Below are 52,740 nucleotides of genomic sequence, written 5' to 3' on the forward strand. Positions count from 1 at the left end.
TGCCGGTGCAGCCAGGTGTGATGGGCGTCGGTCCAGGCATTGCCCCCGGAGTAAACCAAACCGTGGCGAAGGAAAAGCTTCGAGATCCGATGCCTGGCCCGCATCAGGTCTGCCCGGACGTCCTCACGGGCACGGACGAGATCCCTGGCTGCTTCATCGGCGTTCCCAGGAACCCGCACGGGCGTGATCTGTCCAAGTAGCGCCAGCCGGGCAAGATGCTCAGCATCCCGGGCATCTGTTTTCACCCGGTCCCCGGACGGCCTTTGCAGCTTAGACGGCGCTGCAACCAAGCACTCGATCCCTGCACCGGCCAGCCGCCGAGCCAACCCGAAACCGGTCGGGCCTGCCTCATAAACAACAAGAACAGGACCACGCAAACCCGAAACCCACTCCAAAACCCCGGCCTCGCTGCCGGCCAGACTCTGACGGAGCATTTCACCGGTTTCCTGGTCTATCGCGCAGCCCTTCACGCTGCGGGCATGGACATCCAAACCGACGTAAGTACGCTTATTCATGGCTGGAACCTCCAAACGTTCAAATGTGGCTCTACCAGTCCACACCCCGCACCTGCGTGCGGAAAGACCAACCGGCAACCCACGAACCCCTTTGAACCCGAGGTTCCAGTCCCTACCTCAGGGCCGGCCCGCCCGCACACTCATATCGTCTAGAGGTGCACTGGAATCCACCACTTGGGCGGTCGGCTTGACTTGATCGATTCCCGTCGCAAAGTAGTTCAACCTTCCAATCACATGTGATTGTTCAGTACTTGAATCGACATGCATATACGCCCCATCAGGCGCGCCATGTTCATGGTTTACGGGATGACGGGCGGGCCCAGTTGGTGGGCTTCGGAGAAAATCTCGATGCTGCGGAGCGGAATGTGGGGAGACTGCGGCGACGCCTCCGGGCTCGCCAACAAATACCGTCATGCAGCAAATCACCGCGTCCCTAGGCACGTAATAACCCTCGGTGACGGCTCTGCCCACGACGGTGTGTGGCGCTGGTGCCGCATGTGCAGTACTTTTTATGAAACCTTCAAGCTAATAGCGGATAGTGGCACCTATTGTCGCTGGCATCTGCAAGGCTGTACTGGTTGACATAGCGGCCCGGTGGGCCCGTGTGATCTTAACACCGTTGTTTGGATACGCTATGAATTTACATGGGGATATGAATGAGCTCGGAAATAACGATGGTGCCGGACCCGCATTTGATGGAGTCCTTGCGCGCCGTGGGATACACCCTTACGACAGCCGTCGCCGACATAATTGATAACTCAATCACGGCTGGATCCACGAGCATCGAGATACGGGCCGGCAGTCATCCTGAAGACTACTTGGCCATTGTCGACGATGGCATCGGCATGACAGGCGAGCAGGCCCAACACGCAATGCGTCTGGCCGGTACTAGTTCTGTTTCGACCCGATCGACCACCGATCTCGGTCGCTTCGGACTCGGACTGAAGACAGCCTCTCTGTCCCAATGCAGGCGACTGACGTTGGTGTCCCGACGTGATGGTGTCCTATGCGGCTATGAGTGGGACCTCGACCATCTGCAAAGAACCCAATCGTGGAGTTTGATTGAACTAAACGAAAGAGAATGTGTTGATCTCCCCGGATTTGAGCTACTCAATGAGCACGGTTCCGGAACGCTAGTGTTGTGGCGAAACCTTGACATCTTGCACAGTACCCATGGGAATCTCGACACCGGATTGAACCGCGCCCTCGTGGAGCTCCGGGACCATCTTTCATTGGTGTTCCACAGATTCCTAGCTGGCGAGCACGGCGAGCCATTGCAAATAGCCCTGAACGCGCGCCCCATCGAAGGCGCAGACCCTCTGATGCCGACCCACAAGGCAACCCAGGTAGGCCCTACGGAGCTGATCGCCGTTGACGGCGGGTCGGTAGTCCTCCAGGCTTTCACGCTCCCTCATCTGAACAAACTCACACAGAGGCAGCGCCAGCTAGCCCAAGTGAGCGGGTCTCTCCGTGACAGCCAAGGCTTTTACATCTATCGCGAGAAACGCCTAGTGATCTGGGGAACATGGTTCCGCATCATGCCTAAGCACGAACTTGGCAAGTTGGCCCGCGTCCGCGTCGATATTCCCAATACGTTGGACCACCTGTGGTCGCTCGATATCAAGAAGGCCCAAGCAGAACCGCCCACGGTCATCCGTGAACGGCTCAAGAACGTATCCGAGAAGATGATCGCACCAAGCCGCCGAGTAGCCGAATACCGCGGACGAGTTGCGTCGACTGGTGCAGTCGTTCCGGCTTGGAACATTGTGGATCAGGATGGATCCTTCCGGTACGAGATCAATCGGAAGCATCCGCTTGTTTCTGCCATGGCGGCCGCGGCAGGACCGGGCGGCGTCACGTCATTCCAGACCCTCCTCGGCCTCCTTGAGCGAAGTTTCCCCGTCGATCATGCATACAACCTTCTGGGTCAAGACTTCACTTACGCCCCTTCGTCTTTGGCGAACGCGGACCTTGTTATTGAGGCCACAAAGATATGGAAGTGCGTGTCGCTGATGGGCGGTACCCCAGATGAATTTGTAGCCAGTTTTGCTGCCTCCGACATGTTTAGCTCGGTCGCTGACCCCGAGAGTTTCCTTCGAAAGGTTGCACGAAATGAACTCTGATCTTAAGGACCTGTCTGAATCTTTGGACCGAGTAGAGCAGGCAATCCATGCTTGGAACGTGGACCCCCTAACGCAGGAGCCTCGCCCAGGCATCACAGAGCAGGCTATCCAGTCAGCAGTTGTGAGCTTCGGTAAAATGCAGGTCCCAGGAGCTACGGACGTCCAGCTCGAGGGCGTAGCTTTACGTTTGATCAAGTCACTGATGGCCACGATCGAGCTCGGCACCATAGTGACCAAGGAAGACCATGTTCCGTGGCTGGACGAAGCGCGACCTTCGATCGTATGGACTCGATGGCGGGCATATCGGAAGCTACTTGCTAAGAAGAAGCGCTCCTCCGACGTTCTCAACAAATTAGACAAGTTCACGGACGAAGTCTTGGATCTTGCAGGTAATCCTCTCCAAGAAGGCTCGTGGTCCCGGAGAGGCCTCCTGATCGGTGACGTCCAATCCGGCAAGACCCAAAACTACTTGGCCCTTATAAACAAAGCAGCCGACGCTGGCTATAGGCTCGTCGTTATTTTGGCCGGCAACACAGAGTACCTCCGCCGCCAGACTCAAGAGAGAGTGGACGAGGGAATCCTTGGCAGAGATACGCAGGTCCTAGCGTTCAATGGATCTACCTCTACCGGAATAAAGTCGACCATCGGCGTGGGTCTAATTGACAAGAAGGTCCTGAGCACTCAAAGCATGACGACCATGGCGATGGACTTTCTCCAAGCCACGAAACGGGGAACCGCTTTAACGGTTTCCAAGAACTCCAATGAGCCATTCGTTTTTGTTGTAAAAAAGAACAAATTTGTATTGGAAGCATTGGCTGGCTGGGCCCGTAATTTGGACGCCGACAAGGCCAAAGTGGACGTCCCTCTGCTCCTTCTGGACGACGAATCGGACTACGCCTCGGTCAATACCAACAACGAAGGCGACGATCCAACAGCGATAAACAAGGCGATTCGGTCGTTGCTGAATCGCTTTGAACGTTCGTCCTATCTCGCCATCACAGCTACGCCCTTTGCAAACATATTCATCGACAATGAAGCCGAGATGACGATCCAGCCAGATGAAGGGGAGGATGCCGAAACGGTCACTGACCTTTTCCCAGACGACTACATTTACGGGCTAGAAGCTCCATCTACATATGTCGGAATCAGGCGAGTCTTCGGAACTATTGACGAGCCCACCGAATCGATACTGCGTCATATCGACGACGCCCCACTATGGCTTCCGACCAATCACAAGAACGGGCACGTGGTTACATCACTGCCAAGCAGCCTGAGCACCGCGATACGCTCGTATTTGGTAGCCAATGCGGTCCTAGATCTCAATGGCAGTGCGTCGCTGAAGAGATCAATGCTCGTCAACGTCTCGCGGTTTAAGAATGTTCAGGCCCTCGTCGGCGACCTGATTGCCACGGAGCTCGCAATACTGAAGGACGCGTTGGAGGTTCACGGAGCCACCTACTTGAGAGGGATACCCAACCCTGTCATCGAGACGCTGCATGAGACCTTTCAGGACGAGTACATCGGTTGTGGCTATACGTGGCACCAAATTGCCGAGGTCCTTCATTCGTCGGTCAGTCTAATCCGCGTGAAAGTGTACAATTCAGATCCAGACCGGCTCGGAGTAGATGTCGAGTTTGAGCCTGACGTGCCGGCTCGGCAGATCGCTGTTGGTGGGGACCTCCTAAGCCGCGGGCTGACGCTAGACAACCTAGTTGTGAGTTACTTCCACCGTTCAGTTCGCGCAGCGGACACTATGATGCAGATGGCTCGATGGTTCGGTTACAGAGACGGATACGACGAGCTGTGCCGCCTTTGGATCTCTGCAGAAACGGCAGACAACTACAGATTCGTCGGGGATGCGGTCGAAGAACTGCGCCGGGAACTAAAGCTGATGAAGACCTCGGGCCGTACACCCCGAGAGTTCGGACTGGCGGTCAGGGAAAGCCCCGAGGCACTCCTGATCACAGCCCGTAACAAGTCGAGGAGTGCGATCTCCGCCGCCAAGACCGTCGACCTCCGGGGGCAGCGGCTCGAAACCACGAAGCTTACGGATAACATCGACCAACAAAAGAAAAATCTCGAAGCCGTGCGTAACTTTTCGGAAGCTTTGGCTGCGGACTGCGTGCCTCTGGACTCCGAAACATACAAGTGGCCCCGCTACAACGGAGTTGACCGCGACCATGTCGCCCAATTGCTATCGAGTTTCCTTCCCAGCGCAGCCGATGCCTATTTCAACGATGGCGTGTTGGTCAACATGGTTCAGAACTCCACTCATCCGAACTTCTCGACTTGGGACGTTGTATTCGTGGAAGGTGAACGCTCCCGTGGGGCCGTGCCAAATCTGAGCTTGGGGGCAGTCGACATCGTAATGCCACAGCGAACAATTACCCATCGGCCCTTCGTCTCCGGGTCTAAGAGCAGGCGCCAAGGAAGCCGCAATACTGCCGATTCCGGGGAATGGTTGGTTTCAGACAGGTCCTCGCGGCTGGCAGGTAGAACCGACCTGCAGTCAATGATTCCCTCGGAGACCCTTCAAACTATTGTCGATGGCCGTGCTAACAAATCGACCGCAGTTGCCGAGGACCACTTCTACGAACACCTGGCGAATCCCATCCTCTTTGTCTATGCGCTGGCTCCTCAAATCACTCAAGTCCAGCGTTTCCGGACAAAGGATCCCGAGACCAAGAAATGGACTACGAGTGTTCAGAAGAGCGACCCCGCAACAATTGATGGGCTCGAAGCAATCGTGGCTCTAAAGATCGCGTTGCCCAAGCCGGCCGATCAAGGCAATAAGGATGAATCGGGTAAGGGCAAATACCTTTTGAACAAGGTTGCCCAACGCTACGGCTTCCTCAACATCGAGTCATGGGCGACAGCGTGACGATGGGGCCTGTCCAACCCGGCTTGGCGTGGAGCGCCAAGGACTGGGACACTAGGCGGTCGTCCACCCATATTGGGGCATGGGAGGTCGATCCAGGCCTCCCGCTTCGGCTCTTTTATGGGGTTGAAACCACCGGGTGGCTAACTTTTGGATACGTCGCGACCGCCAAGCCTGGAAGTCCGCCCCTCTCGTCGGCCGTCCGAGTCCATCGACGACAACGAGATCTGGACGAGAAATGGACCCTTTCGTTAACCCTCACGGTGCCGGATTCGGAGACCGTATTCCGGCAGTTGGCAGAGCACATTTATGCGCGAGTGAAGGCCACTTCATCGGAGGAGCGCGGCGTCCTAGCATTCATGGAGTCGGTGTCCGAGTGGAAGAAACTCTTCGCGGCTCCAAACCGAATGTCCTTGGCGGAACTCCGCGGGCTCTTTGCTGAGTTGTACGTCGGCTTTGTGACATGTTCGGCGATCGCGTCAGATGCTGCCACTGTGAGCGCGTGGGAGGGTCCTTTCATGGCAGACCAAGACTTCCAATTTCCAAGATTCTCCGTCGAGGTAAAAAGCATCCGCCCAACATCGCGCGCAGTCGACATCGCATCGGAGTACCAACTCGACGGCGAGGACATCTACCTGGCCATTGCAACAGTTCTCGATGATCAAACATCGTTCGACGGGTCGATGACGCTGCCCGAATTGGTGGCCTCAATCCGTCTCCGACTCCAGGGCCAGCCCTCAATAGCCGAGTCGTTCGAGGATGCGCTAGCGCAACATGAAATCGACTTAAGCGATGCGTTCTACGAGGACACCCATCTATCCTGTACGACAGTTCGGCTGTTCGAAGTTTCCGGCGATTTCCCACGTATTACAGCCAAAATAGTTCCGCACGGAGCCGCCGGCGTCAACTACAAGATACTGCTAAGCGAAATTGGCGGATACGAACGAAGTATCCGAGATCTGGTGCTTACACCAGCTACCGAGGTGGAGGAATAGCATATGGATCTCAAAGAGTACTACGTGGACTTTCAACAGGACGTGGCCACCGACGCGAGTGCGTCCGGTGACTACACAGTGGACGCGTTCATTCGCCGCTGTGGGGAAATCTTGGGCGAAGCCGACCAGTTCGAGGAAATCCAAGTTCTGCAGTTCGAGGGGACGGGCCAAAGACAGCGCAAGCTTCGAATCCAAGGATATGACCTGTCAGCGTCGGACGACACGGCCAGTCTCGTCGTGGGCATCCACCACGGAACCCCCGAAATTTCCGCCGTCACGACTACCGACGCCAAGAATGCACTGAAGGCCCTCCAGTATTTCCTTGACGAAGCTACTTCAGGGCAGTTTGAAGTTGACCGTGAAGCCAGCTCGCCCGCGGTTCAAGCAGCTATCGATATCCGTCTTCGACGGACGTCCATTTCTAGGTTCCGACTCCACTTGGTCACCGATGGCAAACTTAGTGACAGGCTACGTGATTTGCCAAGCGAGGAACTGAACGGCGTGCCTGTCGACTTCTCCTTCTGGGACATCGAACGCTTCCATCAACTGCACGAGTCAAAACAACAACGTGAAGCCCTAGAGATTGATGTCACCGAGTGGGCGCCGAACGGCATTCCAGCTCTCGAGATTGCAGGCACGGAGGACTTCGCAACGTATCTGGCAGCCGTTCCTGGACCTTTACTAGCAGACCTCTACTCAAGGCACGGCAACCGGCTGCTTGAAAGCAACGTCCGTTCCTACCTTTCCAATCGTGGCAAGGTCAACAAGGGTATCCGTGACACCGTGAATGCATCGCCGCACCTCTTTATGGCCTACAACAATGGCATTACGGCAACAGCCACGAAGGTTGAGATGTCAGGTGACCGTTCGTCAATCCTCAGCGTTGTGGACCTTCAAATTGTCAACGGCGGACAGACCACGGCAAGCCTGTTTTACGTCGGTCGGGAACAGAAGGCTAAGGCAGCCTTAGCCAATGTCGTGGTCCCGATGAAACTGGTGATGGTTGACGAAGATCGGGCGCAGACACTTGTACCTAACATTTCCCGGTTTGCCAACAGCCAGAACGCTGTGAGCGCCGCCGATTTCTTCTCCAATAGCCCCTTCCACCAGCGACTCGAAGACCTCTCGCGGCGGCTGCGGGTCCCTGCAGTTGCCGGAACTCGGATTCAAAGTAAGTGGTACTACGAGCGCATTCGAGGCCAGTACTCCAATGAGAAAACGCGACGTATGCCGTCAGAGGCTCTCCGGTTTGAGCAGGAGAATCCTAAATCGCAGATGTTCACTAAGACCGATTTGGCTAAGTACATGTCGTCTTGGGATCAGAAACCCCATATTGTCAGCTCAGGTGCACAGAAGAATTTTCTAAGCTTTGCCGTGACAATTTCAAAAAAATGGGATTATTCGCCCGACGATTTCAACGATGAGTTCTTCCGAGACGGAGTAGCAAAAAACATTCTATTCAACTCTGTTCGAAGAGAAGTTTCGAAGGCTGACTGGTACAAGGATGAAACCGGCTATCTTGCAAATATCGTGACATACACGATTGCCAAGTTAGCTAACGTCGTTGAAACTCGGGCTGGAAATAGCGTTCTTGATTTTTCCAAGATATGGAATCAGCAAGCCGTTTCCCCCAACCTGCTGGATTACTGCGTGGAGTTGGCGCGCGATGTGCGAAGTGTGCTGATCGCAGATCGTCGGCTAGTTCAGAACGTTACAGAATGGGCCAAGCGCGAGGACTGTTGGACGCAAGTCCGTGGGATTCCGGCGTGGTTGCCTGACGACGCAAAGACGTGGCTCGCGGACCCTACAGCCGTCATTCGGCGACAGAGTATGGCCAAATCTAACCAAAAAATCGACTCAGGCATCCAAGCCCAGACACGTGTCATTGAGACACCTCGAGGGCAATGGCTTGAACTGGAGGCTTTCCTGTCGACTGTACGAGTGGCCACTCTGAAAGAAACGTCCATTCTCGGGGTATGCACCGGCCGTCGTCCTGGCATTCCAACAGAAGCGCAATCGAAAGTTCTCCTGCAGCTGGTGGAGAGAGCTAACACCGCCGGATTTGACGGGTTCACCCTGTGAGCGCAGTTCTAGCTTGATTTCCGGTCCGGGATAGCGGCGGCTGGTTGCCTCTTTTATAGAGGTATCGGCCAGCCGTCAAAAATTGGAGTTAGCCCACCGGGCCGTCGAAGAGCGACCCCAACATCAGTGCAACCTTGTCGGCGATCTTCCTCGCCAGAAGCGGGGGCACAGCATTTCCGACTTGATGGAACTGCTGAGTCCGCGCTCCCTCAAAGAAGTAGTTATCCGGGAAGGTCTGCAAACGAGCTGCCTCGCGAACTGTAAGGCTCCGCCCTTGAATAGGGTCCGGATGGATGTAGTAATGACCGTCTTTCGAGATGTGAGAAACGACGGTCGTTGATGGCTGATCCCACACTTGAACCCTGAACCGGTCCGTGAATGGCGTATTTGCCTGACCGATGTTGTTGTGGTCTGGTTGCAAGGACTCATGCAGATCCGCATATTTCGGACTGCGTCCGAGCTCCAGTGCTTTGGTAGCCATAACTCGGTATCGGACCAAGTCTGAAATCATGTGGGAGCGGGGCACGTGATGGACAGGGGCCGTGATGTTATCGTCTTCCAGCCACTCGCGAAGATCCTTCGCAGCTTGATTATCCACATCCGCCATGTCTGACCTAGGATCGGCCGCCAACTTAGCATCAGCAGTGGCAACTGACAATTCTTCTTCCCAGTTCAGTGCCCGTTTGGGTAAACGACCAGAGGCAACAGAAACCCGTGCTGGAAGGCCGCCGATGGCGTCCCGGACAGTCACCGGTTCTGGGGATAGATCTAGTACCCTTCGGGGGATCCGATGTGCGAGGTCGCTCCTGACGCCCAGCAGGATCACTCGGTGCCGTTTCTGTGGGAGCCCGTGTTCCTCGGCTCGAATAATGAAATCCTCGGGTTGGACGTCTTCGTGGTCCACGTCAACAACCAGAGAACGGATCTCGTAACGAACGCCTCCAGGAAGTTTCCGAAGATCGTCCAAAATCCTGAGGAACATGCCTTTGCCCCCATGCGTCGACGACAATAGGCCCTTGACGTTCTCCATCACGAAAATCGACGGTTGGAACGCGTCAAGAATGTGGAGGTATTCCTTGTACAGGAAGTGCTTATGGTCGCTTTCGAAGTATTCATCACTGGTCCGTCGGGACCGCCCGGCCAAGGAATAGGCTTGGCACGGTGGCCCGCCAATTAGGATCCAGTGCCCTCGACTTTCGTGTCGGCCAAGCTTTTCCAAGATGGTGGCATCAACTTCCTTGCGCTGTTCCTCACCAAGCTCGACCTGAAAGATGTGCTCCGCTGTAGATTCATAGGCCTCACGGAATTTGCCGCTTAACGTCTCGTTCCACGTAGCTTGGCCGGAGATGTATTTGTAGTAAGGACCTAGGTCTGCGCCATTCGCCCTGAGTGCCCTAAACGTCGATCGAAGTCTCAGCGTCCTGCACGCCAGAGCATCCATTTCGAACGAGGCAACGCTGTCGAAGACACGCTTACCGTTGATATCGAGAGCACTGCAAAAACCCTCATTGAGGCCGCCCGGACCAGCGAACAAATCAACAATCGGTATCAAGGCATCCTCTATCAACTAACAAACGGAGTTTCCAGGATACCAGGCATCCCCGACAACAGCGATTGGGTACCGAACATCGGTCGCAGGGGGAGGATTGACGGGAAGGCCATGCCGGACCCCCGCGGAACCGAATCTCCCGGGTCAGTCACCCCGCGGGTGGAGAAAGCCGGCATCGTGGGCGCCACTGGAGAAACTACCGGCTAGGTCGCCATTGCGTTCGTCGTCCTGCACGGCGACACCGTGGACTCCGGCAACTGGATCGTCACAAACCTGCCGACCAGGTCGGCAAGGAATGCCCAAACGTCAAAGCCAAGGCCATCTTCGTGTCCGAAGTGCCCAAGACCGGTGGTGCAGCTGTAGCCGGGACGGCCCGCGTGTTGTGGGCGGCCTAAGAATAACCGCACTTACCGGGGCGCGAACTTTCGCGAAGAAGGCTCAATTCATGGACAAACCCGGAACGTCAGATACCGCGCATCCCCGCGACCCACCAGCCGTCCCAACACCTCGACCGCTTCGAAATCCTCGGCACCCATATCCGTGGACAGCCAGAGGCTGATAAGCCCGGCGTCACCGCTGGAACGCACGGCCGCGCCCAGCGCCAGGTCCAGCCGGTCCCGGAGCAGCTGCACCGCCAGGACGCCGGAGCGGCTGAGCAGGGGAGCGCTGTACGCCTCCAGCGCCTCCACCACTCGGCACTCGCGGAGCAACCGCAGCACCCGCCCCGCATCTGAACACCCAACAAGCCCCGCAGCAAACCGGTATGGGTTCGACTCCACGGCGTCGCCCAGCATCGAGCGGACCCGGAACATCTCGGTGCGGATGGCCACGGTGGTGCCCGTATCCCCGTAGAGCTCGTAGGCCATCTCCTCGGCGGTCCAGCCCTGGGAGCGTGAATCCAGCAGCGCGAGGATTTCGGCCCGGCGCAGCGTCAGCGGCACCCGGCTCCCGTCGCGGAACACCGCGGCAGGTTTGTCCCCGAGAAGCTCCAGCCGCTCGACGGCAGCAACCGGCCGGCGGACGGGCTGCCGGGACCCACCCCGGTGAGGTGAGGCATCCAAGGACCTCCCGCCGTCGGGCGTTCCCAGAAGGGCCTCCGCTACCCTGACCGCGCACCGCACCATCCGCAGCGTGTCCGCGCTGATGGTGTCCAGCGGTCCGGAGACGTCGAGGACGCCAAGCAGACGGCCCGTGGCCGGGTCCGTGATGGGCGCCGCCGTGCAGGCCTACTCATGGTGGGTGCGGACCAGATGCTCGGCGGAGAACAGCTGCACCGGCCGCCCGGTGACCAGTGCTTCACTGATGGCGTTGGTGCCGATCCCGGCCTCGGACCAGTCCGCACCTTCGGAGAACTCCAGCCGGTCTGCCCGACGGAGCACCTCCGGGCTGCCCACCCGGCGCAGGATCTCGCCGCGGGCATCGGTGAGTACCAACAGGTGCCGGCCGGAACTGGAATCATCGGCCAGCAGGTCGTTGAGCGCCGGCATGACCTGCTGCAGCCGGTGCTCCCGCCGCAGCTCCGGGACGTCGGCGGCGTCGTGCAGGTGCCGCGGGCTGTGCTGGTCCGGGCTGATGCCCAGGGCCATGGAGCGGCGCCACGAATCCGCTAGGTCGGTGGGGATCTCCGGGCGCGGGACGCCGGAGATGACCAGTTCGTGGGCGCGGCGCAGGGCGCGCGAGTACTTCGCCGGGTCCGAAAACCTCAGGCCGTAGTCCAAAACAGTGTCCTCCTCACCGGCGGCGTCCTTGCCGTATTCATGGCCGTGGACGTAACAGCCGCCACTCACGTCCTTGGCAGACGGCTCACCCTCCTCGGCGTTGGCATCGGAACCGCCGCCTACGTACTACTCAACCTCGCCTGACGCGGCAGCCACACGCCGGACTCGAAGCAGCCGGCAGTCAACCAGCACAACCAGCCAGTCGCCGTCGTCAGTACACTGGGCAGCATGGTCTCCCGCATCAGCGAACTGGTCCTCAACTGCGCCGACCCGGAACTGCTCTCGACGTTCTGGTGCGGCGTCCTCGGCTACGTGGAACTCGACCGGGAGGACGGTTCCATCGAGATCGGCCCGGCCAAGCCCGGGTTCGGCGGCCTGCAGCCCACCATCATCCTGAGCCCCAGCACCAACCCGCGGACTGGGCGGCTGCCGCTGCACATCGACGTCAACCCCATCGACCGGGACCAGGCCGCCGAGCTGGAACGCCTGCTGGCCCTCGGTGCCCGGCCGGTCGACGTCGGGCAGTCCGGCGACGAGCAATGGCACGTCCTCGCCGACCCCGAAGGCAACGAGTTCTGCCTGCTCCGCCGGCGGCTCGAGCCCCAACCAAACCCTTAAACGCTAGGAAAACCGGCTGGCCAGGTGTGCCGCCGCTTACTCTGCGTCAGGTCCCACCCCGAGCAGCGTCGGGGAGACGGGTCGTGGCCGAACATCTATGGGTTCTGGCAGGGCTCGGCGGACGACGGGCGACTGAGTGCCTTCGCGCGGAAGGCACTGAAGAACCGTTCGACCCGGACAACCTGTTCCGTATCAACCACAATATCCCGCCCACTGCCGGCTGAGGCAGCGCTAGAAACCAGCCGTGCGGACTGCGTCGATCGACTCTTCTAGGAGCGCCACACGCTGCAGCACGGAGGATCCCGGCGGCGCAGAGACTTTCAGCCCCCGGTATGGTTCCGGCCCCGTGACGTCCAGGCCGGCGTCAACCGCCGCGGCCAACGTCCGGATGCGCTGGGGCGTCAGCAGGGACGCCGGTTCAACCGGCGCAGGCGGCAGGTGCGAGTCATCCCACGCCGCACCAAAATCAGTCGCCTGCGAGGAACACCCGGACACGACAACGCCAGCCAGGATGCCTTCAGCTGAGGCACGTTCCACGTGCCGGACAGGCGCACCCGGATCCCGGTCCTCAAGCACTGAGCGTGCCCAGTTCACCGCTACCCCCGCACCGGTGCCCGTGGCAAGGACCGCCTCAACCTCCTGCTCGAAGCGCAGGAACCCTTTCACCGGCGCGTGGGACGGGCCGGCCGCATCACAGTGTTCCAAGACAATCCGGGCACCATCCCACCGGAACCCAGCAGTCTGCCGCAATGATTCGGTCAGCTCCTTCACACCCGAGGAAGCGCCCGCCACACCGGCGCCCAGGCGTGGAGCGCTGAACAGGTGCACGGCGCGGACCGCACGACGGCCCAGAACGTCGTTCAAGGTGCGGACCGCCTCCGCGGCGACCGCCGCCCTTTCCATGGCCGCCCGCCGACCCGCCTCAGTTGTGGAGGCGAGTCCGAAGTCAGGGGAGCGGGCCAGGCGGTCCATGGTGTCCGGAATGGTGGTCACCACGTACGTGAGATGGTCGGGAAGGTGCCGTACCTGCTTCAGGAACCAGTCGCCGTCGTACTTGTGCAGCTCTCCCGTGGCATATAGCGGAATCTCCAGTCCTGAGACGTGCGGCAGCGATGCCGCCGCGGCCAAGAACGCCGCCTCCTGCTCCGGATCCCAGCCGTCCAGGGCGGGAGCCGCCGCGTAACTGCTGACGATCAAGCCGGCGCCATCACGTGCCCGGCCGGGGAGTCCACCGCAGCCACCGGGTTGGTGAGGGTTCCCACCCCTTCAATGTCCACCGAGACGGTATCTCCCGGGCGCAGTTCGAGGCCAGATTCGTCAGCGGCCCAGGGCGTGCCGGTGAGGATCACGTCGCCGGGGTAGAGGGTCATGAACCCGGAACAAAACACCAGCAGTTCCGCCACGGTGAACACCATGCGGGACGTGGCGGAATCCTGGACCACGGAACCGTTGATTGTGGTGACGATGCGGAGAGCCTGAAGGTCCGGGACCTCATCAAGGGTCACCAGCTCCGGCCCCAGCGGGCAGAACGTGTCCAGGCTTTTGCCGCGCGTGGACTGGACGTCCGCCGCCTGCAGGTCCCGCGCCGAAACGTCGTTTGCCACTGTCACCCCTGCAACGGCCGCGAGTGCCTCCTCCGGCGTGGCGGCGTCCTTGAGGACACGTCTCATCACGACGGCGAGCTCGCCTTCGCACACCACCGTTCCGGCACGTGCCGGGTTGAGGATGATCGGCTCGCCGTCAGCAGCCAGGCTGCCGGCGAATTTGCCGAACACCAGGGGGATACGCCCCGCTGCCCGCCGGTCCGGGGCTGTGCCTCCGGCGGGCACCGGGAGCGCCGGCTGACCGGCACCAGGGTCAGGCCAGTAGTTTTCGCCAATGCCGATCAGCTGCCCGGGGATGCGGATGCCCGGCAACAGCGCGCAGGACAGGGACGGGCGTTCACCCGCACTGGCGCCGGAACGGGTGAATGGAAACCGCGGCATTCAGTGGCTCAGGTGGGATGCGTACACACGCAGGCGCGGGTGCTGGAACACTTCATCCGGCGGGCCCTCCGCCACAATGCCGCCGTGTTCCATAAAGATCACCCGGTCCGCCACCTCGCGGGCAAACTTCATCTCGTGGGTCACGATCACCATGGTCATGCCGGTCTTCGCCAGCTTCGCCATGATGTCCAGGACTTCATTCACCAGTTCCGGATCCAGGGCGGACGTGGGCTCGTCAAACAGGATGGCCTTGGGATCCATCATCAGCGCCCGGCAGATGGCCACCCGCTGCTGCTGGCCGCCGGACAGGTCTGCGGGGTAGGCGTCCGCTTTGTCCTCCAGGCCCACCGAGCGGAGCTTTTCGAGCGCCCGCGGAACCGCGTCGGCACGTTTTTGCCGCTTGGCGATCACCGGGCCTTCCAGCAGGTTGTCCAGTACGGTCCGGTGCGGCCAGAGGTTGAACTGCTGGAACACCATGGCGATCTCCCGGCGCAGCCAGGTCAGCCGGAACTGGTCCACCACACCGAGCTTGCCCCGGGAGTTGGGAGTGTAGAAAACCTGCCGGCCGTCCACATGGATGCGCCCGGAGTCCGGCACCTCCAGCATGTTGATGCAGCGCAGCAGCGTGCTCTTCCCGGCACCGCTGGGGCCGATGATGGCCACCACCTCGCCCGGAAGGATGCGCAGGTCCACATCCTTGAGTACTTCGCGGGAGTTGTAGCTCTTGGTGAGTCCGGTGATGCCGATCATGCCATGCTCCCAACAGCTTCGCGGAGTTGTTTGGTGGTGCCCATTTTGCGGCCCATCTTCTTTTCGATAATGATCTGGACCACCATGAGCAGGCTGGTCATGACCAGGTACATGGCCGCCACCACCCCCAGGGTTTCCATCACGTTGTACGTGGAGTTGTAGGCTTTCTGCCCCTGCAGCATCAGGTCCGGGACGGTAATCACCGAGATCTGCGCCGACTCCTTGAGCATGATGATGCAGTTGTTGATGTACGGCGGAGTCATGAGGCGGATGCCCTCCGGCGCCGTCACCCGCACAAACTTCTGCACCGGATTCATACCCACCGAGTCCGCCGCTTCCAGGTGCCCTGCATTCACCGATTTGAGCCCGGCCCTGATGATTTCGGAAAAGAACGACGCCGAGTTGAGGCTCATCGCGATCAGCCCTGCGGTAAATGCGTCCATGGTCAGCCCGAACGGCTTCGTGTAATAGAAGAAGAACAGGGACAGCATGAGCGGCAGGCCGCGGAAGAACCAGACATACGCGGCGGCGAAGATCCGCAGGGCGCGGATCCTGGAGAGCCGCAGCGTGGCGATGATGTAGCCCAGGACAGTGGCACAGACGATGGCTGCGGCCACAATTCCCAGGGTGGTCATGGCACCGGCCAGGAAGATCGGGAAATATTCGGCTGCAACAGAGCCGGGCTCGTAGGTGTCCATTGGGAATCAGGCGGCGGGGATCTCGACCGTGAAGCCGAACCACTTCTGGTTCAGTTTCTCCAGGGTGCCGTCAGCCTTGAGCTCTTCGATGATCTTGTCCACCTTGGGCTTCATCTCGGTATCGTCCTTGGGGAGGCCGACGCCGGCGGGCTTGGTGCCGTACACATCTCCCACGATCTTCAGGTCCGAGGCCAGCGGCGAGTTCTTCATGAAGTTCTCCGCGGCGATCCGGCCCGTGGCGAACACCGCGATCCTGCCCGCTGCAACATCGGCAAACCCTTCCGGAGCGCCGGGGTAGGCCTTGAGTTCGGTAAACCCGCCGATGCCCTTGACGTCCGTTTCCGTGCCGGAGCCACCGATGGCGCCCACCACCAGGCCGTCCAGCTTGCTGAGCTGCTCCACGGAGGTGTTGTCCTTCTTCACCACCGCAACCGCGCCGTCTGCCAGGTAGGGGGTGGAGAAAGTGATGGACTGCTTACGGGGCTCGGTCATGGTGAGCCCTGACATCACGGCGTCGAACTTTCCACTGTTGAGGCCCGGCAGCAGGCCGGTCAGTTGGCCTTCAACGAACTCCGGTTCCATGCCCAGCTTCTCCGCGATCAGCGTGCCCACCTCGATGTCGAAACCGGTGAGCTTGCCAGCCTCCGAGAAGGTGATGGGCCGGAACGTGCCGCTGGTGGCGATGGTGAACTTTTCCTTCGCCGGAGTATCCGAGGAAGCATTGCTGCTGGCTGCGCAGCCGCTGGCGGCGAACGTGAAGGCGGCCAGGGCGGTTACGACGGCGGCTTTGCGTGTGCGTGAAAACATGCGGTGCTTCCCACTTTCAGTGATCCGTGCCAGTGATGTTTGCTGACAGGACTGACGCTATGGGCTGCGTGTGTCCGGGAATTACCTGCTTCGTTTCGGAAAGGTTAATTATGAATTCTGTAGACAGTTTTCACCGTCAGTCGGGGACGCCCAGCACCTCGGCCCCTTGGGTGAGGCTTGCGGCCAGCCCTTCGAGGACTTCAGCAAACGCGAGGGCCTTCAGCTCCCCGCCGGGAGCTGCCACCACCTGGACCGACAGGGGGAGTCCGTCCGTAGACAGTCTCACCGGCAAGGACACCACCGGGCATCCAGTCAACGTCACGGCCCGGCAGGGACCCATGATCTCCCAGCCCTGCAGGCTGGTGCCGTCCACGTCCAGGGCGCCTTCCGGATCGGCGGCCGGACCGCCGGCGACGGGGAGCAGGGCAAAATCCACCGCAGCGATCTGGTCCAGGGCGCTGGACCGAGCAGCGTCGGCTGCCGTGCGGGCCAGGTCCAGCTCCCCGGGGGACGCCGACAGCGAATCCCGGATGGTTTTCAGGTTGGCCGCTGAAATGCCGGCCTCCTTGCCGGCGATGGCGGCTACGTGGTCCAGCATGGGGTCCACCCCGCGCAGGCGGTTGTAGGCGGGCAGGCACTCCGCAAACAGCTCCGGTTGGTGGGCCACCGTATGGCCCGCCGCGGCAACTGCGGCTGCGAGCATTTCCATGAGCGCGGTGACCTCGCGGCGGACTGGACCAAACGTGCTGCCGTCGCTCCAGGCAATCCGGAGGGGAGTGTCCGTGAGGGACCCGGCGTCCGCTTCCGCCCCGGACATCACCAGGTACGCCGCCCGCAAATCACGCACCGACCGTGCGAGCGGGCCGACGGTTTGGAATGAGCCCTGCATACCCGGGCTCACGGCGGGGACCACGCCGTCGGAACCAAAGTTCCCGTCAAGTCCCGGGACCTGCCCTTCCCCGGGCACTGCCCCCAGCCCGGGCCGCAGCGCAGCGATACCTACGCATTGGGCGGGCCAGCGCAAGGAGCCGCCAAAATCCGTGCCGACCCCCAGGGCCGAGATCCCCGCGGCCACCGACGCTGCTTCGCCGCCGCTGGAGCCTCCCGGGGTTGCTGTTGAATAGCGTGGATTCAGGGTCCTGCCCAGCAGCGGGCTGTCGCAGGTCATGCCAAACGCGAATTCGGGGCAGTTGGTTTTGCCCACCAGGATGGCGTCTGCCTCCAGGAGCCGCTGCACGGCCGGTGCTGTGGTTGTGGCCACGGTGTCGGCGAACGCCTGGCTGGCCGCTGTGACCGGCAGGCCGGCGACGGCGATCACGTCCTTCACGCTGAAGGGCACCCCGGCCAGCAGGCCGAGCGTTTCACCGGCGGCTCGGCGGGCGTCGAGGATGGCCGCAGCCTGCGCCGCGCCATCCCAGTCCGCCGTCACGAAGGCATTGAGCGCCTGGCCTTCGGGGGCGGACGCGCGCCGGTGGGCTGCGGCCACAACCTCGCCGGCGGTCACCGCCCCCGCCCGCACAGCGTCCGCGATGGCGGTGGCGTCCTGGTATCCGGCGTTCAGGCCCGCCAGCAGTGAGTGGCTCATGCCCCGGCCGCCCGCTGTTCCAGGGCGGTCTCGCCTTCAAGGTAGTCCCGCTCACCGTGTTCTTCGAATTCGCGGCGGATCCGCTCCGGGTCTCCCGAACGCAGACAGGCCAGCAGCTCGGTATGCCGGTCCACGCCTTTGGTGAGGTCGCCTTTGGTCCTGGCCTCGTTCAGCACGTTGGCTGCCATGCAAAGCTGCATCTGCAGCATCAGCGACCGGTAGGTATCGCTGAGCCTGCGGTGGCCGGCGGCATCAACCAGCGCCGTATGGAAGTCAATGTTGGCCTGGACCACGGCGGCCCGGTCACCGCGTTTTGCGGCGGCGCGCATGGCCTTCATGATCGGATCCAGGGGTGCGTAGGTGGCGGGGTCCTTCCTCGCCAGCAGGTAGTCCAGGGCGAACATTTCCAATGCCCGCCGCAAGGAGTAGATCTCGTTGATATCCGTCTCCGTCATGGAGACCACGCGGTAGCCGCGCCGGGGTGATTGTTCCAGGAGGCCTTCGCTTTCCAGCGTTCGGAGGGCTTCACGCAGCGGGGGGCGGGAAATTCCCAGGCGTTCCGCCAGCGGAGGCTCGTTCAGCTTGTCCCCGGGTGCCAGTTCACCGCTCACTATCAACTTCCGGATCTCGGTGGTGGCGAGCGAAACGAGGCTTTCCTGGACGATCATGCCCTCAGACTACTGTCTACAGTCGCCGCAGAGCCATAGCCTGCACGAGTTTACGCAGGGTTTACATGGGAGGTTCTTTCTGTAGATTGTCTACAGTATTCTTTGCTGTATCCAACAAAGAATGGTGGGAAATGGGAACGACATCGACAGCCACCCACAAGGCCCGGCGCTGGCGCGGCTGGCTGGATCCTTTTGTGCTGCTGCTCCTGGCAACCCTGGCCGGGGCGGCCCTCCTCCCGCCGGACAAAGAGCTGGTCCCTGCGCTGTCCAGCGCAGGTGGCGTGGCGGTGGCTGTTCAGTTCTTCATCAGTGGCTTGCGTCTGCCCTCTTCCGCAGCCCTGAAGGGCCTCAAGGCCTGGCGGCTCCACCTGGTCATCGTGGGGTTGTCCTTTGTTATGTTCCCCATTCTTGGCTTCGGTGTGGCGGCAGGCTCGTCCTGGTACCTGAACCATGAGCTGGTGGCAGGACTGTTGTTCCTGACCATGCTTCCCACGGCGGTGCAGACGGCCACCACGTTCACCGGCATTGCCCGGGGCAACACCGCTGCCGCTGTCTGCGCGGCCTCCATTTCGAACCTCCTCGGCGTGCTGGCCACGCCGTTGCTTGTGGCGCTGGCCCTGGGGTCCTACAGCGGTATGAACCTGTCATCGATCACCAAGATTGCCGTGCAGATTGTTGCCCCCTTTGTGCTGGGCCAGCTGCTCCACAAACTGACCCTGAAATGGACGCAGCGCTGGGCCCCGGCGTTCAAGGTTGTGGACCGGGCAGCCATCCTGCTGGTGGTGTACGTCGCGTTCGGCGCCGCTGTGGCCGACGGTGTGTGGCACCGCATCCCCGCGGCGCAGCTGGCTGTAACAGCCGGTATCTGCGCGGCGATGCTGGCGCTGAGCCTCTGGATCACGTCCCTGGTGGCCAAAAAACTGGGGTTCGTGCCTGCGGATGCCACCGCCATCATGTTTTGCGGTTCGGAGAAGAGCCTGGCCACCGGACTGCCCTTGTCCGCGATCCTCTTTACCGGTCCGCTGGGCGGGGTGGTGATCCTGCCGGTGATTATGTATCACGCGATGCAGCTGATCGTCTGCGCCGCGATTGCCCGACGGGTGGCACGCCGGACTGAACCCCAGCATTACACGGACGCTGGTCCGGCCGTCCTGGCAGGTGCCCCTTAGGCGTCGTCCGCCAACGGCTTCATGCTCGCCCGGACCACCTCGACGCCCAGCTCCTGGATCTGGTGGGTTGTGGCCTCGTCCAGGCCGGCGTCGCTGATGATGAGGTCCAGTTCGTTCAGCCCGAGCACCCGGTATTTGGCGTAGCGCCCAAACTTGCTGCTGTCCGCCAGCAGGACAGTCTTTTCGGCCGACGCCATGGCCGCGCGTTTCGGGTCAATCTTGGCCTCGACGGGTGTTGTCACGCCATGCCGCAGGTCGCAGGAGCTGGAGGACAGGAAAGCGATGTCCAGCGACAGTTCACCCAGCGTCAGCGCAGCCAGCCTGCCGATCATTGACTTGTTGTCCCGGTCCACCCGGCCACCCACGCAGATCAGGTCAACGCCGGGGAATTCAAGAAAGGCCATGGCGGTGGCCAGGTCATTGGAGACGATGGTGAGGTCCGAGCGTTCCCGCAGGTACGGGCTCATGGCCTGGACCGTGGTGCCGGCATCAAGATAAACAGTCATCGAATCGGTCACCAGTTCGGCAGCGTGGCGCGCGATCGCCGCCTTGGCCGGCAGGTCCGCCGCTTCCTTCACGGAGCGGTGCGGTTCCTGCAGCAACCTGGTTTCCGCGAGGACACCGCCCTGGGTGACCTGGACCTTGCCTTCCTCGGCCAGGGCTGCCACGTCGCGGCGGGCGGTCATGTGGCTGACTCCCAGCAGCTCGGTGATATCCCGGTAGCTGAGAACCCCGCGGCCGCGCAGGTGCTGAAGAATCTGCTGCCTGCGCTGTTCAGGGATGAGGGATGTCGTCGTCTTCGCCACTGCTGCCACCCGCGTCAATCTACCGGAGAATGCGTCCAGGGACTGCCCCACTTGTCCGCGAGCTCGCGGATCTGCTCCGGGGTGAGCTCACGGCGCGGGGAATTCTCGGTCAGCAGCGCAATCCGGCACGCTTCTTCGAGTTCCGCGGCGCGCTCGACGGCGTCACCCAGGTCCGCACCCGACACCACGGAGCCGTGGTTGGCCAGCAGCGCCGCGCGGAATTGCCCGGGTGCGGACAGGATGTCCGCGCCGAGGGCGGCGTCACCGGGGTGCCGGTACGGCAGCAGCGGCGTCTGGCCCACCCGCATCACAAAGTACGGTGTCAGCGGCGGCACCGCATTCGTGGCGGACCACGGATCGCGGCAGGACATGGCAACGGCCTGCGGGGAGTGCAGGTGAACGATTGCCTGGTGCTCGTCGCCGCGGCGGTAGAGGCCCACATGCAGGGGGGTCTCCTTGGATGCCCGGGCGCCGCCCAGGTGGACACCTGTCATTGAAACCTCGGCAATATCGGCCTCGGTCAGGTGGCCCAGCGACGCGCCGGTGCCGGTCACCAGGATCATGTCCCCGTCCCGGATGCTCAGGTTTCCGGTCGCTCCCGGGCTCAGGCCCATGCCCACGAGCCGGCGTCCTGCCGCGATGAGTTCTTTCCGGACGTTCATACCAACTGCTCCCAAGCCGAAGTGAAAAGATCGATGCTGCCGAAGTTGCCGCTTTTGAGCGCCAGCGCCACGGTGCGGCCGCCCGTTTCCGCCGTGGACCAGCACACTCCCGGCGCCAGTTCCGGGCCCATCTGCAGCGACTGGATGTCCAGTCCGCGCACCACGGCCCCGCTGGTTTCACCGCCGGCCACGATCAGGCCCGAGACGGCGCCGTCCGCCAGGAGCAGCCTGGCCGTCTGCGTCAAGATTCGTTCGACGACGGCCGCGGCGGCCACTCCGTCCACGCTGCCCTGAACATCGTCACGGGAACGCGCGGCGCACACCACGGGAATGGAGTCCACCGGCTGCGCAAGAACCCAGGCTGCCAGCCCGGACGCCGCAGCTTCCGGGTCCGCGATGGCCTCGCGGATGTTGACCTGGTGGACCGGCTGGGTCTGCGCGGCGTGCGCGATCTGGGCCAGGGTGGCACTGGAAACGCTGCCGCACAGGACCGCTCCGCGGCTGCGGGGCGGCGAGTTCCAGGCTGCCTCGGTCCGGCCAGGGCCCGGGATGCCGAGCGCCAAACCTGAACCACCGGACACCAGGACGTCGTCGCGGGTGGCGGCCGCGATGAGGGCGAGGTCCGCATCATCGATCGCGTCCACCACCACATACCTGGCGTCGGCCGCCTCCAGCGCCGCGCGCAGCTGCGCCGCGCCGGACTGGACTGTTCCGCGGAACACCTCTCCGACGTCGTGCGAGGTTTGCGGACGCAGCAGGTCGGCAACGCGCGACTCGGTCATGGGGGTGAGGGGGTGGTGGCGCATCGGGGAATTTTCCAGGAGGTCCGCGCCCACAAAGAGGTGCCCCTGGTACACGGTGCGCTGGTTTGCCGGCAGCGACGGGACCACAACGCACCTGCTGACGCCGAGTTCCGCGGTGACGGCATCCAGCACGGGTCCGATGTTGCCCGCGGCGGTTGAGTCGAACGTGGAGCAGTACTTCACGTAGAAGCGGTCCGCACCCCAGGCCTGCAGGCGGCGAAGCGCGTCAAGCGACACGGCCACGGCTTCGTCCTTGGCTTCGGAGCGGCTTTTCAGAGCGACCACAACGGCGTCGAGAGCGGCCAGGTGTGCGGGCGTGAGGGTGCCGTCTTCGATGACAACAGCCACTCGATGACCTGAGCGCCGGAGCATAGTGGCTATGTCCGTGGCGCCGGTGAAGTCATCAGCGATGATTCCGAGCACTTTTTCCTTTCCGGACCAACCGGCCCATGCGGCGGTGGTCGGAAATGACTGTAACACCCGGCCGGGAAGGATTGTTAAAGTTTGGTAAGTTCTTGTACGAATTTAGAATGTGTGTCACAGTGATTCCCGGCACGTTCGAAGGTCGGACGTTGCTCCCGAAGATTTGGACCCAACCGTGATCCTTCCTCACCGCGCTCGACGACGAGATCCCATCCACGTAGCCCTCACCGGGGCCAACGGCGGCTACGGACGCACGTTCCTCGCCCAGCTGTCCCACACCCCCGAAATCCTGCCCAGCATCCTGATCGACCCCGACATCGACGGTGTGTTGGCCATGCTGACCGAACTCGGCATCCCGCCCCACCGCGTGGCCGGGTCCATCGACCCCGCCCACACCGCCGCTATCGTGGCGGACGGCCGGCTCGCCCTGGTGGCCTCCGCGGAGGCAGTGGATTGGGCCGGCATTGACGTGCTGGTTGAGGCCTGCGGCCGGGTGGGCGTCGGTTCCGCCTACGCGGCAACCGCCCTGGAGAACAACGTCCACGTGGTGATGGTCAGCAAGGAAGTGGACACCGTTGTGGGTGTGGAACTCGGAGCACGGGCCGCCGCCAAGGGACTCAGCTACCTCCCCGGCGACGGCGACCAGCCGGCCAACCTGCTGCGCCTCGTTGACTGGGTCAGCGCCGTTGGCCTCGACATCGTGGCGATCGGCAAATCAGGGGAGTACGACCTGCAGTTCAACCCGGAAACCGGGACCGTCACGCAGGCCGGTGAAACCATCGATGCACCGGAGCTCGCCGGGCTCCTGGGCCTTGGCGGCGACATTGCGGAAACGCTCAAGCAGCGTGCGGCCGCAGTGAGCGGGCTCAAGCGGGCTGCGGCCGCGGACTCCTGCGAAATGACCGTAGTGGCCACCCGCACCGGGATGCCCGCCGACGTCGAAGCCATGCACTACCCGGTGGCCCGCATCGATGAACTGGCTGACATCTATGCCGCGGGGGAAGACGGCGGCATCCTGGGGCACGACGGCGTGGTGGACGTTTTCTCCGCACTCCGGCTTCCCGGCGAGGCCAGCTTCGCCGGCGGCGTCTTCGCGGTGGTCCGCACCGGCGACGCGGTCACCTGGGACATTCTTCGGGGCAAGGGCCACGTGGTCAGCCGTGACGGCAAGTACGCGTGCATCTACTGGCCGTACCACTACATGGGGGTGGAAACGCCGCTGACCGTGCACGCCGCCGTCGACCGTGTTGCTGCTCCCGCCGCCCAGCCCGGCATCCTCCTGGCCGGGCGCGCGCTGCAGGACCTGCCCGCCGGAACCGAACTGGCAGTGGCAGGACACCACCACGAAATCGCCGGTGTGGCGCCGGTGATGATCGCTGCAGACCACACAACATCCCCGTTCTACCTGCTCGACGGCGCCCGCCTGGCACGCCCCGTGGCGCAAGGGGAGCTGATTGGACTTGAGGACATCGACGGCGCGGACGCCGGAGCCCTTGCCCTGTACCTCGCGGGAACCCGCCGCGGCACCAACCACCTGATCGGAGTAAATCAATGACGTCCTTTACTTCCCCCGGCGCACACGCAGCGCCCGCCTCCCCGGAGGACGCGTCATGACCCCCGAAATCATCGCCCTTATCGGGCTCGCGGCCGTCTTCACCATTTCCTCGGTCCGCAACGTCCACATGGGCGCACTGGCCCTCGTCGCCGCGTTTATCATCGGCATCGGCGTGGTGGGCGAAAGCCTGAAGGACGTCCTGGGCGGCTTCCCCGTGGACGCCCTCATCATCCTGGTGGGTATCACCTACCTGTTCGGCATTGCCCATGAGACCGGAACCATTAAATGGCTGGTGGACCGCTCGCTGGACCTCATCGGCGACCGGGTGGCCCTGCTGCCGTGGGGTCTGTGGGCCATTGCCACCGCCGTTGCCTGTATGGGCACCTCACACGCCGCGTTCGCCGTCGTCCCGATTGCCATGACGCTGGCGCACAGCCACCGCATCAACTCCACCATGATGGGCATCGCCATGAGCTCGGCGATCGTGGGCGGCGCGCTGGCCCCCACCAGCATTGTTGGCATCACCGTCCAGACGGTCGCCGCCGAGGCCAACGTTCCGTACAACGCCGGGCTGATGTTCGCCATCTCCATCGGTGTGAACGCCCTTGTGGTCCTCACCGCGTTCTTTATGTTCGGGGGCCGGGAACTTATTGCCCGGACCCGCGCAGGCTCGGCCGGCAGCGGCCGACCCTCCGGCGGCACCGCGCCCACCGGCGGCGGTTCGGGATCCGTGACTCAATCCGGCGGGACGCTGACGCTGGACCGGACCGACGCCCGCGTCGACGCCAAACCCAAGCTGCTGCCCATGCAGCTGCTCGTGATCATCTCGATCATTGTGCTGGTGGGCGGGTTCTTCACGCTCAACCAGCTCGACGTCGACGTGAACCTGGGCGTTGTGGCCCTCACCATCGCCGTGATCATCGCCCTCGTGGATCCGGGTGTGGGCCGCAAAGCGATCGCCCGCATCGACTGGAGCACCACGCTGCTGCTGGGCGGCATCATCACCTACGTCGCCGTCCTGACCCGGCTGGGTGCCATCGATCAGCTGGGTGAAGCCGCCCGGTCCGTCAGCCAGCCGCTGCTCGCCGCGTTTGTCATCTGCGTCATCGCCGCCCTGGTCTCCGCCTTCGCCTCAACCATCGGCATCATCGGCGCCCTGATTCCCCTCGCGGTTCCGTTGCTGATCCCCGGCGGCGGGCTCGAAATGACGGGCTTCATCTACGCCCTTGCCATCTCGGCCTCCCTGGTGGACTGCGCACCCTTCGGGACAACCGGCGCCACCATCGTTGCCTCAACCGTCGAGGAGCACCGCTCCACCGTGAACAGGCACCTGACCATCTGGGGCCTCTCCATGGTCATCATCGGGCCGGTCCTCACCCTGGCGGTCCTGGTGGTTCCCTTCCTCTGGGCGTAGGTTCCAGGACGGGTTGACGGGCGGGCACTGCCGATTGGCAGTGCCCGCCCCTTTCAGTTGGGCCTACTGGGCGACGAGGCCCGGCACACCGTCTTGGATGGCGAAGGAGGCCTTCGTGGATACCGGGGCGCCCGGCGTCGTGACCTGGTCCAGGATGCGGAAGTCCGCCTGTTCGACGCGGTGGACCCGGAGGGGCAATATGGTTCGGCGACGTGGTTGGCTGCAGTCTTCGCCAGCCAGCCCGGAATGGAATCTTGCCTGGAGCGCGGCTGCAGATGAAGTGGGTTCCGGTCAAGTGGCACGCACCAAGCGTCACGGCCAGGCTGGTGACGAAGGATGGCGAGGCGGTGGTGGCTTTGGGTTCCCCGGGTGGGCAACTGTGCGCTGGGGCGTACTGCGTACGTTGGAGACCGTGTTGGAGGAAACTCAGGTTCGTCCGCTAGTGATTAGCAGCGAGCTGCAAACTGGTCAGCTTCTTGTCGTGAGCCCTGCTGACTTGGATCGGTTGCACGGACCGCACAGGATTTGCAGGTTTTCAGCGTTATTGCTGCCACCCATTTTGAGAGGGATGATGTGGTCGTATTGAAGTTCCGTTGTGGATCCACACGCTCGGCATTGTCCCTCATCGCGGGTCCAGATGAATTGCTTCAGGTCGTCGGGGATAACCTTGCGGACCGTCGCATTTCGCGGCGCTGAAGACATGGCAACCGTCGCCTGAGCACGGTCAATGTGCTGCCTTTTTCGCTGCTCCCGTGTAACAAGAATCGCGTGCACTTCGTCCCATTGGAGGCCTTCATTTTCCCAGTAGAACTTGTTGGCAAAGTGCCAGTACCGACGGCCGTTGACGGTTGTCAGTAGCATCGGATGATGTAACTGGGCCTCAAGGCGTTCGTCGAAGACGAGTTCAGTCACTTTTCCGAGTGAGTAGTAGTTCCTGCCGACCCGTAGCAGTGCTTCACCCTTGCTGGACCAAAATCCGCGTCGGTGCGATATTCCTGCGTTTTCAGCCCTGCGAAGCATCCCCAGATTCCTACCGTGATCTCGGCATATGGATCAGTCCGCATACCGCGTTGAGTTTTACTTGAGCTTACTAGTAAGTCATCTTGGACCCGCGAGAATATGAGCGGCGAACGCGTGTGCCGGAGTCTGCCCTTGGGTTGAATGCGGTGGGATTCGACTCGGAGTCACCAACCCCTGAAGCGTCGCCGGAACCTCGCGGCCCAGGAACAGTGCAGGGTACTGCCGCCGGTACATCCGGTCCGGCCAACCGGCAAGCCAAGCGGATCGGCGCGGGATATTCGTGAACATTCCAGGCGGGCGGCGGGCAAGTTCGTCGCAAGCGCAATGCCGAGGTATCCCACCAGGAACTGCTTCTCGAACTGCTGCCTTACAGGCTGACGTACCGCCTTGCGCCGGTGGTGGCGCGGGACAGCTCCAGCCGGAACACCCAGAGAAGTACATCCTCGCCGGGCACATACCAGTCCCGGGCGGGAGTCCGCTTGAAACCGAGGGATTCGTAAAGGCCGTGGGCCCGTTCCATAAACGTCGCACTCGTGATGCTGATCGCCCTGATGCCCGGCAGCGACTCGGAATGTTCGATGACCCGGCGGACCACCTCACGCCCAACTCCACTGCCTTGGGCGGCTGGATCAACGGCAAGCATCCGGAACTCAAGCTCATTTTCAATCGCGACCTCGCTATACGGCTGCCCTGCGAAGGTCAGTGTCACTGCCGCGACCACCGCGCCGGAGGCCTCGGCCACCCACACCTCGGAATGCTGTGCCCGATGTTCCACGTCGTCCAACACGCTCACGTACGGGTGGTCGGCGGTGAAATGGCCGGCGTCGATGTACGCCTCCCGGGTGATTCTCCGGACCTCAGGATAATCGGCAGGCCTTGCCGGCCGAAAAACAAGATTCACAGGGCAGCAACCTCTACTGCAGCCACAGTGGCAACGTACTCCTCCAACCGGGCCAGCGCCGGCTGCGAGGAAGCGTCGCCCACGGCGTCCGCCCCTACCGCATTGGCTACGGCCAGCGCTGTGGAGTAGTCATGTCCCGACCGGAGCGCCAGAACCAGAGCGGCGCAAAATGCGTCTCCCGCACCGATGGTGTTCGCCACCGTCACCGAAGAAGCGGGAGCCTCCGCCACGCGTCGCCCGTGCTCGAACATCGCCGACCCGTCCTTGCCGTACGTCACCGCCACAAGTTTTGCCGCTGCCAGCGCCGGAATGAGTTCGTACTCGGTCTCGTTGACGATCACCAGGTCGCAGCGCTCCAGCAGCTCCGCCGGCAGGTCCATGGCCGGGGCCGCATTTATGACGAAGAAACCGGAGGCCTGGCGGGCGGCTTCCATCACCACGGGCAGATCCACTTCGAGCTGGCACAGCACTGTTTCGTCCGGCCCGAAGGCCACGCCCCCCAGGGAGAAACCGGAGTTGGCCCCCGGGCATACCACGATCTGGTTTTCGCCGTCCCGGTCCACCACGATCAGCGCGGTGCCGGTCGCGTCGCCGTCGAGCACTGTCACATCAGTGGTGTCCACTCCCGCGCCAGATAGAGACGCCACCATCAGCCGGCCGGAGGCGTCATTGCCCACCGCCCCAACGATCCTCGCACTGGCGCCCAGGCGGGTGGCCGCCGCGGCCTGGTTGGCGCCCTTACCACCGGGCTGCTGCTGAAGCACGCCGCCGCCGACGGTTTCTCCGGCGGTGGGAAGGCGGTCCGTGGTGGCGATGATGTCGAGGTTGATGCTGCCGACGACGGTGACGGCAGGAAGTCGAGTGCTCATGGGAGGTCCTATCGGTGGAGCCAAAGCGGCTGAATTAGGAAATAGTGTACGCCACGGTTGTACTTGTACGTCATACATGGTTGTATAACAACTCACATCCCAAGGGCAGGGACCACCCTGCAGAACAAAGGAGTTTGATGTGAACACCCCAGCTTCAGTCGCCGCTTCGCCGCCGGCAATCGCGGAGGAGACGCCAAAAATCGGCGGACGCCGCGCCGCCCTGCTGATCTCCACGCTCCTGCTCGGCGTGCTGTCCTTCCAGCTCAACGCCAGCATGGTCACCCCGGCGCTGCCGCAGATCGCGGCCTCCTTTGGGCTTAGCGCCGACAGCGCAGCCCCCGTCCAGTCCATGTTCTTCCTGGCCGGCGCCATTGCAGGGCCCGTCATCGGACGCTGGAGCGACTTCATCGGCCGCCGCACCGCCCTGCTCCTGGTCCTCGGGATCATGGGCGCGGGCACCATCCTTTGCATCGCCGCCCCCACGCTGCCCATCCTCATCGCCGGCAGGTTCCTCCAAGGCGTTTCCAGCGCCGTCTTCGCCCTCGCCTACATCGTCCTCAGCGAAAACCTGCAGGCCCGCGTCTTCGGCACCTCCGTGGGCATCATCGCCGCCATCAACGGCGGAGTGGGCGGCGTCGACGGCTACTTTGGCGGCCTCATGGCCGAAACCTTGGGCTTCCGGTCGATCTTCGTCGTCGTCCTGGTCCTGACGGCCGTCGCCGCGGCCTGCATCCTCAAAACCGTCCCGGGCGGGCGCCCCAAGGGAGTGCGCGGCACCATGGACTGGTGGGGCGCAGGGTCCCTGTCGGTGTTCCTGGTCTTCACCACGTACTTCGTCTCCGGCGGTTCGGCCGCCGGCTGGACCGCTCCCAGCACCCTGGCCCTCCTGGCTGGCACCGTCGCGTCCTTTGCCGCCTTCTGGTTGATCGAGAAGAAGCGCACCAACCCGCTCATCGCCGTCCACCACCTGCGCTCGCGTCAGGTCTGGCCGGTCATCGCCACCACCGTCCTGACCCTCGCCGGCATCTTCGCCATCATCAACTTCACCGTGGTGCTGCTCAGCCAGGATGCCTTCGCGGGCTTCGGGCTCAGCGCATCCATGTCTGCCCTGCTGTTCCTGACCCCCGCAGCCCTGATCGGTGTCTTCGCCGCACCTCTGGCCGGCTGGCTCGCCGACCGCAGCGGCTGGATCAAAACCCTCCGTACCGGAACCGGGCTGAGCCTGGCTTGTGCCATCGCCGCGGCCACGTTCTCCGAGAACCAGGTGGCCGTCCTGATCGCCGTCGCCGCCCTGGGAATCTTCTACAACGGCCTGTTCCTCACCGCCATCAACGGGCTCTCGGTCCTGCTCTCGCCCAAGGAGGCCCCGGCGGCCCTGCCCGGCATCAATGGAGCTTCCTTCGGCATCGGCGCGAGCCTCGGCGTCGTCCTCGTTGCCCCGTTCGCCGCGGAGGCAACCCGTGCCGGCTACGCCACCGCCCTCTGGATTTCGGTTGCCATCACGGCCGCTGCGTTCCTCGTGAGCCTCTTTGTCGCGGCGCCCAAGGGCGAAAAGCTCTAACCCCCCACAATCACGACATAAAGCACCAATGAAACGAGAAGTCAGCATGACCACGCCCATCAGCCACCCGTTCTACCTCGACTGCGACACGGGGATCGACGACGCCCTCGCCCTGGCCTACCTGCTCGCCTCCCCGCAGGCGGACGTGCGGGGGATCGGAACCGTCAGCGGCAACGTCAGTGCCGCCGTCGGCGCCCGCAACACCCTGGACCTGCTCCAGCTCGCCGGGCACGCCCACATCCCCGTGGCACTCGGAGCCCACGACCCGCAGGCCGGCACGTTCCACGGCGGTGCCCCGCACGTCCACGGCGCCAACGGGATCGGCGACGTTTCGCTGGAGGCGGCCGACGCCGAATTGGTGCCCGGAACCGCGGCCGAGATGCTGGTCCGGCTCGCCCACGAACACCCGGGCCAGCTGCGGATCCTGGCCGTAGGGCCGCTCACCAACATCGCCCAAGCGCTGCGGTTGGATCCCGAGCTGCCCCGGCTGGTGCAGGACATCACCATCATGGGCGGCGCCGCGTTCGCGCCCGGGAACATCACCCCCGTGGCAGAGGCCAACATCGCCAACGACCCCGAAGCCGCGGCGGACGTCCTCGCCGCCGACTGGGACGTGACCCTGGTGCCGCTGGATGTCACCATGTCCAATGTGCTCGAGGAGAGTCACCGGCAGGAACTGCTCGCGGCGGGGCATCCGGTCCCGCAGGCACTCGGAGACATGCTGGGCTATTACTTCCGCTTCTACGAGAGCCAGTTCGGCCGCGCCTGCTCCGCCATGCACGACCCCCTCGCCGCCGCCCTCGCCGTGGGCGGCGTCAGCGCCGCAGTGGCCCCGGTGGTGAGGGTCGACGTCGACACAACGGACGGTCCCGGCCGCGGCCAGACCATCTGTGACCTCCGCGGACGGTACATGGACTACCCGGAGCAGCCCGGCGCGCGCTGCCGGGTGGTGCTGGAGCTCGAGGGCGACTTCGCGCCGCATCTCGTGGAGGTGCTGCAGTCCCTTAGCGGCCCTGAGGGTACGACGGCGGCATGGTCCGTGGGTGCAGCGGTCGCCTGAGCCGGAGTATCGGTCGGGCCGGTTAGGACTGGAGCGACTGCATTACGGACAGATGCCCGGCGCGTGCCGCGATGAGGCACTTGGCCAGGTAGAAGGGCCGGTTCGCGTGCCTGACGTACTGCGTCAGCACGAGGACCGGGTCCGGCGCGCGCAGATCCAGCAGCTTGGCGCGGCTTGGCCCCACCTGGCTCAGGCTGATTTGGCATTCGCCGGGCCCGAGGACCCGGCCGAAGCGCTTGATCAGGCTTGCAAGCAGGGTGCCGCCGTCGTCGTCGATCTCCAAGGGTGCGGCTGCGGCGGAACTGCTGCCCAGGCTCACCGGCAGGGCCGAGATGTTTTCCTGCAGGTGGGCGATGGCTTCGCCGTCGCGGATCAGGACCGACTCCCACAGCCAGCAATCGGCGCCGGGCTCCACGCCCACGCCGGGGGCGACGAACTCCGAGGCGGGCTGCCGCTGCCGCTGGATGCGTTTGATCTCGAGGTGTTGCCCGGGGCCGCCGAGGACTTCCTCGAACGGGCGGATCCGCTCGATTCCGATGCGGGGGAGGGTGTCGGCAACAAACCGGCCGACGCCGCGCCGGGCCCGGATGAGCCCGTCCTCTTCAAGCAGCATCAGCGCTTCGCGGACCACTGTGCGGCTGACTTTCATGTCCGCGCCGAGCTCCGTTTCAGTGGGAAGCATCGAACCGGGCGTCAGGAGGCTGTTGCGGATCGCCTCGGCGACCCGGGAGTACACGGCCACCCGGAGCGGCGAGCCCGGCTGGGCCTCCACCGGCTGGGACAGGAACCTGGCGGCGTCCTCGTGCACGTATTGCCTCGCTTAGTGGTCTTCGGAAAATCCAGCCTAACAAGTGCTACGCGTTTGTTGGACAACTTAGGGCTTGTTGGATTTCGACAGGCTCACCCATTGACGAGGCCCGGCACACCGTCCTGGATGGCAAAGGAGGCCTTCGTGCTGACGGGGGATCCCGGCGTCGTGACGTAGTCCAGGACCCGGAAGTCCGCGGTCATGGCGTCCCTGGTGATCTTGGTGTTCACGTAGCCGCGGTTGTCGTTGTAGAACTTCAGGTGCGGGTTCCAGGCCATCGTCGGATCGGTGTTGGATCCCGTGCCGTTGCCGGTGGAGGTGATGGAGGTGCACACCAGTTCGGTGCCCACCACAGGGGAGGCCGGGTCCTTGTAGTCCACCTTGACCTCGTTGGCCCAGTTGCGGTGCACGTCGCCGGTGAGCACCACGGCGTTGCGGACGTCCGCATCCACCCAGCCCTGGGTGATGCGGCGACGGGAGGCGGCGTACCCGTCCCAGCCGTCCATGGAGACATCGTCAACGTCCAGGGCTGCAGCGCGGTCCCGCTCGGCGAAGAAGACCTGCTGGCCCAGGATGTCCCAGTGCTGGGTGGAGTCCTTGAAGCCGTCCAGCAGCCACTGTTCCTGCTCTGCGCCGGTGATGGTGCGGTCCTCCGCCAGGCGTTCGGCCACATTCTTTTGCCAGCCGTCGCCGGCGAGCTGGTCGTCGCGGTACTGGCGGGTGTCCATCATGTGGAAATTGGCAAGCTGGCCCCACTGGAGCCTGCGGTAAATCTTCATATCTGGTCCAGCCGGAAGGGAGGACGGGCGCAACGGCATGTTCTCGTAATAAGCCTGGAACGCGGCACTGCGGCGCTGCCGGAAGTGAGCGAGGGTGTCGTTCAGCTGGCCGGCATCGCTGTTCTCCGGGACGTCGTCCGCCCAGTTGTTGTCCACTTCGTGGTCATCCCACACCACTGCCCACGGTGCGATAGCATGCGCTTCCTGCAGGTCGGCGTCGGACTTGTACTGTGCGTGCCGCTGGCGGTAGGTCTCCAGCGTGACCGTCTCCGGGCCCGCGTGATCCCGAGGATTGCCGCCGCCGATCACGTAGCTGCCCTTCTTATATTCGTAGAGGTAGTCACCGAGGTGCAGCACCAGGTCCGGGTGGTCCTCGGCCAGCCGCTTGTACGCGGTGAAGTAACCGTGCTCGTACTGCGCGCAGCTGGCGAACGCCATGGCCAGCGCGGCGGGAGTCTCGTGCGGCGCAGGGCTGGTCAGCGTCCGACCCACCGTGCTGACGTGTTTGCCGGCGCGGAACCGGTAGAAGTACTCGCGGCCTGGGCGAAGGCCCCGGAGCTCCACATGCACCGAATGCGCTGTCTCGATCCGCGCCCGTTCGACGCCGCGCGCCACCACCACCCGCATCCCGGCGTCCTCTGCCACTTCCCACTGCACGGCAACATTGCGTGAAGGCATGCCGCCGAGGCCGTCCTCGGCCACCGGGTTCACCGCAAGGCGCGTCCAGATCACAAAGCCGTCCGGCCACGGCTCGCCGGAGGCAATGCCAAGGGCGAAGGGGTAGGTGCGAAGGCCGGCGTCGTCCGCCGTTGAAACCGCGACGGCGGCACTGGGCGCCGCGGCAATGAGGCCCGCGCCCAGGCCGGCAGTGAGGAGGGATCTGCGCGAAATTTTGTCCATGCCCCGAACTTACGGAGGCCGGTTGGCCAAGTTCCCAGGATCGTATGAATCACTGGTTAACTGCATGACAAAAGCTGTTAACTCGGGCGCTTACAGGGTCGCCGGAACCTCGCGGCCCGGGAACAGTGCAGAGTACTGCCGCCGGTACATCCGGCGTCCCACCAGCCGGTAAGCCAGGCGGATCGGTGCGGGGATATCCTTGAACATTTCCACGCGGTCCGCAGGCGGGTTCGTCGCAAGCACCATTCCGAGGTATCCCACCAGGAACTTCTTGTCGAACTGCTGGATGCCGTGCTCTGCGGCCGCTTTCAGTTCTTTTTCGGTCATTAATCTGTCCACCACCGGCATCACTTCTGTCACCTCACGGCGCAGGTGCACGTTCAGGACAGCGGACAGGTCGGCGTAAAGCTCCGCGAGCTCTTCGCGGGTTGCTATGTCAGCGGTTTCCATCCAGCGCAGGCGAAGGGGCTCGATACTTTCCAGCCGTTCCGTCACCTGCCGGTGCTGGGCCAGCATCTGCCCGATGTGCAACGCGCAGCCGGGTGCGCGTTCGGACAGCTGTGGGTACATCAGCAGGTCCTCGCCCTCGTGGTGCGTGTGGAGCACCATGTCGAAGTTGCCCAGGGCCTCGCCCACGTAGGCGGCGCGGGAAATATCGCCTGCGGCCGCGGACCGCACCAGCCCCGGCGCCTCGCCATACGCCCACAGGAAGAAACGGTGGATCCGGCGCATGCCCGCGGTCCCTGAGCAGAGCACCGGACCCGGCGGCAGCGGAGCCGCGGTTTCGCCGGGATGCATCGTGAAAAAGTCAGTCATGTCAGGCCCCTAACGCTCTTCATCGAGACGCGGCCTCTCCCCGCCAAAATCGTATCGCTGGGCCCCATGGTTCACAACGGTTGCGCGTTTGGCGTCCGCGAAGGCAGCAACTTCCTTGGCCGGGCACGGCCGCTCGTGCGTCCACACGTCAACGACCGCCGCCTGTATCAGCAGCATCGGTCCGGCGTGCTTGTGACGTCGCCTCCTGCGGGGTACCGAGGACCGAATGGGCGATGAGCATGATGATGGCCGAGTATGGCAGGGAGTACACCTCCACCTTTTTACCGGTGATGCCTTGGGCGTCGCGAACGATCAGCCGCTTGGTGGTGAAGATGGCGCTGTCGCGGAACGTCCGCTGGGCCGCGACCGGTTGTTCAACAGGGACCAGCAGCTCCACGACATCCTGCGGGATGGGGCACTCTTCTACAAACATCCAGGATGTAACTGCTGATGCTTCCACGGTGGCTCCTTCGATTTGGATCATGGTCGCGCCCCGTGTCTCAATTCCAGCGGCCGTGAGTTCAAATTGCCGATGAAGTCCGAATGAGCGGCGCCAGCCCGCATGAGCGGTGTCGCCAGCACCTTATGTGCGGGGAGGGGCCATTTGTAACGCCAGCGAGGGTGATGCCGTACCGCGAAACCGCAGCCACCTCAACCGCAACCCCGGCGTCCCGGAACTTGGCCACCTGGGCGGCGTCGCCGCCGTCGTCCGTCACCAAAGTCCACAGCAGCGCCAGCCGCGCCCACGCGTGGAACGGCCGCAGGCCCAGCTTGTACGAATCCGCCAGGACATAGACGGCGTTGCCACTGCGGGCCATCAGCTCCTCGAGCCGGGGCTTGGCGTGGTCGGCCTCGCAGATGCCGTCCTCGGCCGTGACGGCATCGGCGCCCAGGAACACCGGGTCAAAACTCATCCGCTCCAGGGCGGCCTCCGCCAGAGGGCCCACAAAATTCTGGGAGCGGCTCCGCAGCCGGACGCCCAGGCAGTCCACCTCGATGCCGTCGGACTCGGCAAGTTCCTGCATGGTGTTGATGCCGGGCGTCCCCACAGGCAGGTCGGTAAAGCCGCGCGGTTCGTGCGCCAGGGCACTTGCCGGGCCAGCCAAGTGGCCATCTCCGCTTCCTGGTGCAGGGCCTCCACCATGGACCGGGATCGGCGATGTCGAACGCGGTGACGAGGCCCACGGACGTGCGGATCACCGGCAGGCCTACTGCGAAGTCTACGGCTGCCTCGGTGCCCAGCACCGTAACCTGAGCGCCCTTGAGTATTGAATGAGTCATCCGTAATTTGATTGCCGAGGCGTCGCGACGATTTCAGGGATGTCAGTTACCAGGGCCGTAGTATGTGATCGAGCCTAAACCTATTGGTGGTGCTTGGGGCCAATCAAGCAACCGTCGGTAACCCTCGTCGCGTGTAGCTGGCGGGAAAAGAACGTATCCGGAGGTCATCCCGCCGGTGTTTAGCCAATCTAGGGCATCAGCAAGGTTGATCTCAATGACACCGCTGACCCTTGGTTTAAGCGAACCTTGAGAATTTGTCGGGTCACTATCGATTTGCCTGGGCGCTATGAGTACTCCATGCTGCGCATGCGGGCGAAGATATATAGAGGGCACGGAATATCGCAAATCGACCAGTCGCGTCTTTTCGCCTACTTGATACCCAGGGATCGAGGTTGAGTCAGTTTCACCGGTTTCAAATACGTAGACGTACGCTTTTGCCGCAGTTCCTTCCTGTCCCACCGACCGGCGGCTGTGGTGGGCATACCTACCGACAGTTATCTGCGCATGGCAGGCGAACCACAGCGCTACCCATATATTATCGACCACATCGAGCCAGCGTGTCTTGAGACCATAGTGCTGCAGCAGTGGTTCAACGGTGGCCCTGTAAGTACCAGAAACTATGGCATGACCACCACCGGCAGAGGATTTGAGTTGTTCCGCACATAGATGGGTTCGACTGAACTTACTGAACTCAGGATCACAAGTGCAGCTTGATCCATAAAGATCGTCGATGTAGGAACGCATTTGGTGTGCGAAGGTGGCGTGGGCTCTCACCGATAACCCACGAAACCCCGTTGCCGCCATGTCATCGTGGAGCCGGGACTAGCCCCTGTAGAGGGCTACGCCGCCTTCAGACGTGAACTTAAGCCACCCCACAACTTGCGTCAAGGCATTCGGGTCTTGGACGCATAGAATCTTGTATCCGTGCTCAAATCTCTCTGTTACCCCGTCAAAACTTGCATTCCCCCGCATTAGTCCTCATTCGTTAATAACTGCTTAAAATTATTCAATTTTGGGTTAAAGCTGCTTATCCTGTCAAGCGCTCAACTTGTGTAAATTACAGTAGCAATCATCCCTTAGGACCGATACTGTGAATGTGCACAACCTTTGTAGCGTATAAGAATGAGAACCATTGTGGACTAATGCTCGACCCGCCAGTATTATCTTGCGCGACTTAGCGCTTGAGTCGACGCCCGGACCAGGCTGAAATTCTTGGAGCAAGTGTTCTAACGTCTCCCAATACCGAGCGAAAGTCCGGCTCCTCCTCTGCACGATCCTTGGATAGAGGCTTTGCGGACGGATAACTTACCTGAATGGATTTTATCTGATTCTCCGGTAAAAGTACTGAATCCATGGAAGATGAGATTCGTTCAAATTTCAGGTGTCCTCTTCGTTTTCTGCTCATGGGTTGAGTGAGGCTCAGCCACCTTTGGCTGTCTTCTGGGTCTGAATCGAATCCCGTTACAGGGCCCTTCCATATGGTTTCTTCCATGAGTTCCACAATCAGTACGGGATCACCCGCATTTAACGGTCGCCGGGTGACGAAGTAGCGGTGCCAAAGTCGAATGCCCGTTATGGATCTACGCGTGGGCCATTTGCAGAGAGCTACGAAGTAGACAATTAGACAAGCGATACCGGATGTCACAACTGCTGCAGCAACGTAGGGGACCGTAGAGACTGGCGATAGGAACGGGTCGAGCTTGGAAGCTTCAGCATCGCGATAAAACGGCCACCAAAATAGCGGCATCGTCACTACTACAGCAGTACCCGTCCCAAGTAGGGATACCAATGCAATGCGGGCAAGCTCGATAAGGGAAGACTCCTTGACTCCAGGAACAAACTTTGACCGCTCCAATTCCCAGATCGCACCGGGCGCTACCAGCAAAAGGAATGTCACGATAGCCTCGAGCCCATCTAGCGTCAATCGTCTTCCGAATCCACAATTTCCTCAGTGGATGACGTACTTATACGTGCCGCGCTCGGATCGGAGGTCCACGATGAGCCGACAAGAGACTCAAGAATCTCCTCAGGGCGCTGGCCACGATTGTCCGGGTTCGGCGTTGCGTTGTTTTTATTTGTCATAGTCGAATCGTAACGGGTATCACTGAGGGCCGTAGGTAGACAAGATTTGCGCGGCTACGGACGTTATTTGACCTGCCTCCGGCCGCGCAACTTGGGTCCTTACTACGATTTCGTGGATTAGCGACCTAACCACGGGCAACGCTGCCGCGGTCCGGCCAGTATCTGGAGGGCAGGCCCGTTGACCAGGCCACTGCTCGCGGCCGATACGTCGCCAGCGTATAAAGGGCCGGGTGTGACGTCTAACATAGTGGTACTGGGCTCTCAACAACCGCTAAACCGCAGCCACCTCAACCTGTACCCCGGCGTCCCGGAACTTCTGCACCTGGGCGGGGTCGGCGCCGTCGTCCGTCACCAAAGTCCACGGCAAAGCGAGCCGAGCCCACGCATGGAAGGGCCGCAGCCCGAGTTTGGACGAGTCCGCCAGGACGTAGACGGCGTTCCCGCGGCGGGCCATGAGCTCCTTGAGCCGGGTCTGGGCGTGGTCGGCCTCGCAGATGCCGTCCTCGGCGGTGACGGCGTCGGCGCCCAGGAACACCCGGTCAAAGCTCATCCGCTCCAGCGCCGCCTCGGCCAGCGGGCCCACAAAACTCTGCGAAAGGCTGCGCAGCCGGCCGCCCAGGCAGTCCACCTCGATGCCGTCGGACTCGGCGAGTTCCTGCATGGTGTTGATGCCCGGCGTCGTCACGGACAACCGGTCGAAGCCGCGCAGTTCATGCGCCAGGGCACCCACGGTGGAGCCGGCGTCGAGCAGGATGTTCTCCCCAGGCTGGATCACGGCCGCCGCCCAGCGGGCGATCGCATGCTTCTGCTCAAACGCCTCGCCCGTGCGCTGCCGCAGCGACGCCTCCGGGTGCGCGCCCAGGGCCATCGCACCGCCGTAGGTGCGGGCCAGCCGGCCCTGCCCGTTGAGCAGCGCCAGGTCCCGGCGGATGGTGGACGCGGTCACCTCGAAGCGCGCGGACAGTTCCTCCACGGAGGCCAGGCCGGTGGTCACGGCCAGGTGGTAGATCTCCTCGCGCCGCGCATCCGCTGACATCATTCCCGGCCTCCTTCCCGTGGGATAAGTACCCATGCTAGTTCCGGCGTCCCGAAAACATGGTTGCTACACGGCCACGGCGGGCCGGGTTGCCATCTCCGCCGCCTGGTGCAGCGCCTCCACCATGGACCGCGGATCCGCGATGGCCTTGCCGGCGATGTCAAAGGCGGTGCCGTGGTCCACTGACGTGCGGATTACCGGCAGGCCCACCGTGATGTTCACGCCGGCCTCGATGCCCAGCACCTTCACCGGGCCGTGGCCCTGGTCGTGGTACATGGCCACCACCAGGTCGTAGTCGCCGCGGCCGGCCAGGAAAAACAGGGTATCCGCCGGCAGCGGACCCACCGCATTGATCCCGGCCGCCTGCGCAGCCTTCACACCGGGCTCGATTTTCTCGGCTTCCTCGCCCTGGCCGAACAAGCCGTTCTCGCCGGCGTGCGGATTGATGGCGCAAACGCCGATCTTCGGGTTGGGGATCCCGGCCCGGATCAGTGCCTCGTTCCCGCGCCGGATGGTGCGTTCCACCAGGTCCGGGTTGATCTTCCGGACGGCGTCCATCAGTCCGATGTGCGTGGTCACGTGGATCACCTTGATCTTGGGTGTGGAGAGCATCATGGACACCTCCTCCGTGCCCGTCAGCTGCGCCAACAGCTCGGTGTGCCCCGGGAAAATGTGGCCGGCCGCGTGCAGCGCCTCCTTATTCAGCGGCGCCGTGCAGATGGCCTGCACCTTCCCGGCCATCGCCAGCTCGCTGGCCACCCGGATGTACTCGTACGCCGCATGCCCGGCCACCGGGGAGAGCTGCCCCCACGGCAGGTCTTCCGGCAGCAGCGCCAAGTCGATCACGTTCACCCGGCCCGGCGTGAACACCGCGTCCTCCACGTCCGTGATCACCTGGATGTCCGCCTCAATGCCCAGCACCTCGGCGGCCTGGCGCAGCCGCAGCGCGTCCCCGACCACCACGGGCCGGCACTCGGCGTTGCTCTGCGGATCCAGCACGGCGGCCACCACCACCTCGGGTCCCACCCCGGCGCCATCGCCCATGGTGACGGCCACGTAGGGCAGTTCCGCAGAATCAGTGTTGTTCATGAAGTGTCCTTCAGGGGGCAGGGACGGCTGGGGTGCCGTCGGCAGGGGGAGTGCGGCGGGGGAGGGATCCTCCGCCGCGGAAGGTTCAGGGGAGCCGTCGAGTGCGGCCAGGATGGTGCGGAGGCTGTCCCGGCTGCCGAAACTTCCGGGCCGGGTGACCACGGGCATCCCGGCCGGCGTTCGGGACAGGACGGCGCCGTGTTCGATCTCGCCCAGCACCAAGAGTTGCTGGACGCCGAGTGCAGCCAGCACGTGCCGCGCAGTTTCGCCGCCGGTCAGCATCAGCGGCCGGTCTTTGGCAAACGGTGCAACTGTCCGGGCCAGCGCGCCGGCGATCCGGGCCGACGCCACCGGATCCACGTTGGCCGCCGCCACCGTGACCGCCGCCGGACCAGCCCGGAGCGCAGTTTCCAGCGCGGCGGTTGACGGGTTTCCGGCCAGGAGATCCTGCGGGGCAAACGTGATGACGGGGACGCCGCCCGCTGCCAGAGCGTGGAGCTGCTCCCGCGCCGGTCCTGACGCCGAGCCCACCACCAGCAACGGCGCCTTGGCGTCCTGCCGGGCTTTGGGGGAGCGGACGACGGCGGCCCTCGCCTCGGGTGTGTGCCCTGCAGTCCGGGCCAGGGCAGCGCCCAATGCGGATGCGCCGGCAAGCCGCAGGCCCGGGATGCCGCGGGCGGCCCGGGCAATGAGGTCCAGGTCCGCCGTGGTTTCCGCGTCGCAGACGATGACGGCTGCCGGGTGGCCGGCGCTCGCCGCCATCAGGAGGGCGGTCAGGGCCGGGGTTCCGGAGCGGACGGCCGCCAGGCTGATCAGGGTGGTGTCCAGGGGAGCCAGGGTTGCGGCGACAGACTCGGGCGCTGCCGTCGGTTCGGCATCCCAGAGCGGGGTCCGGTGCAGCGGGACACCCCCATGGTGCACCATCCCGTTGACAGTGCTGCGGCCCATTGCGGGCAGCGCGGGGGCCAGGAGGACGGGGCCGCCCTCCGCCAGGACTTCCAATTGCCGCGCCACCGGTCCGCGGAGCAGCGAATCGAGTTTCAGGAAGACCAGGGGAGCGGCATCCCCGGAGGGCAGCGCCCCCAGGATCAACCGGAGCCTGTCCGCGGCAACGTCCGCCGGGAACGCCCGGTTGTCCGTGTCCAGAACCAAAGTGGCGGCCGCCCACGGCAGGCAGGCCACGGCTGCCGCAAGGTCTTCCGGACCGTGCGGGAGCAGGCGGACCTGGGGGCCGCCGTCGTCCGTTCCCTGCTTTAAAGGCAAGGAATGCGCACTCTGCGCACAGGATTCGGTCAAGTGGGAAGAGCCGCCCAGCAGCGCCGCGGCGGTCTCGGCCGCGCCGGAAAGGTCGTCAGCAATGGCAAGTATGCGTAGCATTGCTGCCTCCTTTGGCATCGGCGTTATGGATCCTGCATACCGAAAACTATCTGGTCTGCACAAAACACGCTAGCCCTATTGCGCGCTTTGCGCAATCGTGGCATTGTGATGGCAGTAACACCAGCGGGGCAGGTATCACCAGGATGCAGCGCCTCGGCCGGCAGGTGCCGGCCCCTTACTTGGAGGTCAAAGATGACTCGATCCGACAACGTTGCCGGCGGCAGCGGATTCCTCGGCGAAGTGGCACAGCGTTCCCTCTCCCGGCGTTCCCTCCTGCGGTGGGGCGCCTTGGCCGGAGCAGGCGCAGTGCTGGCACCCGCCGTCACAGCCTGCGTGGCGCCGAGCGCCCCGGGTGGTGGAGCCACCGGTTCCACCACCCTGACCCTGGGCCTGAACCGCTCCCTGGTCAGCCTGGACAACAAACTCAACCAGTTCGACGCCGCCGTCACCGTCCAGCGGGCCGTCCGCCAGGCCCTGACGGAAATCGGCGATGACCTCAAGCCCCGCAACGTCCTGGCCGAGTCCTTTGAACTGACCAGCCCCACACAGTGGACGGTCAAGCTCCGCAACGACATCAAGTATTCGGACGGCTCCAGCGTGGCCGTGGAGGATGTGGCCAAGGCCCTGGAGATGTACAGCCAGGTCAACGGCTCCTTCCTGGCCCCGCAGTTCCCGGAATGGCCCACCGTCACCAAGAAGGACGAGCTGACCTTCACCCTGGACACCAAGGCGCCGCTGCCGGTGCTCAGCACGCTGATGTCCAACATCCTGATCACCCCGGCCGCCGCCAACAAGCCCGAAGAGCTGCAGGACGGCGTGGGCACCGGCCCGTACAAAGTGGCCTCCGCGGACCGCGGCACCGGCACCTACAAGCTGGTGGTCAACGAGAACTACTGGGGCGAGAAGCCCAGCGTCAGCGAAGTCAACGTCCGGTTTATGTCCGAGGAGTCCAGCCGCGTGGTAGCCCTGCGTTCCGGCGAGGTGGACGTGATTGACTCCATCACCCCGGACTCGGTGGCCCAGCTGAAATCCGTGGACGGCATCGAGATCGAATCGGTCACCGGAACCCGCTACAACCAGCTGTTCTACAACTTCCGCAAGCCGGCGGACAGCCCCATGTCGGACCCCGAGGTCCGCGAGGCCCTGTCCTACGGGTTCGACAGCAAGTCCGTGGTGGAAGGCATCCTGGGTGGCACCGTCACCTCCGCCAAGGGTGTGGTCCCGCAGACCCTGGCCGGCGCCGTGGAAACCGGCGAATACGCCTACGATCCCGGCAAGGCCAAGTCCCTGCTGGCCGGACTGGGCGTGTCCAACCTGTCCGTCAAGGTGATCTGGGAAACCGGTGAATTCGCCGCCGACGTTTCCATCATGGAAGCCCTGGTGGAAATGATGAAGGAAATCGGCGTGACGGCCGAGCTGCAGCAGTTCGAACCGGGCGGCGACATCTCCTCCTGGCGGCAGGGCAAGGCCGGCGACTGGGACATCCTGGGCAACGGCTATGGAAACCAGACCGGCCTGGCCCTGACCAACCTGCAGGGCATGTACGCCGGCACGGCGGAGAAGGAAGCCACCCGCGACACGTACCACGGCTTCGTTTTCCCAGAAATCAGCAGCAAAATCATCACCGCCACGTCAGAGACGGACCAGGCCAAGAGCACCGCACTGCTCACCCAGGTCCAGAAGGACATCTGGGCCAAGTGGCCGTGCATGTGGGCCTTCATCCCCAACGCCGTCCTGGCCCGCCGCGCCCGGGTGGAAGGCGTCAAGCTCCGCCCCATCAACTCGTACCAGCTCTCCACAGTCAAGGTGAACGGCTAGCCCCATGCTCACATACGTCGCCAAACGGTTGAGCCAAAGCCTGCTCACGATCTTCCTGACCGTGTCCACAGTCTTTGTGCTCATCCGCATGGCTCCCGGCGACCCGGCCTACGCCCTGGCCGGGCCGCTGGCCTCCACCGGGGACCTGGAAAAAATCCGGACCTCCATGGGGCTCAATGAACCCCTCTTCACCCAATACGGCATCTTCCTCAAGGAACTGGCCGCCGGAAACATCGGCAAGTCATACTCCTTCCAGGCACCCGCCCTGGACGTGGTGCTGGGCCGGCTGCCCAACACCATCTTCCTGGCGGTCCTCGCCATCCTCCTGGCCATCGTGGTGGCCATCCCGCTGGGCGTCTGGATGGCCAAGCGCGCCGACACCAAGCGTGAGCTGGGCGTCAACGTCCTCACCATCGCCGGCCAGTCGATGCCCGATTTCTGGATCGGCATCATGCTCCTGACCCTGTTCGCCGTGGTGTTCCCCATCTTCCCGTCCTCCGGCTTCACCAGCTGGTCCGGGGTGGTGCTGCCCGTTGCCACCATCGCCATCCTGCAGATCGCCCTGGTGTCCCGGATGGTCCGCCGCGAGGTGGGGTCCAACCTGGCCGCCCCCTACCTGACGGTGGCCCGCGCCCGCGGCACCGGCGAGCAGAAACTCACCTGGGCCTACGCCATGCGCAACTCCTCCATCCCCATCCTCACCACCCTGGGCACCCGGTTTGCCGGCATGCTCAACGGCGTGGTGGTGGTGGAAGTGGTGTTCAACTGGCCGGGCCTCGGCTCCCTGGTGGTCCGGGCACTCGAAACCCGCGACTACCCCCTCATCCAGGCAACAGTGCTGGTGACGTCCGTCCTCGCCGTCGGCGTCCAGCTGCTGATCGATCTCTGCTACCCGCTGCTGGACCCCCGCGTCCGGCTCGGAAAGGTGTCCGTGGCATGAGCACCATCAACGAAATCCCGCTCGCCGCCCAGGCCATGAAACGCCCGACGGCGGTCACCAAGCAGCTGCTCAAGCGCTCCTCCGCGGCCCGCCGGGAACGCTCGGCGAAGGTGAAGATGGTCCTGGGGGCGTTCCTCACCGCCATCGTGGTCCTGCCGATCGTCCTGGCGCAGGTCCTGCCGCTGCCCGACGTCGATGCCCAAAACATCACGTCCCGCTTCCTGCCGCCGCTCAGCGGCGGCCACCTCTTCGGCACCGACCAGCTGGGCCGGGACATCCTCTCCCGCGTCCTGCACGGCGGCCAGGTGTCACTGACCATCGGTGTGCTCGCCGTGGTGATTTCCGGCGTCGTGGGCGTTGTCCTCGGTGCCCTCGCCGGATTCTTCGGCGGCTGGATGGACGCCGTGGTGTCCCGCCTGATCGAAGCCCAGCTCTCCCTGCCGCTGCTCATGATGCTCCTGCTGGTGGTGGCCCTCTTTGGCCCGTCCATCCCCGTCATCACGTTTGTGATCGCGATCGCCCAATGGCCCGAACCTGCCCGCCTCACCCGGTCACTGGTCCTGGTGGAACGCGAAAAACCCTACGTGCAGGCCGCCAAGGTGCTGGGCCTGCCCCAGATCACCACACTGGTGAAGCACATCATCCCCAACGTCATCAACCAGGTGATCGTGGTGGTCCTGCTGCTGCTGGCCACCGCCGTCCTGATGGAAAGCGCCCTGAGCTTCCTGGGCGCCGGGCCGCAGCGCCCGTTCGCCACCTGGGGCCGCATCATCTCCGACGGCCAGGACTTCCTCACCACCTCCTGGTGGATCGTCACCCTGCCCGGCGCCGTGATCGCCATCCTGGTGGTGGGGGTCAACCTGCTGGCGGACGGCCTCCGGGACCGCGTCCGCCGCCGGAAGGAAACCACAGCATGAGCGTCCTCGAGGTCCGCGACCTTTCCATCGAACTGATGACCACCGGCGGGGTGATCCGCGCCGTGGACGGCGTCTCCTTCAGCATCGACGCCGGCCAGACCGTCACCATCATCGGTGAGTCAGGATCGGGAAAGAGTACGACGGCGATGGGCCTCCTGAGGCTCCTGCCGGACGACCTCGCCGTCATCTCCGGCCACGCCATGCTGGACGGCGTGGACGTGGTCACCGAAACGAAGAAATTCGCGAAACTCCGCGGCCGGTCTGTGGCGCTGATCCCGCAGGATGCCATGACGGCCCTGTCCCCGGTGCACACCATCGGCCGGCAGCTGGGCGAGGCCGTGCTCCGCAAAGGTGCCATGTCCAAAGCCGACCTGAATCGGCGCTGCCTGGAGCTGTTGGAACAGGTCCGCATCCCCAGCCCTGACGCGCAGCTGAAGAAGTACCCGCACCAGCTCTCCGGCGGCATGCTCCAGCGTGTCCTGATCGCCATGGCGCTCGCTGTGGATCCGGTGCTGCTGGTGGCTGACGAACCTACCAGCGCCCTGGATGTCACCGTGCAGGCCGGCATCCTGGATCTGTTGATGGAACTGCAGGAGCGCACCTCCGTGGCCATCCTTATGATCACGCACGACCTGGGCGTGGCCCGGCTGGTCTCGGACCGGATCCACGTGATGAAGGACGGAAAGTTTGTCGAAAGCGGTGAAGTGGAGCAGATTGTGGAGCACCCGCAGACCGACTACACGCAGAAGCTGCTGGCCGCGGTGCCCAAGCTGGGGCACTGGGACGGGGAACCGCCGCACGATACCCCGGTCTTTAACCCGGCCACGTCCAACACTTTGAACGGAGCACACCCGTGAGCGCCACCCTGCAGACCCCGGCCGGAACGCTGCCGGCGAAGGACCTGGTGCTGTCCGTCAAGAACCTCACCGTGGACTACGCCGTGCACCGCAGCACCTTCCGGGCCGTGGACGACGTCAGCTTCGACGTGCCCCGGGGCAGCACCGTGGCGATTGTGGGGGAGTCGGGCTGCGGCAAGTCCACCATCGCCAAGGCAATCGTCCGGCTGCTCACTCCCACCTCCGGCCAGATCCTGCTCAGCGGCCAGGACATCGCCCGGATGCCGGCACGCCAGCTGCGGCCCCTCCGCGCCAAGGTGCAGATGGTCTTCCAGGACCCCTACGGTTCCCTGGACCCGCACCTGACGGCCGAGGACATCGTGGCCGAACCGCTGACGCTGCGCGGCATCCGCTCCGCGAAGGAACGACGGGCCGAGGCAGCCAAGCTGATCGACCAGGTGGGCCTGCCGTCCTCGGCGTTGGGCCGGCGGCCGGCAGAGTTTTCCGGCGGGCAGCGGCAGCGCATCGGCATTGCCCGGGCGCTGGCCTCCAAACCGGAGCTGCTGGTGTGCGACGAAGCCACCAGCGCACTGGATGTCTCCGTCCAGGCGCAGGTCCTTGACCTGCTGGCGGACATCCAGCACGCCACCGGTCTGACGTACCTGATGATCAGCCACAACCTGGGTGTGGTGCGCGAAAGCAGCAGCCACGTCCTGGTGATGTCCAAGGGAAGGATTGTGGAGCAGGGGCCAACGGAGCAGGTCCTCACCACGCCCCGCGACCCCTATACCCGTGCGCTGCGGGCCGCCGCGCTGGACCCGCTGACCATGACCGGACGCAAACCACGGGACGTCGTGTCCCGCCTGAACAAAGTAGCGCCCCAGGGCGAACCCGTACTGATGGAGGAAGCAAGCTGATGCAGGGAACCACCGTGGCGGGACTGGAGCTGCCCATCTCGCAGCTGGCGCTGGGCACCATGACGTTTGGGGACACCGCGTCCGAAGAGGTCGCGGCGGGGATGCTGGAAACAGCGCTCGACGCCGGCATCACCGTGATTGATACGGCCAACGGGTACGCCGGGGGAATCACCGAGGAAATCCTGGCCAAGCTCCTTCCCGCCCACCGCGACGCCGTCATCCTCGCCTCCAAGGCCGGCATGCCGCACCCGGACGCCGGGGAGCATTCACCGCTCTCCGCGGACGGCCTGCGCCTCTCGGTGGAAGGCAGCCTCCGCAGGCTCGCCACCGACCGGCTGGACCTGTTCTACCTGCACATGCCCGACCGTGCCGCGCCGCCCGCTGAGACGGTTGCCGCCGTCGGCCGCCTGATCACCGAAGGCAAGGTGGGCGCGTGGGGTGTGTCCAACTTCGCCGCGTGGCAGATCGGCGAGCTGAATGCCGTTGCCGATGCTGCCGGCGTCGTCCGCCCGGTGGTGGCGCAGCAGCTGTACAACCTGCTGGCCACCCGGCTGGAGGACGAATACCTGGAGTTTGCGGAGCACACCGGACTGCTGACGATGGTCTACAACCCGCTGGGCGGCGGGTTGCTTACTGGCAGGCACACCTTTTCGGAGGAGCCCGCTGAAGGCCGGTTCGGTAACTCGCGGCTGGCTGAAATGTACCGCCAGCGGTACTGGGACCCGCGGCTTTTTGAGGCTGTGCGGCAGTTGGCCGGGATTGCCGACGGCGCGGGCCTGCCGATGCCGGAGCTGTCCCTGCGGTGGCTGCTCAGCAAGCCGGGGGTAGGGTCCGTCTTGTTGGGCGGGTCCAAAGTGGAGCAGCTGCAGGCCAATATCGCGGCCGCGGCAAAGGGTCCGCTGCCGGCCGATGTGGTGGCCGCGTGCGACGCGGTGGCCGCGGAAATCCGCGGGCCCATGCCCAAGTACAACCGCTAGCCTTCTGCTGACCATTGAATCGCCAAACTGAAGAGGAATCCGCCATGAGCGCCGCAGCATTTGCCGAAAAAGCCCGGGCCAAGCAGGCCGTCGTCGGATACTGGGTGGTGCTGGACTCGCCGGTATCCACCGAGCGGGTGGCGCGGCTGGGGTACGACTACGTGGCCCTGGACGCCCAGCACGGCCTGATGGGGTACTCCGGCTGGCTGCACGGCCTGATGGCGATCGACGCCGCGGGTGCAGCCGGGATGGTCCGGGTGCACCCGAACAACGCGGCGTTCATTGGGCAGGCGCTCGACGCCGGTGCCGCGGGCGTGATCGTGCCGCTGATCAACAACGCGGCTGAAGCCGCCGCCGCCGTCCGGGCAGTCCGGTACCCGCCGCACGGCATGCGGTCCTACGGTCCCATGCGCTCGGCGCTGCGGATCGGTCCCAAGCCTGCTGAAGCCGATGCCACCGTGCTGTGCCTGGCCATGATCGAGACGCCCGAAGGCTTGGAGAACGTGAAGGAGATCTGCGCAGTGCCCGGGATCGACGGGGTGTACATCGGCCCGTCCGATCTATGCCTCGCCGTGGGCGGGAAGTTCCCGAACGATCCGGACGTGGCAGAGGTCTTCAACGCCGCCCTGGTGACCATACGGGAGGCGGCCGAAGCCGCCGACGTCATCGCGGCGATCCACACGCCCAGCGGTGAGGTGGCGGCCCAGCGGATCGCGGAGGGCTTCACGTTCGTGACCGTGGCGTCGGACCTGACGCACCTGGAAATTGCCGCGGCAGGTCATCTGGCCACGGCCCGCGGGGAGTAAGCGGCGAGTCATTGGGCGGAGCCTTTACGCCCGCCTCCGCCGAACGCACCGCAGCAATCCCCGGTCGGGAGAACCCGACCGGGGATTTTTGCGTTCTGTTTCCGGCGGGTTCCTACAGGGCGGCGCCCGACGGCCTCCCGTCCTGGCTCGCATGGGATTCCTTCGTGGAGACGCGGGCGCCCGGCGTCGGACTCGCGTTGGGCCCGGTTAGCAACTTTGTTGTGCTGAATGCAACCAATGAACCAACCGCGGCGCTCGCCGTTGGTTCCTCGTGAAAGCTGGGACGACGGCGGCAGCCTGGCCAATGCGTCATGATGAGGCAGTGAAATAGAGCGGAATCGCGGTGGGAAGCACTCGAAAAAGCATTGACTGTGTCGCGCATCACGCATAATCTATTGCAACAGCGTTGCGCTTATTGCAACCCTAAACAACTTGGTGGACAAATGAGTAACGAGACTTCATCCTCCCCTCTCCAAGGAATCGCGAGTGCGGAGCATAACCGCGCCCATGGAGGCAGCACACTTAGCGGCCAGCAGCTGCACCTTGCTGACAACGTCGTCAGCAGGGAAACGCGCCGCCGGGTCGTCGCGGCAAGCTTCATCGGCAACTTTGTTGAATGGTTCGACTACGCCGTCTACGGATACCTGGCCGTCACGATCGCCACCGTGTTCTTCCCTGAGTCGGACCCCCAGACGGGACTCCTGCTGACGTTCGCCCTTTTTGCCATCTCGTTCCTGGTGCGTCCGCTTGGCGGCTTCGTCTGGGGCCACATCGGGGACAAAGTGGGCCGACGCACCGCACTCTCCCTTTCAATCCTGATCATGTCCGCTGCAACCTTCTGCATCGCCCTGATCCCGGGTTACGACACCATCGGCATCTGGGCGCCGGTCCTTCTGTTGATGATCCGCGTTGTTCAGGGCTTCTCCGCTTCCGGGGAATACGCCGGGGCCTCGGCCTTCCTGGTGGAGTACGCTCCCGCGAACAAGCGCGGCCTGTACGCCGCAGTGGTTCCCGCGAGCACCGCGGCCGGACTTCTCTTCGGCTCCCTGATTGCGGGTCTGCTGACCACCATGCTCAGCACCGAGGCGATGCACGGCTGGGGCTGGCGCCTGCCGTTCCTGCTGGCCGCCCCGATGGGACTGATTGGCCGCTACATCCGGACCAAGCTCGAAGACACCCCGGTGTTCCGTGAGTTGGCAGCGGAAGACGAAACCATCAAAGCGCCGGTGGCGGGGTTGTTCCGGAACCACTGGCGGCTGCTACTCAAGGCCGTCGGCGCCGTGCTGCTCAACGCCGTCGGGTTCTACGTGATCCTCAGTTACATGCCAACCTACCTGTCCTCTGAGCTGGGCCTCGGTGCCACCGAATCATTCCTCGCCACCACCATTGCGCTCGTTACCTATATCGGCTTCATCTTCCTGACCGGGATGCTGTCAGATCGCTACGGACGCAAAAAAGTGCTGATCAGCGCGTCCATCACGTTCATCCTGCTGACCGTGCCCGCGTTCGCGCTGCTGGGAACAGGGAACTTCCTCATCATCGTCCTGGTCCAGATCCTGTTGGGCGCCATGCTCACCCTTAACGACGGCACGCTGCCCAGCTTCCTGGCCGAAATGTTCCCCACCCGCGTCCGCTACAGCGGCTTCGCGGTCAGCTTCAACCTGTCCAACGCCCTGTTCGGCGGCACCGCTCCGTTCATGGCAACGCTCCTGATCGCGTCGACGGGCAACGACCTCGCTCCCGCCTGGTATCTGGTCGCGGCGGCCCTTATCTCCCTGGTCGCCGTCGCGCTCTCCCGCGAAACGTGCAGGGAACCGCTGCGCCACGAGTAGCCGCCCCGGCTCCACACCCTTTTCCTCACCAAGAACAGCACCGCAGAAAGGCATCACCATGACCGTTAGCACCGATAACGCAACCACCGTCGCTGAACTGGAGCGCACCAAGATCCTTCGGAACGGCAAAAAGGTCAGCCTGACGTTCTCCGACGCCGAGTTTGAACGCCGCCTGGCCGGCCTGCGCCGGATCATGGCAGCGAAGGATCTGGACGCCGTCGTCCTGACCAGCTACCACTCCATCAAGTATTACTCCGACTTCCTCTTCACCACCTTTGGCCGGCCGTACGCCATGGTGGTCACCCAGGCCGACAACGTCACCGTCACCGCCAACATCGACGCCGGTATGCCCTGGCGCCGCAGCTACGGGGACAACCTGGTCTACACCGACTGGCGCCGCGACAATTACATCTTCGCCATCCAGGAGGTCCTGCGTACCCGAGGGATCAGCCCGCGCCGCCTCGGTGTGGAGGATGACTCGCTGCCGCTGGATAACCGCAACAAGATCCAGGCGGCCTTTGACGGGGCAGACCTGGTGGATGTGGCCCAGGCCGCCATGCGCCAGCGCATGATCAAGTCCGCCGAAGAGATTGAGGTCATCAAGCACGGCGCCCGCATCGGCGACCTTGGCGGCGAAGCCATCCGCAACGCCATCACGGCCGGAATCACCGAATACGAGGTGGCCCTGATCGGCACCGAAGCCATGGTGCACGAGATTGCCCGGACCTTTCCCGACTCCGAAATCCGCGACACCTGGGTGTGGTTCCAGTCGGGCATCAACACCGACGGCGCCCACAACTGGGCCACTACGCGGAAGATCCAGCAACACGACATCCTGTCCCTGAACTGCTTCCCCATGACCTCCGGCTACTACACCGCGCTGGAACGGACGCTCTTCTACGGTGAGCCAGATGCCCGATCGCTGGAACTGTGGAACATCAACGTCGAGGTCCACAAGCGCGGCCTGGAACTTATCAAACCAGGGGCTGTCTGCAAGGACATCGCCGCCGAGCTTAATGAGATCTACGTGGGACACGGCCTGCTGGCCAACCGCACCTTTGGCTATGGACATTCCTTCGGCGTCCTCAGCCACTACTACGGCCGGGAAGCCGGACTGGAGCTCCGCGAGGACATCGACACCGTCCTGGAACCGGGCATGGTGGTTTCCATGGAACCGATGATCACCGTCCTGGACGGCCAGCCGGGCGCCGGCGGCTACCGGGAACACGACATCCTGGTAGTAGGGGAAGACGGTGCCGAGAACATCACCAAGTTCCCGTTTGGCCCCGAATACAACATCATCGGCGGCTGATCATTTCCTTAGCGGCACACGAGGAAGCGGCGCCAGGCCCCTGGCGCCGCTTCCGGCGACTGTAGGGAATGATGGGAAACACCATGAGTGCAACTGAATCCGAGACCACAGCCAACGGCGACAGCAAGGGTGCTTCCGTCATCGTCAACGCGATCGCCGTCCTCCGCACCTTCACCGCAGACGAGCCGCTCCTGGGCGTCACCGAAATCGCCAACCGGGTGGGCCTGCACAAAAGCACCGTCTCCAGGATCCTGGCCACGTTCGAACAGGAACACCTCGTGGAGCGCGACGAGGAAACCCGCCGCTTCCGGCTGGGGCTCGGACTCATTGCCGTGGCCGGCCCCCTGCTGGCCGAATTGGAAGAGCGCCGCGTCGCCTATCCCGTGCTCCGCGAACTCACCGAGCAGACCGGGGAAACCAGCGCCCTCATGGTGTGGAGCGGCGACGAATCGATGTGCGTTGAGCAGATCGCCAGCCATCAACAGATCAAACACACCGCCCCGCTGGGCGTACGCTACAGCGACGCCCTGAGTTCATCAGTGCAGGTCTTCCTTGCCAACGAACCCGAAGCCCGGGTACGAACTCTCCTGCGCAGCGGCGCCATTTCTTACCCCGGCCTCGACGACGTCAGCCTGGATGCCTATATGGTCCGGCTGAGGGACGGCATCAGCCGCGGCTGGGCACTTAACTATGGAGAAACTTCCATCGACGAGGTGGGCGTGGCCGCGCCCGTCTACGATCACCGCGGCGACGTTGTGGCCGCCGTCCTGATCCCTGCCCCAAGATTCCGGGTTTCCACGGACCGCCTTCACGCCCTCGGGGAATCGTGCGCCGCGGCTGCGCAGAAAGTCACGGCACGTCTGGGCGGACGCGCCCGGTCCCGCTGAGGCGTTGTTAAACCTCCAGGCGATGGTTGCGACAAACCTGCTGGTCCACCTCGCGGTTCCGCCGGGTGGACGGCACGCAGGACGACGGCGGGAGGTGGGCGGTTTCTAGGGGTCGT

General features: G+C 63.6%; 46 protein-coding genes and 1 pseudogene. 20 read left to right on the forward strand and 27 right to left on the reverse strand.

From position 1 onward, the window contains the following. The coding region (locus ACU18_RS09800; RefSeq protein ID WP_157407666.1) for an IS110 family transposase at positions 1-515 on the reverse strand (515 nt) is incomplete at its 3' end. Positions 516-1,171: 656 nt separating this feature from the next. Between ACU18_RS09800 and ACU18_RS09805 the strand changes: the two genes are divergently transcribed. From ACU18_RS09805 to ACU18_RS09820, 4 genes are read left to right on the forward strand one after another with little or no spacing between them, the layout of a single operon-like run. Continuing rightward, complete coding sequence (locus ACU18_RS09805; RefSeq protein WP_082178267.1) at positions 1,172-2,638, forward strand: ATP-binding protein; 1,467 nt, start codon at positions 1,172-1,174, stop codon at positions 2,636-2,638. Further along, a complete protein-coding gene (locus ACU18_RS09810; protein WP_050685369.1) occupies positions 2,628-5,519 on the forward strand; it encodes a Z1 domain-containing protein in 2,892 nt (963 codons plus the stop codon). Before ACU18_RS09805 ends, ACU18_RS09810 begins: the two co-directional genes overlap by 11 nt. Further along, positions 5,504-6,511, forward strand: a complete 1,008-nt coding sequence (locus tag ACU18_RS09815; RefSeq protein ID WP_050685370.1) for a PD-(D/E)XK motif protein — start codon at positions 5,504-5,506, stop codon at positions 6,509-6,511. The genes ACU18_RS09810 and ACU18_RS09815 overlap by 16 nt, the downstream gene beginning before the upstream one ends. Before the next feature lie 3 nt (positions 6,512-6,514). Continuing rightward, a complete protein-coding gene (locus ACU18_RS09820) occupies positions 6,515-8,593 on the forward strand; it encodes an AIPR family protein (RefSeq protein WP_050685371.1) in 2,079 nt (692 codons plus the stop codon). Positions 8,594-8,681: 88 nt separating this feature from the next. Here ACU18_RS09820 and ACU18_RS09825 read toward each other — a convergent pair whose 3' ends face one another. The 3 genes from ACU18_RS09825 to ACU18_RS20205 all read right to left on the reverse strand — a co-directional run bounded on the left by ACU18_RS09825 (position 8,682) and on the right by ACU18_RS20205 (position 11,929). Continuing rightward, positions 8,682-10,145, reverse strand: a complete 1,464-nt coding sequence (locus tag ACU18_RS09825; protein WP_231686043.1) for a DNA cytosine methyltransferase — start codon at positions 10,143-10,145, stop codon at positions 8,682-8,684. A 440-nt stretch (positions 10,146-10,585) separates the two neighbouring features. Further along, a complete protein-coding gene (locus ACU18_RS20200; RefSeq protein WP_231686044.1) occupies positions 10,586-11,203 on the reverse strand; it encodes a hypothetical protein in 618 nt (205 codons plus the stop codon). A 165-nt stretch (positions 11,204-11,368) separates the two neighbouring features. Further along, on the reverse strand, positions 11,369-11,929 hold the full coding sequence (locus ACU18_RS20205; RefSeq protein ID WP_231686045.1) for a hypothetical protein: 561 nt from the start codon (positions 11,927-11,929) through the stop codon (positions 11,369-11,371). A 159-nt stretch (positions 11,930-12,088) separates the two neighbouring features. On the opposite strand from ACU18_RS20205, the gene ACU18_RS09835 reads away from it, so the two are divergent. Continuing rightward, on the forward strand, positions 12,089-12,478 hold the full coding sequence (locus ACU18_RS09835; protein ID WP_050685372.1) for a VOC family protein: 390 nt from the start codon (positions 12,089-12,091) through the stop codon (positions 12,476-12,478). Positions 12,479-12,709: 231 nt separating this feature from the next. Here the strand turns inward: ACU18_RS09835 and ACU18_RS09840 are convergent, their stop codons facing one another. The 7 genes from ACU18_RS09840 to ACU18_RS09870 all read right to left on the reverse strand — a co-directional run bounded on the left by ACU18_RS09840 (position 12,710) and on the right by ACU18_RS09870 (position 18,971). Beyond that, positions 12,710-13,675 (reverse strand): DUF4862 family protein, encoded by a 966-nt coding sequence (locus tag ACU18_RS09840; RefSeq protein WP_050685373.1) that lies wholly within the window; start codon positions 13,673-13,675, stop codon positions 12,710-12,712. Further along, a complete protein-coding gene (locus ACU18_RS09845) occupies positions 13,672-14,463 on the reverse strand; it encodes a fumarylacetoacetate hydrolase family protein (RefSeq protein WP_050685374.1) in 792 nt (263 codons plus the stop codon). The genes ACU18_RS09840 and ACU18_RS09845 overlap by 4 nt, the downstream gene beginning before the upstream one ends. Next, positions 14,464-15,213 carry an amino acid ABC transporter ATP-binding protein gene (locus tag ACU18_RS09850; RefSeq protein WP_050685375.1) on the reverse strand — a complete coding sequence of 250 codons (750 nt, stop codon included), beginning with the start codon at positions 15,211-15,213 and terminating at the stop codon, positions 14,464-14,466. Continuing rightward, positions 15,210-15,911, reverse strand: coding sequence for an amino acid ABC transporter permease (locus tag ACU18_RS09855; RefSeq protein WP_050685376.1), 702 nt, complete (start codon positions 15,909-15,911; stop codon positions 15,210-15,212). The genes ACU18_RS09850 and ACU18_RS09855 overlap by 4 nt, the downstream gene beginning before the upstream one ends. Positions 15,912-15,917: 6 nt before the next feature. Further along, positions 15,918-16,718 carry a transporter substrate-binding domain-containing protein gene (locus tag ACU18_RS09860; RefSeq protein ID WP_050685377.1) on the reverse strand — a complete coding sequence of 267 codons (801 nt, stop codon included), beginning with the start codon at positions 16,716-16,718 and terminating at the stop codon, positions 15,918-15,920. A gap of 136 nt (positions 16,719-16,854) precedes the next feature. Further along, positions 16,855-18,303, reverse strand: a complete 1,449-nt coding sequence (locus ACU18_RS09865) for an amidase (RefSeq protein WP_050685378.1) — start codon at positions 18,301-18,303, stop codon at positions 16,855-16,857. Continuing rightward, complete coding sequence (locus ACU18_RS09870) at positions 18,300-18,971, reverse strand: GntR family transcriptional regulator (RefSeq protein ID WP_050685379.1); 672 nt, start codon at positions 18,969-18,971, stop codon at positions 18,300-18,302. The genes ACU18_RS09865 and ACU18_RS09870 overlap by 4 nt, the downstream gene beginning before the upstream one ends. Positions 18,972-19,102: 131 nt before the next feature. Here ACU18_RS09870 and ACU18_RS09875 point away from each other — a divergent pair, with 131 nt between their 5' ends. Next, complete coding sequence (locus ACU18_RS09875; protein ID WP_050685380.1) at positions 19,103-20,140, forward strand: bile acid:sodium symporter family protein; 1,038 nt, start codon at positions 19,103-19,105, stop codon at positions 20,138-20,140. On the opposite strand, the gene ACU18_RS09880 is transcribed toward ACU18_RS09875, so the two are convergent. Genes ACU18_RS09880 through otnK form a run of 3 tightly spaced genes read right to left on the reverse strand, consistent with a single transcriptional unit; the run spans position 20,137 to position 22,834 of the window. Then, positions 20,137-20,955 carry a DeoR/GlpR family DNA-binding transcription regulator gene (locus ACU18_RS09880; RefSeq protein ID WP_231686046.1) on the reverse strand — a complete coding sequence of 273 codons (819 nt, stop codon included), beginning with the start codon at positions 20,953-20,955 and terminating at the stop codon, positions 20,137-20,139. The two genes, ACU18_RS09875 and ACU18_RS09880, sit on opposite strands and share 4 nt — an antisense overlap. Before the next feature lie 5 nt (positions 20,956-20,960). Further along, the gene (locus tag ACU18_RS09885; RefSeq protein ID WP_050685381.1) at positions 20,961-21,608 is read right to left on the reverse strand and encodes a class II aldolase/adducin family protein; all 648 of its coding nucleotides are present in this window, start codon (positions 21,606-21,608) and stop codon (positions 20,961-20,963) included. Beyond that, entirely contained in the window at positions 21,605-22,834 is a 1,230-nt protein-coding gene (otnK, locus tag ACU18_RS09890) for a 3-oxo-tetronate kinase (RefSeq protein WP_082178269.1), read from the reverse strand. The genes ACU18_RS09885 and otnK overlap by 4 nt, the downstream gene beginning before the upstream one ends. Positions 22,835-23,009: 175 nt before the next feature. Between otnK and ACU18_RS09895 the strand changes: the two genes are divergently transcribed. Beyond that, the gene (locus ACU18_RS09895) at positions 23,010-24,389 is read left to right on the forward strand and encodes a homoserine dehydrogenase (protein ID WP_050685382.1); all 1,380 of its coding nucleotides are present in this window, start codon (positions 23,010-23,012) and stop codon (positions 24,387-24,389) included. Between the two features lie 55 nt (positions 24,390-24,444). After that, positions 24,445-25,803 (forward strand): SLC13 family permease, encoded by a 1,359-nt coding sequence (locus ACU18_RS09900; protein WP_050685383.1) that lies wholly within the window; start codon positions 24,445-24,447, stop codon positions 25,801-25,803. Positions 25,804-25,866: 63 nt separating this feature from the next. Here the strand turns inward: ACU18_RS09900 and ACU18_RS20355 are convergent, their stop codons facing one another. The 4 genes from ACU18_RS20355 to ACU18_RS09910 all read right to left on the reverse strand — a co-directional run bounded on the left by ACU18_RS20355 (position 25,867) and on the right by ACU18_RS09910 (position 28,593). After that, a complete protein-coding gene (locus ACU18_RS20355; RefSeq protein ID WP_269430533.1) occupies positions 25,867-26,001 on the reverse strand; it encodes a hypothetical protein in 135 nt (44 codons plus the stop codon). Between the two features lie 270 nt (positions 26,002-26,271). Further along, on the reverse strand, positions 26,272-26,715 hold the full coding sequence (locus ACU18_RS19915) for an HNH endonuclease (protein ID WP_197273552.1): 444 nt from the start codon (positions 26,713-26,715) through the stop codon (positions 26,272-26,274). A gap of 475 nt (positions 26,716-27,190) precedes the next feature. After that, positions 27,191-27,724: a GNAT family N-acetyltransferase gene (locus tag ACU18_RS09905; protein ID WP_050685384.1), complete on the reverse strand. Its 534-nt coding sequence runs from the start codon at positions 27,722-27,724 to the stop codon at positions 27,191-27,193. Continuing rightward, positions 27,721-28,593, reverse strand: a complete 873-nt coding sequence (locus tag ACU18_RS09910; RefSeq protein WP_050685385.1) for a ribokinase — start codon at positions 28,591-28,593, stop codon at positions 27,721-27,723. Before ACU18_RS09910 ends, ACU18_RS09905 begins: the two co-directional genes overlap by 4 nt. Positions 28,594-28,732: 139 nt before the next feature. Here ACU18_RS09910 and ACU18_RS09915 point away from each other — a divergent pair, with 139 nt between their 5' ends. Both ACU18_RS09915 and ACU18_RS09920 read left to right on the forward strand, forming a co-directional pair. Next, on the forward strand, positions 28,733-30,154 hold the full coding sequence (locus tag ACU18_RS09915) for an MFS transporter (RefSeq protein ID WP_050685386.1): 1,422 nt from the start codon (positions 28,733-28,735) through the stop codon (positions 30,152-30,154). Between the two features lie 46 nt (positions 30,155-30,200). Then, positions 30,201-31,214: a nucleoside hydrolase gene (locus ACU18_RS09920; protein ID WP_050685387.1), complete on the forward strand. Its 1,014-nt coding sequence runs from the start codon at positions 30,201-30,203 to the stop codon at positions 31,212-31,214. Positions 31,215-31,236: 22 nt separating this feature from the next. On the opposite strand, the gene ACU18_RS09925 is transcribed toward ACU18_RS09920, so the two are convergent. The 9 genes and pseudogenes from ACU18_RS09925 to pdxA all read right to left on the reverse strand — a co-directional run bounded on the left by ACU18_RS09925 (position 31,237) and on the right by pdxA (position 41,382). Beyond that, entirely contained in the window at positions 31,237-32,022 is a 786-nt protein-coding gene (locus ACU18_RS09925) for a GntR family transcriptional regulator (protein WP_050685388.1), read from the reverse strand. A 92-nt stretch (positions 32,023-32,114) separates the two neighbouring features. After that, positions 32,115-33,701, reverse strand: a complete 1,587-nt coding sequence (locus ACU18_RS09930; RefSeq protein WP_050685389.1) for an alkaline phosphatase D family protein — start codon at positions 33,699-33,701, stop codon at positions 32,115-32,117. Between the two features lie 90 nt (positions 33,702-33,791). Further along, positions 33,792-34,517 (reverse strand): hemerythrin domain-containing protein, encoded by a 726-nt coding sequence (locus ACU18_RS09935; protein WP_050685390.1) that lies wholly within the window; start codon positions 34,515-34,517, stop codon positions 33,792-33,794. A gap of 148 nt (positions 34,518-34,665) precedes the next feature. Beyond that, positions 34,666-34,977: a PH domain-containing protein gene (locus ACU18_RS09940; protein WP_082178273.1), complete on the reverse strand. Its 312-nt coding sequence runs from the start codon at positions 34,975-34,977 to the stop codon at positions 34,666-34,668. Positions 34,978-35,152: 175 nt separating this feature from the next. Then, positions 35,153-35,605 (reverse strand): annotated as a pseudogene (locus ACU18_RS09945) (DeoR/GlpR family DNA-binding transcription regulator); the annotation flags it as partial. Between the two features lie 235 nt (positions 35,606-35,840). After that, complete coding sequence (locus tag ACU18_RS20420) at positions 35,841-36,602, reverse strand: FRG domain-containing protein (protein ID WP_082178271.1); 762 nt, start codon at positions 36,600-36,602, stop codon at positions 35,841-35,843. 370 nt (positions 36,603-36,972) lie between these two features. Beyond that, positions 36,973-37,722 carry a DUF6338 family protein gene (locus tag ACU18_RS20425; RefSeq protein WP_442853706.1) on the reverse strand — a complete coding sequence of 250 codons (750 nt, stop codon included), beginning with the start codon at positions 37,720-37,722 and terminating at the stop codon, positions 36,973-36,975. 429 nt (positions 37,723-38,151) lie between these two features. Beyond that, on the reverse strand, positions 38,152-38,919 hold the full coding sequence (locus tag ACU18_RS09950) for a DeoR/GlpR family DNA-binding transcription regulator (RefSeq protein WP_050685391.1): 768 nt from the start codon (positions 38,917-38,919) through the stop codon (positions 38,152-38,154). Positions 38,920-38,982: 63 nt separating this feature from the next. After that, positions 38,983-41,382 carry a 4-hydroxythreonine-4-phosphate dehydrogenase PdxA gene (gene pdxA, locus ACU18_RS09955; RefSeq protein WP_050685392.1) on the reverse strand — a complete coding sequence of 800 codons (2,400 nt, stop codon included), beginning with the start codon at positions 41,380-41,382 and terminating at the stop codon, positions 38,983-38,985. 192 nt (positions 41,383-41,574) lie between these two features. Between pdxA and ACU18_RS09960 the strand changes: the two genes are divergently transcribed. The 10 genes from ACU18_RS09960 to ACU18_RS10005 all read left to right on the forward strand — a co-directional run bounded on the left by ACU18_RS09960 (position 41,575) and on the right by ACU18_RS10005 (position 52,624). Continuing rightward, positions 41,575-43,200, forward strand: a complete 1,626-nt coding sequence (locus ACU18_RS09960) for an ABC transporter substrate-binding protein (RefSeq protein ID WP_050685393.1) — start codon at positions 41,575-41,577, stop codon at positions 43,198-43,200. Between the two features lie 4 nt (positions 43,201-43,204). Next, the gene (locus ACU18_RS09965) at positions 43,205-44,140 is read left to right on the forward strand and encodes an ABC transporter permease (protein ID WP_050685394.1); all 936 of its coding nucleotides are present in this window, start codon (positions 43,205-43,207) and stop codon (positions 44,138-44,140) included. Continuing rightward, positions 44,137-45,057, forward strand: a complete 921-nt coding sequence (locus ACU18_RS09970) for an ABC transporter permease (RefSeq protein WP_050685395.1) — start codon at positions 44,137-44,139, stop codon at positions 45,055-45,057. The genes ACU18_RS09965 and ACU18_RS09970 overlap by 4 nt, the downstream gene beginning before the upstream one ends. Continuing rightward, entirely contained in the window at positions 45,054-45,914 is an 861-nt protein-coding gene (locus ACU18_RS09975; protein WP_050685396.1) for an ABC transporter ATP-binding protein, read from the forward strand. The genes ACU18_RS09970 and ACU18_RS09975 overlap by 4 nt, the downstream gene beginning before the upstream one ends. After that, entirely contained in the window at positions 45,911-46,810 is a 900-nt protein-coding gene (locus tag ACU18_RS09980) for an ATP-binding cassette domain-containing protein (RefSeq protein WP_050685397.1), read from the forward strand. The genes ACU18_RS09975 and ACU18_RS09980 overlap by 4 nt, the downstream gene beginning before the upstream one ends. Beyond that, positions 46,810-47,787: an aldo/keto reductase gene (locus ACU18_RS09985; protein WP_050685398.1), complete on the forward strand. Its 978-nt coding sequence runs from the start codon at positions 46,810-46,812 to the stop codon at positions 47,785-47,787. Before ACU18_RS09980 ends, ACU18_RS09985 begins: the two co-directional genes overlap by 1 nt. Positions 47,788-47,831: 44 nt before the next feature. Continuing rightward, complete coding sequence (locus ACU18_RS09990; protein WP_050685399.1) at positions 47,832-48,593, forward strand: HpcH/HpaI aldolase family protein; 762 nt, start codon at positions 47,832-47,834, stop codon at positions 48,591-48,593. A gap of 443 nt (positions 48,594-49,036) precedes the next feature. Beyond that, positions 49,037-50,425 (forward strand): MFS transporter, encoded by a 1,389-nt coding sequence (locus ACU18_RS09995; protein ID WP_050685400.1) that lies wholly within the window; start codon positions 49,037-49,039, stop codon positions 50,423-50,425. 58 nt (positions 50,426-50,483) lie between these two features. After that, positions 50,484-51,737 (forward strand): aminopeptidase P family protein, encoded by a 1,254-nt coding sequence (locus ACU18_RS10000; protein WP_050685401.1) that lies wholly within the window; start codon positions 50,484-50,486, stop codon positions 51,735-51,737. A gap of 83 nt (positions 51,738-51,820) precedes the next feature. Further along, positions 51,821-52,624 carry an IclR family transcriptional regulator gene (locus ACU18_RS10005; RefSeq protein WP_050685405.1) on the forward strand — a complete coding sequence of 268 codons (804 nt, stop codon included), beginning with the start codon at positions 51,821-51,823 and terminating at the stop codon, positions 52,622-52,624. Positions 52,625-52,740 lie beyond the last annotated feature (116 nt).

The organism is Arthrobacter sp. ZBG10, from assembly GCF_001238605.1.
Classification (GTDB): domain Bacteria; phylum Actinomycetota; class Actinomycetes; order Actinomycetales; family Micrococcaceae; genus Arthrobacter.

Excerpts from the sequence above, each read along its gene's own strand:
- ACU18_RS09805 (WP_082178267.1), top strand. The coding sequence starts at position 1,172 with ATGAGCTCGGAAATAACGATGGTGCCGGACCCGCATTTGATGGAGTCC.
- ACU18_RS09810 (WP_050685369.1), top strand. The coding sequence starts at position 2,628 with ATGAACTCTGATCTTAAGGACCTGTCTGAATCTTTGGACCGAGTAGAG.
- ACU18_RS09815 (WP_050685370.1), top strand. The coding sequence starts at position 5,504 with ATGGGCGACAGCGTGACGATGGGGCCTGTCCAACCCGGCTTGGCGTGG.
- ACU18_RS09820 (WP_050685371.1), top strand. The coding sequence starts at position 6,515 with ATGGATCTCAAAGAGTACTACGTGGACTTTCAACAGGACGTGGCCACC.
- ACU18_RS09835 (WP_050685372.1), top strand. The coding sequence starts at position 12,089 with ATGGTCTCCCGCATCAGCGAACTGGTCCTCAACTGCGCCGACCCGGAA.
- ACU18_RS09845 (WP_050685374.1), bottom strand. The coding sequence starts at position 14,463 with ATGCCGCGGTTTCCATTCACCCGTTCCGGCGCCAGTGCGGGTGAACGC.
- ACU18_RS09850 (WP_050685375.1), bottom strand. The coding sequence starts at position 15,213 with ATGATCGGCATCACCGGACTCACCAAGAGCTACAACTCCCGCGAAGTA.
- ACU18_RS09855 (WP_050685376.1), bottom strand. The coding sequence starts at position 15,911 with ATGGACACCTACGAGCCCGGCTCTGTTGCAGCCGAATATTTCCCGATC.
- ACU18_RS09860 (WP_050685377.1), bottom strand. The coding sequence starts at position 16,718 with ATGTTTTCACGCACACGCAAAGCCGCCGTCGTAACCGCCCTGGCCGCC.
- ACU18_RS09865 (WP_050685378.1), bottom strand. The coding sequence starts at position 18,303 with ATGAGCCACTCACTGCTGGCGGGCCTGAACGCCGGATACCAGGACGCC.
- ACU18_RS09870 (WP_050685379.1), bottom strand. The coding sequence starts at position 18,971 with ATGATCGTCCAGGAAAGCCTCGTTTCGCTCGCCACCACCGAGATCCGG.
- ACU18_RS09875 (WP_050685380.1), top strand. The coding sequence starts at position 19,103 with ATGGGAACGACATCGACAGCCACCCACAAGGCCCGGCGCTGGCGCGGC.
- ACU18_RS09885 (WP_050685381.1), bottom strand. The coding sequence starts at position 21,608 with ATGAACGTCCGGAAAGAACTCATCGCGGCAGGACGCCGGCTCGTGGGC.
- ACU18_RS09900 (WP_050685383.1), top strand. The coding sequence starts at position 24,445 with ATGACCCCCGAAATCATCGCCCTTATCGGGCTCGCGGCCGTCTTCACC.
- ACU18_RS09910 (WP_050685385.1), bottom strand. The coding sequence starts at position 28,593 with ATGAGCACTCGACTTCCTGCCGTCACCGTCGTCGGCAGCATCAACCTC.
- ACU18_RS09920 (WP_050685387.1), top strand. The coding sequence starts at position 30,201 with ATGACCACGCCCATCAGCCACCCGTTCTACCTCGACTGCGACACGGGG.
- ACU18_RS09930 (WP_050685389.1), bottom strand. The coding sequence starts at position 33,701 with ATGGACAAAATTTCGCGCAGATCCCTCCTCACTGCCGGCCTGGGCGCG.
- ACU18_RS09935 (WP_050685390.1), bottom strand. The coding sequence starts at position 34,517 with ATGACTGACTTTTTCACGATGCATCCCGGCGAAACCGCGGCTCCGCTG.
- ACU18_RS20420 (WP_082178271.1), bottom strand. The coding sequence starts at position 36,602 with ATGGCGGCAACGGGGTTTCGTGGGTTATCGGTGAGAGCCCACGCCACC.
- ACU18_RS09950 (WP_050685391.1), bottom strand. The coding sequence starts at position 38,919 with ATGATGTCAGCGGATGCGCGGCGCGAGGAGATCTACCACCTGGCCGTG.
- pdxA (WP_050685392.1), bottom strand. The coding sequence starts at position 41,382 with ATGCTACGCATACTTGCCATTGCTGACGACCTTTCCGGCGCGGCCGAG.
- ACU18_RS09960 (WP_050685393.1), top strand. The coding sequence starts at position 41,575 with ATGACTCGATCCGACAACGTTGCCGGCGGCAGCGGATTCCTCGGCGAA.
- ACU18_RS09965 (WP_050685394.1), top strand. The coding sequence starts at position 43,205 with ATGCTCACATACGTCGCCAAACGGTTGAGCCAAAGCCTGCTCACGATC.
- ACU18_RS09970 (WP_050685395.1), top strand. The coding sequence starts at position 44,137 with ATGAGCACCATCAACGAAATCCCGCTCGCCGCCCAGGCCATGAAACGC.
- ACU18_RS09975 (WP_050685396.1), top strand. The coding sequence starts at position 45,054 with ATGAGCGTCCTCGAGGTCCGCGACCTTTCCATCGAACTGATGACCACC.
- ACU18_RS09985 (WP_050685398.1), top strand. The coding sequence starts at position 46,810 with ATGCAGGGAACCACCGTGGCGGGACTGGAGCTGCCCATCTCGCAGCTG.
- ACU18_RS09990 (WP_050685399.1), top strand. The coding sequence starts at position 47,832 with ATGAGCGCCGCAGCATTTGCCGAAAAAGCCCGGGCCAAGCAGGCCGTC.
- ACU18_RS09995 (WP_050685400.1), top strand. The coding sequence starts at position 49,037 with ATGAGTAACGAGACTTCATCCTCCCCTCTCCAAGGAATCGCGAGTGCG.
- ACU18_RS10000 (WP_050685401.1), top strand. The coding sequence starts at position 50,484 with ATGACCGTTAGCACCGATAACGCAACCACCGTCGCTGAACTGGAGCGC.
- ACU18_RS10005 (WP_050685405.1), top strand. The coding sequence starts at position 51,821 with ATGAGTGCAACTGAATCCGAGACCACAGCCAACGGCGACAGCAAGGGT.